The sequence below is a fragment of the Streptomyces sp. NPDC041122 genome, from assembly GCF_055592445.1.
Window position 1 is genome coordinate 1 of sequence record NZ_JBVIYQ010000012.1, and the last position, 54,460, is coordinate 54,460.

Sequence of the window (54,460 nt, forward strand, 5' to 3'; positions counted from 1 at the left end):
GATGCCGAGCAGCGGCACCTTGTTCTCGCGGGCGTACTGGATCGCGCCGACCTTGCCGTTGACACCGCGCTCGCCGAAGCCGCCGGGGATCAGGATGGCGTCGCAGTCACCGAGCTGCTTGTGGGCACCCGCCTGCGTCTTGCAGTCGTCGGAGGTGACCCACTTGACCTTGACGCGGGCCTTGTTGGCGAAGCCGCCGGCACGCATCGCCTCGGTGATCGAGAGGTAGGCGTCGGGCAGGTCGATGTACTTGCCGACCAGGGCGACGGTGACCTCGTGCTGCGGGTTGTGCACCCGGTCGAGCAGGTCGTCCCACTGCGTCCAGTCCACGTCGCGGAAGGGCAGGTCGAGCTTGCGGACCACGTAGGCGTCCAGGCCCTCGGTGTGCAGCACCTTGGGGATGTCGTAGATCGACTTGGCGTCGATGGCGGCGACCACGGCGGCCTCGTCGACGTCGCACATCAGCGAGATCTTGCGCTTGATGGCGGTCGGCACCTCACGGTCGGCGCGCAGCACGATGGCGTCCGGCTGGATGCCGATGTTGCGCAGCGCGGCGACGGAGTGCTGGGTCGGCTTGGTCTTCAGCTCGCCGGAGGGGCCGATGTAGGGCAGCAGCGAGATGTGCACGACGAAGACGTTGTCCCGGCCGACCTCGTGACGGACCTGACGGACGGTCTCCAGAAACGGCAGCGACTCGATGTCGCCGACGGTCCCGCCGACCTCCGTGATGACCACGTCGACATCGTCCGTCGCCATGCGGCGGATACGGTGCTTGATCTCGTTGGTGATGTGCGGAATGACCTGGACGGTGTCGCCCAGGTACTCGCCACGCCGCTCCTTGGCGATCACCTGCGAGTAGACCTGGCCGGTCGTCACGTTCGCCGAACCGTCCAGGTCGACGTCGAGGAAGCGCTCGTAGTGGCCGATGTCCAGGTCGGTCTCGGCGCCGTCGTTGGTGACGAACACCTCACCGTGCTGGAAGGGGTTCATCGTGCCCGGGTCGACGTTCAGGTACGGGTCGAGCTTCTGCATCGTGACGCGCAGGCCACGCGCCTTGAGGAGCGCACCCAGGCTGGAGGCAGTCAGACCCTTGCCGAGGGAAGAGGCGACACCCCCGGTGACGAAGATGTGCTTGATGATGGCGGGCTTCAGATGCACGACTGAGAGAGGCCTTCCGTAATTGCGGCATGGATGCGGAACGGGCCTACGGTGCTACCGGTTTCCGTAGCTGGCGACTGGTCCGCGTTTGTATCTTTGGGTCAAGATCTCTGTATCGATGCCGAGGATCTGGGGGAACGGCCCCAGCTCGCGGACGAGGAAGTCGTACAAGCCGACCTCGTGTTCGAGGGCCACATCTACCAGCAAGTTGTACTGTCCGGTCATGGCGGCACAGCGGCGCACGCGGGGGCAGGCCGCCATGGCTTCGCCTACCGTGCCAGTCTCTCCAGGGTGGGTCTTCAGCCAGATCCGGGCCTCGACCGGGTAGCCCACCAGAGCGGGATCCACGATCGTGTGCAGGCGAAGAACTCGGCGCTCCAGCAGCGCGGCCAGACGCCGTCCGGCCGTGGCAGTGGAGAAGTCCAGGTGCTTGGCAAGGTCGGTCAGGCTGATGCGGGCGTCGCTGACCAGAGATGCGGCCACGCGTTCGTCGGTAGGCGTTAGTTCGTACGTGCCTGCGGCCACGGCCAGGGGCCGGGCCATACTGGCCCGCAAGCGCGTTTGTTCTTCCTCGGTCAGGACGGGAGCGTGCCACTGCGCCTCGGTCTTGAAGGAGCGCAAAGTGATGTGATGGCCGAGTGTCTCCACGTCGTAGAGGCTCGAAATCCGCTCCGCTGTCAGGGAATGCAGAAGTGGCAGGGAAGGGATCAGGACCTCGCACCACAGATGGCCACCGCTCCCGCTGACGGCGGCGATGTTGAGCACGTCGCTGTGCTTTGCCAATCCGCCGGCGACCTCTTCCAGGCCGGCCCGGGGAGCCTTGAGGTAGACCTGCACGGTACGGCCAAGCCCGCACCGTGACAGGTCGTACTCCGCCGTGCAGTGAACGACACCCTCAGCGGTGAGCCGCTGTACCCGTCGCGCCACCGAACGTTCGTGTTCGCCCAAGATGCGCCCCATCTCCGCGACGCCTGCCCGCGGACTGATCTGGAGGGCAGCCACGATACGTTGATCAATCAGCTCAAGGCTGTCTGAATCCGTCTCCATGGAGGCATGATTGCAGGTTCTTTAACGAAAAAGATATGGGTGTTGTCTCCATCGATCACCTGGTGCAGACTGTTGCTCCGTCACAGTCGTGACGGACAGTGCATACGCCGTAACCATGTGGGCCGCCCAGGCCGAGAGGACCGACCTTGTTAAGCGAGAGCACCCCCACAGCAGTGCGCTCCCATGTCACCTCTAGTGCATACCGCTCGGTTATGGGGAACTTCTGTTCCGGCGTCACGGTGGTCACTGCCATGGGGCCGCAGGGGCCCGTGGGGTTCACCTGTCAGGCGTTCTCCTCCCTCTCCCTCGATCCACCGCGCATCGTGCTGTCGGTCGGCCGCACTTCGACGAGTTGGCCCACCATCAGGGAGCGCGCGCGCTTCTGCGTGAACGTGCTGGCGCACAGCCAGCGCCAGCTCAGCGAGCGGTTCGCTCGTTCCGGCGGTGACAAGTTCAGCGAGATCGATTGGGCCGCTTCACCAGACGGATCTCCTCATCTGGTCGGCGCTGCCGCCTGGATCGACTGCCGCCTGCACACCGAACACGACGGCGGCGACCACCTCCTAGTGGTCGGCGACGTGTGCCGACTCGGTGAGCCGAATGCCGCGCAAGAGCCCTTGCTGTACCACCGCAGCCGCTACGCGCGGATCGCCGCCTCCCGCTGACCCCCTTCTGCCTTCGTGCTGCTCTCGGCACCGCCGTCGAGGGCCGAGGCGCGCCACACACTCTGCCACCCGGATGACAGCAGCCCACACGCCTGCGTGCGCGTCGGCCCCTTGGCTGACGCCGGGAAACGCGGCTGCCACCTTGGCATCCCTCCTTGATCGGCCCATTGACAGTGGGCCTCCACCTTCGTTGAAAGGACCAGTACGCCATGACTGAGACCACCACCAGGGAAGCGACGCCTACGCAGAAGGCGGGCCTTCTCGCAGGCCTCGATGTCTTCGTCGGCGGGCCGATCCAGCACGCCATCCTGGAGAACGGTTTCGCCAACGACCTGGAGACCGCCATCACCACGGTGATCGGGACAGTCAAGGAGCACGGCGGCAACGTCTTCTCGGCGCACGTCGTCGAGAGGTTCGGCGCCGAGACCGCGGCCTTCACACCCGATCAGGTTTCCGTGCGTGACTTCCGGTGGATGAAGAAGTGCGACGTGTTCGTCCCCGTCTTGCCCGTTCTGGATGACGGCATACTGCGGCGTACGGACGGCACCCACGTCGAACTCGGCTGGGCCACGGCCATGGGTCGCCCCATCGTGCTGATCACCAAGCAGCCGTTCGCCGATTCCGCGAGCCACCTCCTCAAGGGTTTGCACCAGGTGGGCTTCGTCCAGGTCATCGACTTCGAGGAGTTCGCCGAGAAGCCGGGTCGTGTCATCGACGCCGTGCTCGCCGCGACCGAACAGCAGCGCGAGGCCGTCGGCGCGAGTCTGGTCGCCTAGGAAGCCCCCTCTTCCCATAACGCCCCCGGACGGAGTCACTCAGTGCCCGACACGACCATTCTGGACCTGCCGATCACTACGCCGGTGATCGTGGGATCCGGACTGCTGACGGACCAGGAACGCAACATCCGCAAACTCATAGAAAAAGGAGCCGGAGCCGTAGTCACCAAGACCATCCACCCCAACCCGCCCCAGGGGCTGGACGAGCGGATATTGCGATTACCCGTCGGCATGCTGAACAGCACCACCTACTCCAAGCGCCCGGTCAACCACTGGCTTCAGGTGCTGCGCTCGTTCGCCGGTGACCAACTCCCCGTCATCGCCTCCCTCCATGCCGACTCCCCGGCCGAACTGGCCGCACTGGCCAAAGACGTCGAGAGGGCCGGCTGCCGGGCACTGGAACTAGGCATCTCGTGCCTCAACGAAGAGGACGGCTTGGAGGATGACAACCCCGACCGGGTCTACGCCTACACCTCCGAAACCCGCAACAACACCAGCCTGCCGATGTCGGTCAAGCTGGCCATCGGTGAGGGCATGCAGGACCGGGTGCGCGCCGCCATCGCCGGCGGTGCCGACGCCGTCACGATCAGCGACACGATCTCGGGTGCTGCCATATCCCCTGCCACCGGGGACCTGGAACTGAACGGCGTCTTCGGCTACTCGGGCCCCGGCATCAAGCCTTTGGTACTGGCCGCCATCTGGCAACTGCGTCGGCGTGGCATCGACTTGCCCGTCCTAGGGTGCGGCGGCGTCACCAGCGGCCGCGACGTGGCCGACTACCTCAACGTCGGCGCCGACGCGGTCCAGGTCTACACGGCCCTGCACACCGACATGTATCAGACGTTGAACCGCATCCTGACGGAGAGCCGGGCACTGGCTGCCGCACAAAGTGAGCCTCCGGTGCCGACCGACCGTGAGTCCGAGGGCGCCGCCATATGAGCAGCGCACAGTCGGACGTTCTTCGGCTCACCGACCTGACCAGCAGCCAGGTCACCGACGCTGTACGCGGACGTACCGTCATCTGGCCCATTGGAGCCATCGAGCAGCACGGCCCGCACCTGCCGCTCTCCGTCGACCTGCTGCTCGCAGAGGCATTCGCCGACGAGATCGCGCGGGATCTGGGTGCCCTCACTCTCCCCGCGCAGGCCATCGGTGCACGGTCGCTGCCGCAGAGCGGCGGCGGCATGAACTTCCCCGGAACCGTGCACGTGACCGGAGAGACACTGATCCGCTTTCTGCGAGAAACCATCAGCTCCCTGGCTGCTCTCCCCATGACCCGGCTCATCGTGGTCAACGGCCATTACGAGAACGAGCCGTTCCTCTTCGAGGCGCTGGACCAGGTACGCGAGCAGGGCCTGCTGGACAGAACGGAGGTCTTCGCGTTCAGCTGGTGGAGCTTGGTGCGTGAAACCTTTACCGACGCAGAGATTCCCCGATTCCCCGGCTGGCACGCCGAGCACGCCGGGGTCACCGAGACCAGCCTGATGCTCCACCTGCGTCCGGACCTCGTCACCGAGCAGCGGCCGGATCACGATCAACCGCCCCGGGCGGGCATCTATCTCCACCCTGTCGACGTGGAGAAGACCACCACCCACGGCATTCTCTCAACAACGTCAGGTTCGAGTGCCGCGCTTGGCGAGAAGCTCTTGCGCCACGTCGTCGATGAGGCGACAACCCTGGTGCGGGCGGGTGAGGGGCTGTTGTTCGCATGGGTGCAGCCCGACCGCCGACGAACCGCACCGGAGCGCCAATCCACCGCACAGTCCGGAGGGAAAGACCAATGACGCGGCAGTTCCATCTCTCCTTCATCTTCAACTTCACCCCCGATGACTGGCAGGGCCCGTTCGGCACCGGCGGCTCCCCGTGGGACGGCAAGTTCTACACGGAGGTCGCCCAGGCCCTGGAACGCGCCTGCTTCGACTACGTGATCATCGAGGACAAGCTCATGGTCCCCGAGAGCTACGGTGGTTCCTCCGAGCGGGCCCTACGCCAGGGGATGGTCGCGCCCAAGCACGATCCGGTCCCGCTCGCCACCGCGATGGGGCTGGCCACCTCTCACCTGGGCATCGTCGCCACTCTGTCGACCATGGCGTACCCGCCATTCATCACGGCGCGGCTCTCCTCGACGTTGGACAGCATGCTCGGTGGCCGGTTCGGCTGGAACATCGTCACCAGCGCCGAGAATCTGGCCGCCCAGAATTTCGGCCTGAAGGAGCTGCCACCGCGCGACGTCCGTTACGCGGCGGCCGACGAGTACGTCGACGTGGTGCGGCAACTGTTCGCCTCCTGGGACGCAGATGCCGTCGTACTCGACCGGGAGAACGGGATCTACGCCGACCACACCAAGGTCCGGCCGATCCACTTCAAAGGTGAGCACTTCAGTGTGCGTGGCCCGCTGAACACCGTGCCCTCCCCGCAACACCGGCCCGCCTTCGTGCAGGCCGGCGCCTCCCCCCGGGGCAGAAGGTTCGCGGCCCGCAACGCGGACTCCGTCATTGCCATAGCCAATGGCGTGTCCGGCATGAAGCAGTTCCGCGACGACGTGCGCAAACACGCCGAAGCTGCAGGACGCGATCCCGATGAAGTCAAGGTGCTGTTCTGCGTGACGCCGACCGTCGGCGAAACCGAACAGGACGCCAGGGACAAGTACCAGCGGATGGTCTCCTCCCCTCAGTTCATCCACGACATCCTCGCCGAAACATCCGCGCTCACAGAGATCGACTTCGCCAAGTTCGACCTCGACAAGCCGCTGCCGTACCGCCTCGAGACCAACGGCGAACAAGGCTCCTTGGATCAACTGCAGCAATGGGGCAGCGGCAAGACCTTGCGGGAACTCGTCATCGACGGCGCCGGAGGACTCGTCTCCTCGCTGGAATTAATCGGTACGCCGGACCACGTAGCCGAGAAAATGGGCGAAGCGATGGAGGAAGTCGGTGGCGACGGCTTCATGCTGACGACTCCGGTGCTGCGGCTGAACCGGCGCTGGATCGCCGATATCACCGACGGCCTGGTACCCGCACTGCAGCGCCGCGGCCTGACCCGGTCGGCGTATACACCCGGCAACACTCTGCGGCAGAATCTCGCGGAATTCTGAGACCGGTACCAGATGAAGATCCCCACCGCACCTCGGCTGGTCTTGGACACTCGCGCTCAGGACCAGCTGTTCAGGCAGGCACACAGCGCGGACCGCTTCACGGGTGAACCAGTCGACGATGAAACGGTCCGCGCGGTGTACGACCTCATCCGCGACGGTCCGACCGCTTTCAATCAGCAACCCCTCAGACTTCTTCTGCTCCGCTCGTCGGACAGCCGAATGCGGCTGGCCCGTCATCTCTCACGAGGGAACCGGGAGAAAACTCTGCGCGCGCCCCTGACCGCACTGCTTGCGGTGGACACCGAATTCCATCGCAGGCTTCCTGAGCTGTTCCCAGCTTTCCCCGGGGCCGCGGATCTGTACGCCGGGGATCTGCCCTCCCGGGAGAGGTCCGCACGGTTCAACGGTGCTCTGCAGGCCGCCTACTTCATCATCGGGGTACGGGCGGCCGGTCTCGCCGCGGGGCCTATGAGCGGCTTCGACGAGGACGGCGTCAACCGGGAGTTCTTCCCGGCCGGTGGCCTTTCAGCACTGCTCGTGATCAACCTCGGACGGCCTGAGCCCGGGCACGAGGGGCCACGGGCACCCCGACTCGCCTACGACGAGGTTCGTACGACGCTGTGATGCCGGCCTGTCCGGCCTTCGCCCCTGGTCACGCCGGGGAGCGAAGGCCGGACGCCGCATCGCGGCGTACCGTCTCGCGGTACCAGCGGCCCCACTTGTCCAGCTCGTCGGTGATGGAGTCCAGACTGTGCCCGATTTCGGTGAGGGCGTACTCGACCCGCGGCGGCACCTCGGCATACACGGTCCGTATCACCAGGCCGTCGGTTTCCAGCTCCCGCAGCTGGCGGGTCAACATGCGCGGGGTGACGCCGGGCAGGGCGCGCCTCAGTTCCCCGAAGCGGTGGCTGCGCGCGACCAGCTGCTTGAGGATGGCCAGCTTCCAGCGGCCCCCGAGCAGTTCCATGGCGAACTCGACCGCGCACTGGTCCGGGACACCCTCGGTGCTGGAACGCATTGCTGACCTCTATCGGTATACGGAGTGTGCGTAGGGGACAACAAAGACCGTACTTGTGGCTCGTGTCAGTACTCCCCGAAAGTGAGCGTATGTCAAACAAGGAGGCACCTGCACCGGTGCAGACAACCGAGGCGACGGAACATGCGAGGCCTGCGGGCGCCTCCTCCGGGCGGCGGTGGCTGGTGCTGGCCGTGGTGTCGGGAAGCCTGCTGCTGTGTGGCATCGACCTCACCGTGCTGCACGTCGCCGTACCCAGCATGAGCCGGGAACTCGACCCCACTCCCGCGGGGCTGTTGTGGATCGTCGACGTCTACTCGCTCACGCTCGCGGCCATGCTCGTGACCTGCGGCACCCTCGGCGACCGCATCGGTCGGCGCCGCATGGTGCTCAGCGGATTCGCCGTTTTCGGCATGGCCTCGGCGGCGGCGGCCTTCTCCACCTCGACGGCACAACTCATCGCGGCGAGGTCTGCGCTCGGAATCGGCGCAGCCATGATCATGGCATCCACGGTCGCCATCATCAGAGTCGTTTTCACCGACGACCGTGAGCGCGCCCTCGCCATCGGGATCTGGACTTCCGCCCACAGCGTCGGTGCCACCGTCGGCCCGCTGGTAGGCGGTCTGGTCACCGCGCGGTGGGGCTGGGGCGCGGTGTTCCTGATCAACGTCCCCATTATCGTCGTTCTCCTGGCCGTCGGTGCTCGAGTCATCCCCGAGTCCAGGAATCCCGTTCCCCGCCGTTGGGATCTGGCCAGCGTGGCATTGTCCGTGACAGGCCTGGCCTGCCTAGTATATGCGCTCAAGCAGGCAGGCGAACACGCAGGGGTGAACTGGCTCATCGTCATCACGGCCATCATCGGCGGCATCCTGCTCCACCGCTTCGTACGCCGCCAGCGACGCATCGACGAGCCGCTCCTGGACTTCTCCCTCTTCCGCGAGCGACGCTTCACCACCGCCACCCTGTGCGTCATCGGCTGCTTCGGCTCATACGTCGCCCTGCTGTTCTTCCTCACCCAGTGGCTCCAGCAAGTAGGTCAGTACACACCCTTGCGCGCCGGACTCGCCCTGATGCCCCTGGCCGCCGCCAATGCCATCGGCGCCGTCACAGCGCCCTGGGTCTCCCATCGATGGGGCAACCGGTGGGCGCTCACCGCGGCACTCACCCTTTTCGCCACCGCTCTCGCCGTCATGGCCATCACCGGCGACACACACCACTACGGCGTGCTGCTCCCACCACTGCTCGGCGCGGGATACGGCGCCGGCATCGTGATGACGCTCGGCGCCGACTCCATCATGAGCGCCGCCCAGCCGGAGCGCTCCGGAGAGGCGGCCGCGATCCAGGAGACCTCCTTCGAACTGGGCGCCGGCCTCGGCGTCGCCGTCCTCGGCACCGTCCTTGCCGCCGTGTACCGGACCGGTCTGCCCCAGGTGCCAGGCCTCTCTCCCCATCAACGAGCAGAAGCCGGTCAATCGTTCTCAGGCGCCGAGAACGTTGCTCCCGGCCTCCCGCCCCACACCGCGGAGGCGCTGCTGCGTGCAGCACGACAGGTCTACGACCGGGGCTTCACCACCGTGCTGGCCCTCGCCTCCGTCGGTCTGGCCGCCACAGCCGCCATGGCAGCCGTCCTGCTGCGTCCCCCGAAGCGAAGCACCTCGAAAATCTAGGCCAGTGACGGGAAAGGGGTGGGCCCGCCTCGAACGGCGGGCCCACCCCTTTCATCAAAGTGTGCAGGGCCATCTACGTGTACAGCGCGCTCACATGGAGGCGGACGGCGGGTGCCTCTGGTCGGAGGCCGGTGCGGGGGCGTTGCCGGCCTCGAGGAGCTGACGGACGCGCCGGATGCCCTCGTCGCGGGTGTCGGCCAGGTTCAGGACGTCGGTGACACCGGTGACCTCGAAGAGCCGCGCGATACCGGGGTGGTAGGGGCCGGCGAGAACGAAGGGCCGTTGAGCGTTCAGGTGCTCCCCGTGGGCGCGCAGGATCACGTTGAGCTGGGTGCTGTCGGCGAAGGTGAGGCCGGACAGGTCGAGTAGCGTCCCGTCGGTAGGCCCATCGGCGAGGGCACGGGACAACGCGAGCGTCGCCTCGGTGGTGTCTTCGAGGTCCAGCTCGTTGCGGAAGCAGACGACGGTGACCCGGTCCTGTCGGGTGACGTCGATGCTCTGTCTGTCGAAAACCATGCCCAGACCCTCCCACACGTCTGGGAGCATGTGACCGGGGTATGTGCCAGAAATCGTAGGCCAAGGCCGCGGGCGGAGCGGGCCGTTCGGGACGTATCCCCGGGCGGGAAACCTCCCCGGGCAAGGCGGGCGGGGCCGAGAGGGGCGTGGAGCCCGCGCCGCCGGGCAGGCGGAGGAATACCGAAGAAACGAAAGCGGTGACCGAACATGAGCGGGGAAAGGGTCAATGCCGGGATGGGTGTAGCCGAGGCAGTGGAATCAGTGGCGACAGACGAGATCAGCTGTGCGGATGCCCGGTCCACGGTGCGCTCGGCGCTGGTGGAGGTGTGCCGCGGGCTGCCGCGGCCCGAGGCGCAACGCCTGCGTGACGACGCGCTGCTCGTGGCCAGTGAGCTGGCGGCCAACGCCCTCCTGCACGCCGGCGGCGTGACCCGCTTCGGCGTCTTCATAGAGGGTGCGGAGCTGCAGTTGCGGGTGGCGGACGCCAGCCGGGAGGTGCCGCGACGCCAGCAGGCCGAACGGGGCAGGCCGGGCGGGCACGGCTGGATGGTGATCCAGCGCCTGTGTTCGCGCCTGGACGTCGAGGTGGAGGCGGACGGCAAGACGATCACCGCCGTGCTGGCCCTGCCCGGGCCCCTGGCGTCGTCGCCCACTTCTACCGGACTGTGATCTGGGCAACTCACATAGGATGCATGGCTCCCCGAGCTTCGGGTAACCGCAAGCACGCGAGCAGAGCAAGCGCGGACAAAGCAGGACCGGCGCGAGCAGAGCGAGCGAGCAGAGCCAGCAGGAACAGCAGGTCTACGAAAGGGGCGGGACACCATGAGCAGCGTGGCAGTCGACGAGCAGAGGCGGACCACGACCGGGGCGGTCGAGGAGTCTCTGATCGAGCGCGCCTACGCCGACCCTTCCTCGGTCCGCCCCACGGATGCCCGTGAGATCGGTCGGCACTTCTTCGACCGCCTCACCCACCTCGAAGAGGGCACGCGCGAGTACAGCTACGTCCGCAACTGCCTGATCGAGATGAACCTCTCCCTCGTCCAGTACGCGGCCTCCCGCTTCAAGCACCGCGGACAGCAGGAGATGGAAGACATCGTCCAGGTCGGCACCATCGGCCTCATCAAGGCGATCGACCGGTTCGAACTCACCCGCGAAGTCGAGTTCACCTCCTTCGCGGTGCCCTACATCACCGGCGAGATCAAGCGCTTCTTCCGCGACACCTCCTGGGCCGTCCACGTACCCCGCCGGCTGCAGGAAGCCCGCATCGAACTGTCCAAGGCCACCGAGGAACTGCGCACCCGCCTGGGCCGCTCCCCCTCGACCGCCGAACTGGCCGAACTGATGCAACTCGACCCCTCCGAGGTCACCGAGGCACAGAAGGCCTCCAACGGCTACAGCAGCGTCTCCCTGGACGCCGCCGTCTCCGGCAAGGACGACGAGTCCGACACCATGCTCGCCGACTTCATCGGCATCGACGAAGACCGCTACGAACTCGTCGAGAACTTCCACTCCCTCGCCCCCCTCATCGCCGACCTCGACGAACGCGAGCGCCGCATCATCCACCTCCGCTTCGTCGAAGAGCACACCCAGAGCGACATCGCCACCGAACTCGGCTGCTCCCAGATGCACGTCTCCCGCCTCATCAGCAAGCTCATCGCCAAGCTCCGCACCGGCCTGACGGCAACCGAGTAACCCCTCTCGACCGGAGCTCCGTGCCGCCTACCGGCGACCACGGAGCTCCTTTCGGTGCGCCGCGAACACCGACTCCGGGTGGCCGAGAAGGTGGCGCACCGCCCCGCCGGGGAGATCGACGGTGGCGTGTCGACCGGCTCGCTGAACAGGTTGCCGCGCGGCGGTGCGGTCTGACACGTAACTCATGCGCGATTCCTCGGGTACTGGTGGGAATTCCGTCGGGAACCAGGCGTCGGGTGCCGCCGGGGCAGGGCCGAGCGGGCGAGGTCCATCCTCATGTAGTCCGCTGATCAGCGCGGGGCCGTCCGGCCCCAGTCGGCCCCCACTTGAACGCAGGCGCCTCTGCCTCTCGCAGCTCCAAGATCGTCACGGGCGAGCATGACGCCACGTGAGCGCCACCCTCATTCGACGGACACCGTTTTCTGCCACGCGCCCGGCCGCATGCCTGTCGCCTTTCGGAAGAACACCGAGAAGTTCGACGCGTCGGGGAAGCCGAGTGTCTTGGCGCAGCCGGCCGCAGTCAGGCGTTCGTGTGCGAGAAGCCGCTTGGCTTCCAGGACCACTCGATCGACGATGTACGCCTTCGCGGTGCGGCCGGTGACCTGTTGCACCGCTCTTGAGAGGGTGCGGGGCGCATATCCCAGAGTCCGGGCGTAGAAACCGGCGTCGTGGTGTTCCCGGAAGTGCGCTTCGACACTGGCCCTGAACAGTCGAAACACCGGATTGGCCGACCACGCTTCGCCGTGCGGCGGGCGGAGCCGGGCGACGAGGGCGGAGAGCAGGATCTGCGGCAGTTCCGTCGAGGCGTCCGTGGGTGGGACGGATGCTTCGAGCAGGAGATGGTTGCGCGCGGCGTCGACGAACGGCCAGTCGGCGGCAGGGATTTTCCACTGCGCGACCAGGTCCGGGCAGGCGACGAGAGCCCGGGTGACATGGGTGACCGGTGCGGTCGGGACAAACAGCACGACGTGGCCCTCCACGTCGGCGACGTCATCCCACCGGTGCACACGGCCAGGAGCGATCCACACCGCGGACCTCTCCCGAAGCGGGTGCGCGGAGAAGTCCACGACGACCGACCCGTGCCCGGCATCAACGACGGCGAGGACGTGGAAGTCAGCTCGCTGCGTGCCGCCGTCGTTCAGCTCGCGGAGGCGGCCGAACGTGATCGTCTCGACAGCGGCGGCACCGCTCCCGACGGGCTGGTAGGTCATCTGCCGGATCTTGCTCACGTGTCCAGTTTCCACCACCGGGCGACCAGTCGCGCCCATGCCACGGAGGGGGTCGGAGAGGTCCAATTAATGGGACGACACGGCGTCAGAACACCGATCGAGGAGTTTCGATGAGCACGACACAGCAGCCGCTTCTGCCCACTTACGACCACCTTCGTGGGGCGGCCCCGACCTTGGTGTTCCTGCACTACTGGGGCGGTTCCGCCCGCACTTGGGACCTCGTCGTCGACCGCCTTCCGGGGCGCGACATCGTCACGGTCGACTTCCGCGGGTGGAGCCGCTCGAGCAGCCTGCCCGGCCCCTACACGCTCCGTCGGTACGCGGACGACACGCTCGCCGTGATCGCCGACGCGGGCATCACCGACTACGTCCTCGTCGGTCATTCCATGGGTGGCAAGGTCGCACAGCTGATCGCAGCGACCCGGCCCGCCGGTCTTCGAGGGATCGCCCTCGTCGCTTCCGGCCCGGCGAAGCCCGCCGCGAACATCACACCCGAGTACCAGGCAGCCCTCTCCCACGCCTACGACTCCGATGAGTCCGCCGCCGCCGCGCGGGACAACGTCCTCACCGCGACCGAGCTCCCCGCCGCGGTCACGTCGCAGATCGCGACCGACTCGCGTTCCAGCGCCGACGCCGCCCGCACGGAGTGGCCGCTGCGGGGCATCGCGGAGGACATCACCGAGCACACCCGCATGATCAGCGTGCCCGCACTCGTCGTCGCCGGAGAGAACGACAACATCGAGCCCGTCGGCGTACTCCGCGACAACCTGGTTCCCTACCTCTCCGAAGCCGACTTCACGGTGATCGCGAGGACGGGTCACCTGATCCCGCTGGAAGCACCGGTCGACCTCGCCGACGCGATCACAGCCTTCTCGCCGGCCGGCTGACCAGGACGCCGACGCACGCCCACACGCCGACACACGCCCACACAGCGAGCTCAGCCTTCACCAAGGGGGGTACCTGTCCGCCGGCGTCCGCGGACCGACCGTTCGTCGGCGGGCCGCCCGGATCACGTCCCGGCTTGCAGGCGGAGGCCGGCCAGGGTCAGGTCCAGGGCGGCGAGGAACTGGTCGCGGTCGTCGTGCCCGGCGAACTCGTCGACGATCTGGTGCACGAACGGGAAGTCCGTCGCGTCCAGTGAGCGCCACTTCTCGGCGAAGCGGCCGAGGAACACGTCGCGGTCCACTTCGCCGTCGAGCAGTTCCTGGGGGATTTCCATGCCCAGGTCGGCGGCCGTGCCGACGACGACTCCCGTGATCGCCGAAACGGCGTGGAACCGCTGCCGGGGCGTGAGGTCCAGGCGGAGCGTCTGCTCACCGAGCTTCTCGTACAGCCGCAGCGAGTGCCCCTGCACGTCGGTGTTGCGCATGAAGTACGCGGACAGCCAGGGCCGGTCGATCATCGCGTCGAACAGCGTGACGGCCATCGCGCGGAGGTCGGCGATGGGGTCGTCGCTGAGGGGCTGGTCTTCCACGGCGGCCAGGATCTCCCCGATCGCGTGGTCGGTGGCGCGGTCGAGCAGTTCGTCCTTGTTCGAGACGTACCAGTAGATGGTGCCGACACCGGTGCCGAGCCGGGCGGCCAGCGCCCGGAAGGTCAGGGCCGATCCGCCGGCCTCGTCCAGGAGGGCGACGGCTGCGGTGAGGACGGCCTCCATGGAGTGCGAAGCGCGCCTGCGTCCGCGGGCGGGGGCTTCGGCGGGGCGGGTTCGCGAGGCGGTCATGCCCTCCATCCAATCACAATTTGCACGGCATCGAACCGCGTTCTATAGTCGAACGACGTTCCATCATCGAACGATGTTCGTTCATCGAATCGTGTTCCACATCGAGCGTCGTTCGGTGACCGACGCCGCTCGGAGAGGAGGCTGGCCATGACCACGACAACCGAGCCCGCCATAGCCCGCACCCGCACCTACCCGTCGCTGCGCGCGGCGTGGATCCCACTGGCCGCGCTCTGCCTGGCCTTCTTCGTGGAGATGGTCGACAACACCCTGCTGTCGATCGCGCTGCCCACGATCGGCCGTGACCTCGGCAGCGGCACGACTGCCCTGCAGTGGGTCACCGGCGCCTATTCGCTGACCTTCGGGGGTCTCCTGCTGACGGCGGGGTCCATGGCCGACCGCTTCGGACGCCGACGCGTGCTGCTGGTCGGCCTCGCCGCGTTCGGCCTGCTGAGCCTCTGCGTCATCGCCGTCGACTCCGGCGGGCAGCTCATCGCCCTGCGGGCCGGGCTCGGCGTCGCCGCCGCGGCCATGGCGCCCATCACCAACTCGCTCGTCTTCCGGCTCTTCGACGACCAGGCGCTGCGCATGCGCGCGATGACCCTGATGATCGTCGTCGGGATGTCCGGTTTCGTCCTCGGCCCGCTGCTGGGCGGTACCGCGCTCGCCCACGTGAGCTGGCAGTGGCTCCTGCTCATCAACGCGCCGATCGCGCTGATCGCCGCCATCGGCGTGCGGCTCGGCGTCGCCGCCGACCGGCCCGAGGATCTCACCGCGGACCGGCTCGACCTGCCGGGCGCCGCCTTGAGCGTCCTCACCATCGGTCTGGCCTGCTACGCGCTGACCAGCGGTGTCGAGCACGGCTGGCTCTCCGCCACCACGCTCGCGTCGGTCCTCGGCGCCGTGGCCGCGGGCTTCGCGTTCGTGTGGCACGAGCGCCGCAGCAAGGCCCCCATGCTGGACCTCAAGGTCTTCTCCGGCGGTACCGTCCGTGGCGCGGCCATCGCCCAGGTCGGTACGTCCATCGCGATGGCCGGCGTGATGTTCGGACTCATCCTCCACTTCCAGTACGCCTACGGGTGGAGTCCCGTGCGGGCCGGCCTGGCGAACCTGCCGATCATCGTGACCATGATCATCGCGACTCCCCTCTCGGAATGGCTCGCAAAGAGGTTCGGCCACCGCGTCGCCTGCCTGGTGGGCGCGGCCTGCCTGGCCGGCGCTCTGTCCGGCCTCGCCTGGGGTGTGGAGCACGGGTACGCCGCCATCGCGGTCTGCATGGTCGTGATGACCGTCGGGCTGCGCACCGTCATGACGATCTGCGCCATCGCCCTCGTCGAGGCGATGCCGGAGAACCGCACCTCGATCGGCACGGCGCTCAACGACACCGCCCAGGAGGTCGGAACCAGCGTCGGCACCGCGGTGGTCGGCACCCTGATCGCCGCCCTGGTCACCACTCAGCTGCCCGCGGGTTCCTGGAGCGGCGGCCTCGTGCAGTCGTTCTTCCACGGCGAGCGCATCACGTATGCCGCGCTGGCGGTGATCGTCGGCGTGATCGCGGCGGTCGGAGCCTGCACCCTGACCGACTCGCACTCCGTGGAGGAGGCTGCCTGAGCCGCCAGGACCCGTCCGGGCAAGGCGGCGTCGCGCGGACGTACAGGCGACTGCTCCGGCGGGTGTGTACCGAGAGGGCGGGCCGAGCAGCGACGCTCGGCCCGCCCTGACGGTGCGTGAACTCCTCAGTAAGAGGTGTTCTTCTTGCCTCGCGGGTGTGCGCTCCTGCGTCGCGCCGTGGCGACGACACAGGCGACGATCGTGCCTGTCAGTCCTCCGAAGAGCAGGCCGCCGACGGGGTCGTTGTCATCGGCCCACGAGGTGGCGACGGCGATGGCGCACCACACCACGCCGACGGCCAGGGCGACGCGGTCGCCGTTGAGCGTGCGCCAGGCGGACCGGCGATGGGAGCGCTTCGTCAGCCAGATCTCGACGAGGACGAAGACGACGATGAGTGCGAGCCAGAGGAACGTCATCGGGATGCACCTTTCTCCGCAAGAATGTCAGCGGCAGTAGCCGTCGCCCTGCTTGCCCGAGTACTCCCCGGGTTTCCCGTAGCTCTTGATCTTCAGGCACTTCTTGTGGGACTGAGCGATGTTGGCCATCGTGGTGATCGCGGCAACGGTGATGCCGGCGGCCGTGGTGAAGCCGGCGGGTATCGACGCGATGATGGTGGCGGCGAGCCCGCCGCCTAGAGCGATCTTCCGGGTTTCGCTCTTGTTGAAGTAGACCGTTCCGCTGACGATGCCCCAGGTGTAGTGAGGGTCGGCGACCACGGGGAACGCGGTGGTGCCGTTGGTGTCGATACTCTGCACCAACGTGTTGCCCTCCAGCTTGTAGCTGGTGGCGACGTCCTTGCCGTTGGCGTCCTTGGCCCACGGTGCCGAGATGGTTCCCTTGAGCGCGGTGAAGCCCTCTCCGCTGTCCTGGAAGATGTCGTAGCCACCGCTGTCGTTGGCGGCCAGGTGCGCCCCGCTCGGCATCTGGAGGTCGAAACGCTGCTCGGTGGGAGCGTTCTTGTCCTTGAGGGTGACGAGCGTACGGGCACCGCCCTCCGTGGTGGGCTGGACAGCGAGGTCGGTGGAGACGGCGGCGTCGGGATAGACGATGGTCCCGGAGCCGGCCTTCAGGCCCTCGACACCCCTCGTCCGAGACAGGCCGAGCCCGAAGGCCGTGCCGTCAGGAGCCGTGGTTCTGACGTTTCCGGTGGCGTCTTGGGGGGCCTGCACGGTCACCGTGCCGCCCTCGGTCTGCGTGACGCTCCGCGCGGCTACGCCCGGTGCGGCGGAGGAGTCGGCCAAGTCCTGCGTACCAGTGACCCGTTCGATGCCTGCGGCCGCTTTCTGGCCGCGCTGGTCCCGTGTGTCGGCAGCGGCCGTCGGAGCGACGGCGATGACGAGCGAGGTGGCGGTCACTGCGGCGACCAGGCCGGTCGCGGTGCGCTGACGGTGATGCATGAGGCCCTTCCGGTACGACGTTCACTATGCGTCGGCGCATGAACCCGGGGGGCTCCTGCACCAAGATGATCTTGAAGAACTGTGCCTCATGCCGCAGCCAACGTGAACCGGGTTTATCGGATCTAAATAATAAATGGGACCAAAGTCCTCTGCGGGGGACTTTGGTCCCGATGCCGACGAGACGCAGGCCCGGCACGACGCCATGTGAGCCGTCATCCCGACGGCGCTCCGCGGAGCGGACGACGGCTGACGGTGACTTCCGGCCATTCAGCCGACGGTTCGGCGCGGAATTCGCCTTTCCCTGAGCGATAGGCCCAGAAACCGAATTGGTGTGAACGACTGTTCATTTCGGGCCTGTTGAAACTCCTCAGTAGGCCGTGCGTCAGCGCTGTCATGGCCTTGAGCAACCCGGCGCCGTGCATGGCCGCACAGGCCTGTACCTGACCAGCGATGAAATGTGCGCGGAAGACGTCTCCCGACGTTCCGCGGTGCCTCGTCGCGTCCGCGCGCAGGGCCAGTTCCGCCGTCGCCGCGACCACCCCGTCACCCGAGGTCACCACCGGAAGCGGCTCCCCTACTCCCCCGCTGGCCGGAAACCCCTGTCGGGTTCGACCCCGCGGCCGCCACCCCCCGCACCCAACGGCCGAAATGCCTTGGCTCGATAGGGGCCTTGACCATGATGAAATGTGACAGAGAGCCTGTTCGGGGACGGAAGGCCCAGAAGCCTACTCCCGTTTCATCTTCCACTGACGCATGGAGGTTCCATGGACATCGAGATGAACACAGAGATCGAGAGCGACCTCGGTGAACTCGAGGTGCTCGAGATGGACGAGCTGCAAGTCAGCGGTTCGTCCACGGCCTACAACTACATCGCCAAGAACGCGGACCGTTCCTCGGACATACCGGCCGCCTGACCGGTCTGACTGAATCGCTCCGCGAGGGGCTCACAAGTCGAGGTCCGAGCTCCACCCGCTTGTGAGCTCCTTCGGTCCCCGTGGTTCTGGACCCCACAGTCGCGTTCCCGCACCTCGCGCACCCGGTCGGCTGCACCGTCCGGATCAGGACGGATGGCATGGATCTCTTGCTGCTCTTCCCGCCGTTGACGGAGGCGACCCTCTTCCCGTATCTGAGCCTGCCCTATCTCGCCGGCCACGTCCGCCGGGCCGGTTACAGCGCGCATCAGGCCGATCTGAGCATCGAACTCGTCCACCGGCTGCTCGACGGGCCGGCGCTGGAGCGGGAGGCCGCAGCCCTGGACGCGGCGCAGGAACTGCCCGCCTGGTACCGCGCGGCGGTGGCCGACGCCGCCCTGCAGCATCTCGGCGAGATGCGTGACTTCGTCCTGGCGAAGGACCCGGCGCCCCGCCTCGGCCCCGTGCGCGCGGTGCGGCTGGCGCGGCAGTCCGCCCAACTGATGCTGCGCGACTCGGCGTTGTCGCAGGTGTGGGACGACTTCGCCTCGCTCGACCAGGAGGTGCTCCGGCTGTCCGACGTACGGGTCGATTCCCTCGACTTCGCGAGCCGGACCTTGCACGCCCTGCTGACCGAAGCTCTCCACACATCCGCGCCTCGGGCAGTCGGCATATCGGTCGCCTTCTTCAGCCAGTTGGCGCCGGCACTGCTGATCGCCCGATGGATACGGCAGCTCCTCCCGGGCACGCCCATTTGCCTCGGCGGACAGCAAGTCATGCTGCGCCACGACGAATTGGCCGCGATGACCTCCGTACGTACCGCGGTCGACGTACTCTGCGTCACCGCGGGCGAAGAACCTCTGGAGCGTTGGCTGGCCCATCTCACCGGTAAGGCTCCTGGTTCGGACGTGCCGGGAATGAGATGGGTGAACCCCCATGGCGCGACACCCCCCGGCCGGCCGCCCACTCTCCGCTTCAAAGACATCGGCGCACCTGATTACGACGGGCTGAAGGTGCACTCCTATCTCAATGACACCGTCGTCCTCTCCATGGTGTCCTGTGTGGGCTGTTACTGGGGACGCTGCATCTTCTGTTCCTACGGCAACAGATCCCTCGAACGCGGGGCCTACCAGCAGGGTTCGCCGAGACAGCTCGCGGACGCGGTCCGCCGGATCGTGGAGAGCACCGGAATCGACTTCGTGACCGTCGTCGACGAGAACACCAATCTGCGTCTGCTCGCCCGCACCATGCGGCTGGTGCGCGAGAGCGGCCTCCGTGTCCGGTTCAACACCCGCAACCGCCTGGAGCCGATCCTGCTCGACCCGGCCTTCTGCGAGGAGCTGGCCGCACTCGGCTGCGAGGGAATGGCCGTCGGCTATGAGGGCGTCACACAGCGGCTGCTCGACCGACTGGACAAGGGTGTCCGTGCCGCGGACTTCCAGACCATCCTCGACAATCTCGCGGCGGCGGACATCCGGGTCAACTTCTCCGTCATGGGCGGCCTTCTGGACGAGACCGAGGAGGAGGCCGAGGAGTCGCTCCGCTTCCTCGAACGCAACCGCGAGAAGTTCGCCGTCGACGCGTTCGAACTCATGGTGGCCGAGCCGGGAACCCTTCTGGTCGCGGACCCGCAACGCCATGACGTGATCCTGGACGACTCCGACGCCTTCGCCGCCAACCGCGAACTCAACTACTTGGGCGGCAGGTTCGGCAGGCGGCACACCACCGTCGGCGGCCCCGCCCGCCCCGACATGCTGCGCCGGCTGAAGCACGGCATGCGCCGGATCTCCGCGACCGCGGCCGCTGCGGCGCCCACCACCGCGTCCGCCTCCGTCTCCGCATCCGCGTCCGCGTCCGCGGAGGGGCCAGTTGGAGCCGCCGATCAGCGCATGGCACGGCACGGTGCGCTGCGCCCGCACCCCTGGATCCGCTGTGCTCCGCCGAGGTTCGACACCCAAGGCCCGGGCGGTGGTGCGGCCTTGCTGGCCGATCCGGTGCGGGAGCAGGTGTACTCCCTGCCGAAGAGCCACGTGGCCCGCGGCACCGCGCCCGGCGAACCCCTGATCGCGACCAGTGCGCACGGCCGGACCCTGCTCGGCAAACTCGCCGCCGCGGACGTCGGAGTCATGTGCGACGCACCGCGGCCGGCCGCCACCCGCCCGTCACGCTGAAGGAGTCACACGGTGCACATCACCTTGGTCAACATGCCCTGGGCCTCCATCGACTTCCCTTCCCTGGCCCTGGGACTTCTCAAGCGTCGCGTCGCGGACGAGTTCCCGGACAGCCGCGTCGACGTCGTGAACGCCAATCTGGACTATCTCGACTGGATCACCGCACGCGCGGGTCTGACGCGCGAGGAGTACAACTTCTGCTGGGACTCCTATTTCACCGGCTACAGTGAGTGGATCTTCTCCTCGGCCCTGTACGACGACCCGCAGTGGCGCAATGCCGAATTCGCGGACCTCGTGGCGGGTTCGGTGCCGGGAGACATGCTCAACAAGGGGCGGCAACTGCACGCGCTCGCCCCCGAGTACATCGCGTCCCTGGTCGACCGCATTCTCGCCGAGCGGCCCGACGTCGTCGGCTTCTCGACGACCTTCGCGCAGAACAGCGCCGTCCTCGCCGCGGCGCGACTCATCAAGAAGACGGCGCCCGAGGTGTGCGTGGTGCTCGGCGGCGGCAATTGCGACGGCCCGCAGGGGGCGGCGCTCCACCGCGGCTTCCCTTTCGTGGACTACGTCAACCGCGGTGAGGGCGAGGTGTCGTTCACGCGCCTCCTGGCCTGTCTCCGCGACCGGTCGGACCCCGGGGACATTCCCGGGCTCTGCTGGCGCGACGCTGCGGGGGCCTCGCACGCCAACGCCATGAGCGCGGCCCCCCTGCCCGCGTCGGCGCTGGTCACGCCGGACTACACGGACTATTTCGAGCAGCACGCGGCCTCCCGCGCCAGGGCCATGGCCGAGCCGCATCTGGTGCTGGAGAGCTCGCGCGGCTGCTGGTGGGGCCAGAAACACCACTGCACCTTCTGCGGGCTCAACGGTTCGTTCATGGAGTTCCGCAGCAAGAGCCCGGATCATTTCGTCGACGAACTGCTGGCGATGACGGAACGTCACCAGGTGCTCAACGTCGCCGTGGCCGACAACATCCTCGACATGACCTATCTCCGGTCGGTGGTCCCGAGGCTCGCGGAGGCCGCATGCGACCTGCGCATCAGTTACGAGATCAAGTCCAACATGCGCCGCGAACAGCTCGGCTCCCTCGTCGCCGCCGGCATTCACTACGTACAGCCCGGCATCGAGAGTCTCAGCGGCCGCGTCCTGAAAATCATGGACAAGGGGGTGACCGGCTGCCAGAACGTGCGCATGCTGCGCGACGCGGAATCGGTGAGCCTCGGCGTCGTATGGAACTACCTCTTCGGCTTTCCCGCCGAGACCGAAGAGGACTACGACTCGGTCATCGACCAGTTCCCCGCCATCCATCACCTCGCTCCGCCCAACGGAGTCACCCGTATAGCCATCGAGCGCTTCAGCCCCTATTTCAACCGCCCGGAACTCGGCTTCGGCGACCTGCGGCCCGCCGCGCACTACGCGGTGATCTACGACCTCCCGGAGTCCGAACTCCGCGACATGGCCTATGTGTTCGACGCGGCGCACCAAGGCATCTCCACCACGCACGCGGAGCGGCTGGAGAAGGCCGTCGAGACCTGGCGCCACGAGTTCCCCCGCGGCCGGCTGACGCAGTGCGACCTGACGGACTCCATCGTCCTCACCAACACCCGTCCCGGTTTCGCCTGGCGGACGCTGAGCATCGAGGAACCCTGGGAGATGGCCGCCTTCCGGCTGCTGGAACAGCCGTGCACGGGCGATGTGTTGATGAAGAAACTCCGCGAAGGTGAGCACGACATCGCCGCGGAGCACGTGTTGGCCCTGCTGGCCCACTGGCGCACTCTGGGCCTGCTCTTCGACGACGGCGGCCAGACCGTGCACGTCGTTCCGTTCGCGGCCAATCAGGATCTGATGCGCTGGGTGACCCGTGAGGGCAGCCCGGCGCTGGTGCCCGCGCTGCTCGACGACGCGCACAGCCGGACACCGGAAGCGGGCGTGGCGACGGCGACAGGGCTTCGGTGCTGGCGGGAACGCGACGTGGTGACGCGCACCCGGGACGGCATGTTCCTGGGCGAGGTCCGGTACGAGGACACCGCGGTGCAGACCGTGTCGGACCTGGTCGCAGGGGGCACCCGGCACGTCGCGCTGCCCGAGCCCGTCGTCCTCGTCCCCGGAGATCCCGAGAGCGATCGGACGGCGGTCCGGGGGCTCACCCATGTACGGGAGTTGACCGGACACGGCGTCTCCGTCGACTGGGATCTGGACCTCGGCACCGACATCGGACAGTGGCGGCTCTTCAGCCACCTGTATCCGCCGCGTTCAGTGGCCGGAACCGACGGTGACGCCGTCCTCGACCAGTGGCGTGCCACGTTCCACATGAACAAGTGCGGCTACCGGCGCGGCGTGGGCTTCGTCGAGGTCACCGACTTGCGCCACGGGACGCAGCGGCGCGTCGTCATGCGCAAGGTGCACCAGGGCAAGCTGGCGTCGCTCCTGGACGGCGCCGCGGTCTCGGACTTCCGGCAGCGGGAGATCGAAGCGTTCGTGAAGGCCGGTCTCGTTCACCGGGTCGGCTCCGGTCTCTGGTGGCTGCCCTCCCGCATCTCCCGCTGGCCGGTCGTGCGCTGAAGAGGACAACCGCCGGCGGAGGACCGGCGCCGGCCACCGTCGTCAGCAGAGGGGAATCGACCACCATGCCTCAGGGCGAAGCCGCCGCGCCGCTGCGCGCCCTCAACGCGGCCGAATGGGACCGCACTTACGGCTCCGCCGTCGCCGGCTGGGACGAGGAGCCGCCGCCCGTGCTCGGCGAGATCCTCGCCGAGCACGCCCCGCCCCCGGCCCGCGTGCTGGACGTCGGCTGCGGGCTCGGCACCACGGCACGGTGGCTCGCCGACCGCTCCTACACCGTGACGGCCTGCGACTTCTCGGCCCGGGCGGTCGAGGCCGCCCGGCGTCGCACGCCGGCCGGTTCCGCGGTGCGCTACGAGGTCCTCGACGTCACCGACCACACTCCCCCGGACCCGTACCCGGTGGTCCTCGACCGCGGTGTGCTGCATACCCGTCCCACGCGCCACGAGCGTCGTACGTTCGCCGCGGCGATGGCCCGGATGTGCCGTCCCGGCGGGCTGTGGGTCCATGTCGGGGCCGCCGCCCTCAGCGAGGAGGACGCCCTGGACCAGTCCGCTGGGCCGTCCTGGACCACCGAGGAGACCTTCCGCGACACCGTGACGCCCTGGTTCACGGTGCTCGACCTCCGCGTCGCGGATTTCGGCCGCCGGAAGGGCATCACGGACTGGCCCGCCCGGTACGCCGTGCTCCGGCGGAAGGAGAACTGACACCGCCCGCACCGCACCGCCTGCTCGGTCCTCCCCGCGCGCCTACTTCCCGCGCAGCAGCGCGCACACGAAGTTCTCCTCCACGGTCCGCAGCCGCGCCAGCAGCTCCGGCTTGTTCGTCTTGTTGATCTGGGTGGTGAGGGAGACGGTCAGCGACCGCTTGCCGTCCGGGGTGGCGGCGATCAGCTGCGTGTAGCCGGGGAAGTTGCCCGTATGGCCGTACACGACGCCGCAGCGCGTGCTGTAGCGGAAGAGGGCGAGACCGGCCTTGTTCTGCCCGGGGCCCGCGGGCTCGGACGCGCCGTTCACCCAGTGCAGCTGCTGGTCCCGGGTCCGGTCGGAGATCAGCTTTCCGCCCGCGTAGCCCCGGATGAAGGCCGTCATGTCCTTCGGTGTCGAGATGATCCCGCCCGATGCCCACACGCCCGACGCGCTCAGCACCTCGCTGATGTCCTCGGGCGGGTTCGACGGGGTGACGTCGTACCCGTGCATGTACGGCTCGGGGATCCGGTAGCCCTGCGGCAGACTGGTGCCGCGCAGGTTCAGTGGGCGGTACACGAGCCGGTCGAGCAGCGCCTCGTAGCGCTGTCCCGTCGCCGCCTCGGCCATCAGGGCCACGGCGATGTTGTCGGAGTTGGAGTACGCGTACCGGGATCCCGGGCGGAATGCCGGCGGCTCGTCGGCGACGAAGTCCAACAGCCGTCGCGAGTCGAAGGGGCGGCGCGGATCCTCGGTCACCAGTTTCAGGAACTCCGGGTTCGTGCTGAAGTCCGGCAGGCCGCTGGTGTGGTTCAGGAGCTGGCGCAGCGTGATCCGGTGCCAGGCACGCGGCTGCCGGGGAAGCACCTTGCCGATGGTGTCGTCCAGGCGCAGCTCGCCGCGGTCCACGAGCCGCAGGGCGACGGCGCCGCTGTACGCCTTGGCCGTACTGGCGATGCGCATGTGGTCGGTGACCCGGATCGGGCGGCCGGAGCCGGTCTCGGCGACGCCGGCCCGGTACACCTCGGTGCGGGACCCGCGCTTGAGGACGGCGATCGCTCCGGGCGGGCCGTCGGGCGCGGTGGTCAGTTCCCGCAGCTGCCGGCGCAGTGCGCGGCTGTCGTCGGCGGGGTCGGGGGCCTGGCCGGCCCGGGCTGGGGCCTGCACGAGCCCGGTGACACAGGCGGCGGCCAGCAGGGCGACGAAGGGGAGGCGGACCTGCGGTGATCGGGGAAGCGGCACGGGATGGCTCCTGGAGCGGCGGCGCGGGAGGACGGGCGTCCAGCTTCACCCGGTGGTCGGGAATCCGCGCGCGGCTCTGCTCCATCCGGCCGTGAGCCCCGTCGTACGGGGGCGGTGCGCGGGCCCGCGCCGAGCCCGGCCCCGTCCCGCTCAGCCCACCACCGTGACCCGCACCCCCAGGTCGCCCAGGGCCGACAGCTCCCCCGTGGGTGCGTGGGAGTCGGTGATGAGGGTGTGCACGTCGGCTGCCGGGCAGATCTTGGCGAAGGTGGTCCTGCCGATCTTGGAGTGGTCGGCGACCACGACGGTGCGGCTGCCGTGGGCGGCGAAGGCGCGGTCGGTCGCGGCCTCCAACTGGTCGTACGTGGTGCAGCCATGGGCCGCGCCGATGCCGTCCACGCCGAGGAAGGCGATGTCCGTGTGGTGATCGGCGAGGGTCTTCTCGGCGATGGGGCCGACGAGCTCGTAGCTCTGGCTGCGGGCGGTCCCGCCGATCACGATCAGCGTGACGTGCGGGCGGAGCACCAGGTTGGCCGCGATGTTGACGGCGTTGGTGACGATGGTGACCGGGCCCCGGTCGGCGAGGATGCGGGCCACTTCGGTGGTGGTGGTGCCGCCGGTGAGGCCGACGACCGCGCCGTCGGGCACGAGGGCGGCGGCGGCCCGCGCGATGGCCTGTTTCTGCGGGGAGCGCTGGTCGGCGCGGTGCTGGAGGGGGAGCTCGATGCTCGATCCGCTGGGGAGCGCGCCCCCGTGCGTACGGTCGAGCAGCCGCTGCTCGCTCAGGTGCCGCAGATCGCGGCGGACCGTGGCCTGCGAGACGCCGAGCAACCGCGCGAGCTGTGTCACGTCGGCGCTGCCCTGCGCGGCGACGTGGTCGAGTATCCGCGCGTGGCGGTCGCTTCTGAGCACGCGGTGAGCATAGCCCTGACGAGCACGTTCGCTCATGGATCGCACACAATTCACGCGTGACCATGCACGGTTGGGCGGTGATTCGAGCAAAACCGATCCCTTGACATGGCTGAAGGGGATCGATTTACTCCCTGGCAACGCCGGTGTCGAGCACGCGGCGCAGAGGTACGCCCAGCCGGTAGTTGGCCTTCGCCATGAGCCCGGACTGAGTCGCCAGGGCCCCTTCGCGGGTTCCGAGGCGGGGCCGTGCCCCCCACAGCTGGAGCTCACCGATGAGCCTCAATCATGTTGTGCGCAGGTGTATGACGGCGGCCGCGGCCCTTACGGCCACCGCGGCGGCCTGCCTGCTCGCCCCCTCCTCCGCGGCGGCCGGTCCGTCGGCCGTCGAACTGCCCTCCCCGCGGGCCGGTTTCGACTACCAGATCGGCGGCGCCTACACCCCGCCCGCCGGCGTGCGGACCGTCAGCCGCGACCGCGGCGCCTCCCCCGTCGACGGCCTGTACAACCTCTGTTACGTCAACGCGTTCCAGGCCCAGCCGGGCGCCGAGCGGGAGTGGGACCCCGACCTGCTGCTGCGGGACGCGAACGGTGACGTCGTCTACGACGGCGACTGGGGCGAGGCCGTCCTCGACATCCGTACCGCCGACAAGCGCGAGCGCATCGCCGCCAAGGTCAACGGGTGGATCGACTCCTGCGCCGACAAGGGCTTCCAGGCCGTCGAGCCCGACAACTACGACACGTACACCCGCTTCCCCCACCAGCTGAAGGCGGGCCAGGCCAAGGCCTTCATCGCGCTGCTGTCCGCGCACGCCCACGCCGAGGGGCTGGCCATGGCGCAGAAGAACACGCCGGACCTGGCCGCCGACCGCGAGGAGACCGGCCTCGACTTCGCCGTCGCCGAGGAGTGCGGGGAGTGGGACGAGTGCGGGAAGTACACGGACGCGTTCGGTGATCACGTCCTCGTCGTCGAGTACTCGGCCGACGGTCTGCGCAAGGCCTGCGCGGGCTGGGGCGACCGGCTGAGCATCGTCCGCCGTGACGTCGGCGTCTCGCCCGCGGGCGGCAGCGGGTACCTCCGGCAGACCTGCTGAGCTCGACCGCCGGGGTGCCGGCCGCCGGGGTTCCGGACGTCCCGGAACCCGGCGTACCCGCCACTCGCCCCTCTCCGCCTCGCGCCCGACCCTCTGGAGGTAGTGATGTCAGCAGTCCCCCGCGCGCCCGGCGCCCTGACCCGGCGCGGTGTGCTGCGCGTCGGCGGTGCCGGTGCGCTCGCGGCGGCCGGCGGCGGCCTGGCCGGCTGCGCGGCGGGCGCCGCCGACGGAGCGGGTGACGACGGCCGCGTCACGATCCAGATGTGGCACGGCCAGAACGACACCGCGGCGAAGGTCATCAAGAGTCTGGCCGCGGAGTTCGAACGCCTCCACCCCGACATCCGCGTGGACATGGGCGGCGGAGTGCTGGCCGACGCCATGCTGCAGAAGGTGACGGCCGCGCTCGCCTCCGGCGCCTACCCCGACATCGCCTACGTCTTCGGCTCCGACCTCGCCAGCGTGGCCCGGAGCCCGCAGGTGGTCGACCTGACCGAACAGGTGCGGCGGGGACCGACGCCGTGGCGCAACTACCACGCGCCGGCCCGCGAGGCCGTCACCGTCAACGGCCGGGTCCGCGCGGTGCCCGCCCTCCTCGACGCCCTGGCCGTCGTCTGCAACAAGAAGGTGTTCGCCGAGGCCGGGGTCGAACTGCCCGAGGCGGGCTGGACCTGGCGGGAGTTCACCGACACCGCGCGCCGCCTCACCGACGCCGCCAAGGGGCGGTTCGGCACCGGCTGGCCCGGCACCGGCGACGAGGACACCGTGTGGCGGCTGTGGCCGCTGGTGTGGGACCTCGGCGGGGAGGTGATCGCGGAGGACGGGCGGAGCATCGGCTTCGAGAAGGAAGGCGTCCGCGCCCTGGAGGTCGTCAAGGAGCTGGCGGACGACAGAAGCGTCTACATCGACCCCAAGCCCGGCAGCGAGCAGATGTACCAGGTCTTCCTCTCCGGCCGGATGGGCATGGTGCCGACCGCCCCGTGGCAGCTGCCGGACATCGAGCAGGCCGAGGTCGACTACCACGTCGTCCCGCTGCCGACCTTCAGCCGCCGCCCCATGACCATCTCCGGGCCCGACACCTGGACGCTGTTCGACAACGGCGCCGCCCGGGTGAGGGCCGCCCGCACCTTCGTCACCTGGCTGACCCAGCCCGCCCAGGACAGCCGCTGGGACGTGGAGGCGGGGAGCCTGCCGCTGAGCCGTCGCAGCGAGGACCGCCCGGCCTGGCGCGCGCACGCCGCCCGTACCCCCGGCCTTTCCGTGTTCACCGAGGCGGTCGCCTCGGCCCGCGTACGCCCCGTGCACCCGGCCTACCCCCGCGTCTCGCGCGCCCTGGGGCAGGCCGTCGTCGCCGTGCTGCTCGGCCGCAAGAGCCCCGCCGACGCGGTGCGTTCCTGCGCCGAGGAGTCCAACGCCGCTCTGCTGATACCGCGTTGAGGACCTGACATGCCCCGACTTCCCGCACCACTGACCCTACCGCAGCAGTCGAGTGAACCCCAGCGTTCCGAAGAGCCTCAGGACTCCCGGCGTCGGAAGGAGCCGCACCATCGGCCGGAGCCGCGCGCCCTGCGCCGGCGACGCCGCGGGGAGGCGGCCACGGCCTGGGCGTTCGTCTCGCCCGGCGTGCTCGTCATCCTCGGCCTGAGCGTGCTGCCGGTCATCTGGTCGCTGCTGCTGTCCTTCCAGGCCAACGACCTTGTCACGCCCAGCCGTTGGGTGGGCCTCGACAACTACCACGCCCTGCGCCAGGACCCGAACTTCCACCAGGCCGTGCGGAACACCGTCCTCTACACGGTGCTGTACGTGCCCCTCAGCATCGCCATCGGGCTCGGCCTGGCCCTCGCGCTCAATCGGCGCATCCGCTTCGTCGGGCTCTACCGGACGCTGTTCTTCGTCCCCTTCGTCGTCTCCGCCACCGCACAGGGCGTGCTCTTCTCCTTCATCCTCGACCCGGAGTTCGGCGCGGCCAACTCGCTCCTGCACCACCTGGGCATCTCCCCGCAGGGCTTCCTCAGCGACCCCTCGCAGGCGCTGCCTCTCCTGGTCGTCATCACCCTGTGGAGCGGTACGGGCCTGTGCACGGTCATCTATCTGGCGGCGCTCCAGGACGTCCAGCAGTCCCTGGTCGAGGCCGCCCGGCTGGACGGTGCCGGGCGGGCGCAGATCCTGCGGCACGTGACGCTGCCGGCGCTCACCCCGGTGAGCGTGTTTTTGCTGCTGTGGCAGACCATCCAGTCGCTCCAGGTCTTCGACCTCGTCTACGTGACCACCAAGGGCGGGCCCCTGGGCTCGACCACCGTGATCGTCTACTTCATCTGGGAGCAGGCCTTCAAGGAGTTCACCGCCGGGTACGGAGCGGCCGCCGCCTACGTGCTCGCCCTGGCGCTGCTGCTCGCGGCCCTCGTGGTGCGCGTGGTCCGCCGCGAGCGCACCCCTCGTACGAAAGCAGCCACCTCATGACCGCGACCACCACCGAGCCGTCACCGCTCAGCTCCCGTCCGACGGCCCTCCCCACCGCGCGGCGCCGGCCCCGGCTTCCGTTCAGCGGCCGGCATCTGCTGCTCGCGCCCCTGGCCGCGCTGTTCGCCCTGCCCCTGGTGTGGCTCGTGCTCAGCTCGCTGATGAGCAACGCCGAGATCAACCGCTTCCCGCCGGCGCTCTGGCCCTCCAAGATCGACCTGGGCGGGTACACCTACGTCCTCGGCAACGCCATGTTCCCGCGCTGGCTGCTGAACTCGGTGATCGTCTCCGCGGTCGCCGTCACCTCCAACCTGGTGTTCGGGGTGCTCGGCGGCTACGCGTTCGCCCGGATGCGGTTCGCCGGTTCGCGGGTGCTGCTCGTCCTGATGATGGCGACCATGGCGATCCCGTTCCAGCTGACGATGATCCCCACCTTCCTGGTGATGAAGAAGCTCGGGCTCATCGACACGCTCGGGGCGCTGATCGTGCCCGCGCTCGTCACGCCGTTCGCGGTGTTCCTGCTGCGGCAGTTCTTCCTCTCGCTCCCCCGCGAGCTGGAGGAGGCCGCGTGGATCGACGGCTGCTCCCGGCTGCGGGTCATCCGGTCGATCGTCCTGCCGCTGGCGAGGCCGGCGCTCTCCACCGTCGCCGTACTGACGTTCCTCACCACATGGAACGACCTGACCTGGCCGCTGATCGCCATCAACCACGACACGCAGTACACGCTGCAACTGGGTCTGACCACCTTCCAGGGGCAGCACCACACCCGGTGGTCGGCGGTGATGGCGGGCAACGTCCTGACGGTCCTTCCGGTCCTCGTCGCGTTCCTCCTCGCGCAGAAGGCCTTCATCCGCTCGGTGACCTCCAGCGGCCTGAAGGGGTGATGGCGCCTCTTGCGATTCGGGGCTGACCGTCGACTCGGGTACGTCTGTGCGCCCGCCCTCCGCCCTCCGCCCTCCGTCACCTTCCGCCCGTCCGCCCGTCCGAAGGACAGCGATGCCCACCCCGTACGACCTGCTCGTCATCGGAGACGCCAACCCCGATGTCATCCTCGGCCCGCTCACCGAACCGCTCGCCTTCGGCCAGCGCGAACAGCTCACCGACTCCGGATCGCTCGTCGTCGGCGGCTCCGCCGCGATCATGGCCTGCGGGGCCGCCCGCCTCGGTCTGCGCGTGGCCTTCGCGGGCCGTGTCGGGGACGACGACGCGGGCCGTTACATGCGCGACGCCCTCACCGCGCACGGCGTCGACACCCGGGCCCTGACCCTGGACCCCGACCGGCCCACGCCCCTGACCGTCGTCCTCACCCGCGGTGACGACCGCGCCATCCTCACGGCGCCCGGCACCCTCACCACCACCAGCGGCCGGGACGTCCCCCGCGAGCTGCTGTCCGGCACCCGGCACGTCCACGCGGCCTCGTACTTCCTCCAGCCGAGGCTCGCCGACGACCTGCCGGAGCTGCTGCGCGCCGCCCGCGGCCACGGTGCCACGACGTCCCTTGACACTCAGGACGACCCGTCCGGACGCTGGGACGGGGCCGCCCTCGACGCGGCCCTGGAGCAGACCGACATCCTGCTGCCCAACGCCCGGGAGGCCATGCACCTCGCGGGCCCCGCCGCCGACACCCCGCAGCGGGCCGCCGCGCTCCTCGCCGATCGGGTCCCGCTCGTCGCCGTCAAGAACGGCGCGGACGGCGCCCTGTGCCACGACGGACGCTCGCTGATGAGCGCACCGGGCATCGCCGTGACGCCGACGGACACGGTCGGCGCCGGTGACAGCTTCGACGCCGGGTTCGTCGCCGCCACGCTCCGCCGTCAACCTCCGCACCGGGCACTGCAGTTCGCGGCCGCGTGCGGAGCCCTGTCCACGAGGGCCCTGGGCGGCACGGCCGCCCAGCCCACCTGGGACGAAACCCTCGCCCATCTCTCTGCCACCGGAGCACACGCGTCATGACCCGACCCAAGATCGCCTTCATCGGCGCCGGAAGCGTCGTCTTCACCCAGGGACTGCTCGCCGACCTCTTCGCCTTCCCGGAGCTGAAGAACGCGCACATCGCCCTGCACGACATCGACGCCGAGCGGCTGGCCACCGCCGAGGGCGCGGCCCGCCACATCGCGCGCGAGCTGCGCGCCGGTCCCCGCATCAGCGCCCACGCCGACCGCAGGGAAGCCCTGGACGGCGCCGACTTCGTCATCAACATCGTGCAGATCGGGATGGGCGAGTCCACGCGTACGGACTTCGACGTGCCGGCCCGGTACGGGGTGCGGCAGACCATCGGCGACACCCTCGGCGTCGGCGGCATCTTCCGCGCGCTGCGCACCTTCCCGTTCCTGAAGCGGCTCGGCGCGGACATCGCCGAACTCTGCCCCGACGCCTGGCTGCTCAACTACACCAACCCCATGGCCATGAACGTCCAGTACCTCACCGAGGCCACCGGCCTGACCAAGGTGGTCGGCCTGTGCCACTCGGTGTACTGGACCATGCAGGACCTGGCCAAGCTCGTGGGCGTCCCGTACGAGGAGATCACCTACCGGGCCGCCGGCGTCAACCACCAGGCGTGGGTGCTGCGTTTCGAGCACGAGGGCGCCGACCTCTACCCCCGTCTCGACGAACTCATCGCGCAGGACGGGCAGTTGCGGCGCCGGGTGCGGGTCGACATGTACCGGCGGCTCGGCTACTACCCGACCGAGACCAGCGAGCACTCCTCGGAGTACGTGCCCTGGTATCTGCACCACGACAGCGAGATCGAACGGCTGCGGCTGCCGGTCGGCGCCTACCTCGGCATCGTCGACGAGAACGTCGCCGAGTACCGGCACACCCGCGACGCGCTCGCCGACGGCGCACCGCTCGCCGTCGAGGGCACCATGGAGTACGCCCCGCAGATCATCCACAGCATGGTCACCGGTACGCCGCACACCGTCTACGGCAACGTCCCCAACCACGGCCTGATCGACAACCTGCCGGCCCACGGCGTCGTCGAGGTGCCCTGCCTGGTCGACGCGGCGGGCATCCAGCCGACCCGCGCCGGCGCCCTGCCGCCGCAGCTGGCGGCGCTCAACCGTACGTATCTGAGCATGAACGACCTCGTCGTCCGTGCGGCCGTCGACGACGAGCCGCGCCACATCCGCCACGCGGCCATGACGGACCCGGCCACGGCGGCGGCCTTGACGGTAAATCAGATCTGGCGGCTGTGCGACGACATGGTGCGGGCGCACTCGGATCTGCTGCAGCCGGCGCTGCGGGTGACGCTGATGGACGACTGAGTCCGGGGGACGACCGGGCAGCGCGGGTCGCCGCGGCGCCGGCTGCCCCGTCCCCACCCCTGACCGTCGCACCGCCCTCCCCTCCCACCCCCGTGCCTGCCCCCTCTCACTCCGTACAGGAAGCGACTTTCATGCCCCGCACGCCCGCCGCATCCCCGGCCTCCTCATCCCCCGCATCCCTCACGAGCCAGGAGATCGCCACTCAGCCGCAGTGCTGGAAGAACGCGCTCGGGCTCCTGCCCGACGTCGCCCCCGCGCTGCCGACGAGGGGTGAGCACGTCGCCGTGATCGGCTGCGGGACCTCGCTCTTCATGGCCCAGGCCTACGCCCACCTGCGCGAGGACGCCGGGCACGGGCCCACCGACGCCTTCCCCGCGTCGGCCGCCCGGCTGAGCCGGCGCTACGACCGGATCATCGCCCTGACCCGCTCGGGCACCACCACCGAGATCCTCACCGCGCTCGCCGGCGCCGACCCGGCCGCCCGCGTCACCACGATCACGGCGGTGCCCGACTCACCGGCCGCGCGCGTGGCCCACGACGTCATCGCGCTGGAGGAGGCCGACGAACGCTCCGTCGTCCAGACCCGCTACCCCACGACCCAACTGATCCTTCTCATGGCCCACTTGGGCCACCCGGTCGAGCGGGCACAGGCCGACGTCGAATCCGCGCTCGGTGCCCCGCTCGACCCGGAACTGCTGAGGGCCGAGCAGATCACGTTCCTCGGCGAGGGCTGGCAGGCGGGGCTCGCCCACGAGGCCGCCCTCAAGGTGCGCGAGGCCGCGGCCCACTGGACGGAGTCCTACCCGGTCCCGGAGTACCGGCACGGTCCCATCGCCGTCGCGGGCCCCGGCCGGGCCGTGTGGAGCCTCTCCCCGCTGCCCGCGGAACTCGCGCAGCGCATCGAGGGCACCGGTGCCCATCTGCGGCGACCGGAGATGGACCCGCTCGCGGAACTCGTCCTCGCACAGCGCCTGGCCGTACGGCTCGCCGAGGACGCCGGGCGCGATCCCGACCGCCCGGCCCATCTGACGCGGTCCGTGGTCCTGGCCTGACCGGGGCCCGCCCCGCGCCCGGCGTCCTCCGCGTCCGTGTCCCCTCCTGCTCTCCTGCTCTCCTGCCCCCGATCCCCCGTCCGCCCGAACCCGGAGCTCACACCATGCCTCTGGTCAGCCCGTACGACATGCTCCACAGCACCTTCGCCGCGGTGGGCGCCTTCAACGTGGCCCTCATCGAGCAGTTGGAGGCCATCCTCATCGGTGCCGAGCGGGAACGGCTGCCGGTGATCGTGCAGATCAGCGAGAACGCCGTCGCCCACCACGGCTCCCTGGGCCCGCTCGCGGCGGCGGCCCGCACCGCTCTCGGCGACGCGTGCGTGCCCGCGGCCCTGCACCTGGACCACGCCACCCGCCCCGACCTGATCGAGGAGGCGGTCTCCCTGGGCTTCACGTCCGTGATGTACGACGGCGCCGCGCTCTCCTGGCAGGAGAACGTCGCCCACACCCGCCGCATCGCACGCCACTGCCGGGAGCACGGCGTGTTCCTGGAGGCGGAGCTCGGTGAGATCGGCGGCAAGGACGGCGCGCACGCGCCCGGGGTGCGCACCGATCCCGGCGAGGCGGCGCGGTTCGTGGCGGACACCGGCGTGGACGCCCTCGCGGTGGCGGTCGGCACGTCGCACCACATGACGGAACGCACCGCCCGACTCGACCTGGAGCTCGTACGGGAGTTGCGGGCGGCGGTGCCGGTGCCGCTCGTCCTGCACGGTTCGTCGGGCGCCGACGACGCGACACTGGCCGCGGCGGCGACGGCGGGGATCCGCAAGATCAATATTTCGACGCACCTCAACACGGTCTTCACCGCGGCGGTGCGCGATGTGCTGATGTCCGGGCCCGAGGTCGTCGATCCGCGGCGCTATGTGGGCCGGGGACGTGCGGCGATGGCGACGGAGGTGGCCAGGCTGCTGCGGCTCTTCGCCTCTTAGGTGCCTGCCGTAGATTGACGCCATGTCTTCTGCACTTGTGGTGGGTTACGACCCAGAGGCGATTCCCGGAGCCGACGCGGAGGGCCTTCGTCAGGCCCTGGACCAGGAACTGGCCCGGTTCGGGGAGCACGGCATCGACGCGGCCATGGCGCTGGTCGTGTACGGCGAGACGGCCGAGCCCACACTCGTCGCGTCGCTCACCGAGCGGGCGTGGGACGTGGTGGTCGTCGGCGCGGGGATACGCAGGACGGAACAGTTGCTGCCGCTCTTCGAGCAGACGGTGAACCTGATACGGCGTCATGCGCCGCAGGCGGCGGTCGCGTTCAACACGAGTGGCGGGGACAGCGTGGAGGCGGCTCAGCGCTGGCTCTGAGAGTGCCGTGTGTCAGAGGGGGCGTGCTGGGGGGCGGGCCGGGCGGGCTGTCATTGCGGTGAGTGCCCCGCGCACCCGATGCGCTCCAGGGCCTTGCGGGCGGCGAGGTAGCCGGCGACCTTGAACGCCAGCTCGTGGGAGCCGAACGCGTCGGCGCGGGCACGCCGCAGCACCACCCGCGTGGCGGTCACGATTCCGTGTTCGGGCAGGCTCAGTTGTTCCTGGATGCCGGCGGCCGCGGCAGCGAAGAAGCGGGGCAGGTCATCGGCAGGTTCGTACTCCACCGTCAGCCCGCTGGCCGTCTGAAAGACGAAGCCCTCGGCCGCGGGCTCGAAATCGACATCGATCTCCGCGAATTGCGGCGCGCAGTTCTGCCGTCGATGCAGCACGCGCACGCCGCGGATCGGATACGGCGGAAACCGGGGCGACTCTGACGTCATACCGGAACGCTACCCAAAGAGGCCGCGGGCGATGGCACCTTGCAGGAGGACTTGTCCGTTCGAGAGACGACCGCGTCAGGACAGCTCCTCCGCGAGGAGGTCCATCAGCAATCCGTCCTGCCAGGCGCTGGTCCGGTGATCGCGCCAGTACGCTCGCATGATTCCCACGGGCTTGAAGCCGACCTTGGTGTAACAGCGGATCGCCGCGGTGTTGGCCGCGGCGGGATCGATGGTCAGCCGGTGATGGCCGCGTTCTCCCACCAGCCACCGGGCCAGTGTGCGCACCGTATCGGCACCGAGTCCCTTCCCGTGGTGCGTGGCCGTCAAGAAGACGTCGATGCCTGCGCGACGGAACTCGGGATCGGTCTCTTCGTCGTACTGGACGGCGCCGATGACCTCACCCTCGAAGACGACGGCCAGCATGTCCTCGTAGTCGTCCGGGGGCGACCACCACGCCGCGACCTCCGGTTCGCGTACGACCCTTGCGAGGATCTCGGTATCACCCTCGGTCACGGTCCGCAGTACGACCTTGTCCCCGTAGAGCTCCATGCCTTGATTCTTCCTTCCCGCACTGGGTCCTCGATGCATTGCTGAAGGGGGCCGGCGTCGCCGGGTGCCTCAACTCGGCTTGACCGCCAGCGTCGCGAAGTAGTGCGACATGTAGGGGGCGGACGCGTTGGACTGGTGCGGCGCCTCGGTGAAGCCGGTGAGGACGAACCCCGCGGCGAGTTGGCCGGCGATCTGGTCGGTGAGGGTGTGGCTGTATTCGAGTGGGGCCTCCGCGCCGAACTTCTCGGCGCGTTCCTCGGCGGAGTAGTGCGTGACGTCGCTGTAGGGCAGCTTGTGCACGACGTTCAGCTCGCCGCGTTGGTCGAGCGCCTCGTGGTCGAACAGATACACATCAGGGTTGAGGAAGCCCGCGAGCAGAGTTCCGCCCGGCCGCAGGACGCGGAAGCACTCACGCCACACCGACGCGATGTCCGGTACGAACACGTTGGAGACCGGATGGAAGACCACGTCGAATGTGGCGTCGCCGAAGGCGCTGAGGTCGCGCATGTCGCCCAGGACGGTGCGCAGTTCGAGTCCGTCGCGCGCCGCCACCAGCTGGTCCTGGCCGAGCTGGCGGGGTGAGTTGTCGAATACGGTGACGCGTGCCCCTGCGGCGGCGAGGACCGGCCCCTGCTGACCGCCACCGGAGGCCAGGCACAGCACGTCCTTGCCGGTCAGGTCCGTCGGCAGCCAGGAGCGGTCGACCGGCTGATGCCCGATGAGCACCATCGACCAGTCGCCCCGCCGGGCGCGCTCGACATCCTCGGCGCTCACCGGCCTCGACCACTCGTTGCCCTCCTGGACACACTTGTCCCAGGCCGCCCGATTATGGGCAATCGGTGCGGGGTGGGGGCTCAACGAAATTAGCGGTCGCCGAGGTGTTCAGGGACTGGACGGGTGGCTCGATGGGTGGTCGTGCGGCAAGTGGTCGCAGGGCGTACGAGCCGGTTGTGCGGTTCCTGGGCCGCCCCCTCAACCCACCACGCCGGGCGCGGTGGCGGCCGTGGACGCATCCCCGGCTGACCTCAAAGTGCAGTACCCGCACGGGCCGGCCTGGCGCTGCGCTTCGGCCGGAACGTTCGCGTCGATCTCGGCCAACGCCCTGGCCCCGTCACCCATCACGTATTCGGCGGTGTCGTAGGCATCGTGGAGCACGGCGCTCAAGCCGGCCTCGCGGACAACGGCCTTACGCCGAGCCACTGTTCCGCGCCGTAGGCCTCGTACCGCTCCTCCTCATGGAAGCCCAGTCTCGACGCCAGGCGCATCGAGCGTGTGTTGGCGGCCTGCGTGGCGAGCACCACCGGTTCACCCGGAAGCGCGGCGCCGAGCCAGTCGAGTGCCGCCGTGCATGCCTCGGTCGCGTACCCGTGGCCCCACGCCTCCGGCAGGAACAAGTAGCCGAGTTCGACCCTCCCGGCGGCCTGACGAAGATGGCCCGTGTCCCTGTAGAGGGTGACCTGGCCGATGATCGCTCCGTCGAGATCGATTATGAATCTCCCGGGACGTCGGCCGGGTGGTCCCGGCATCTCACGTTCCAACTGGTCACGCGATTGCGGTCCGCCGAGGTAGTGGCCCACCTCGGGCGATGCCAGCAGGTCTATGAGCGCGGCACGGTCCCCGGGCTCCGGCTCACGGAGCACGAGCCTCTCGGTCCTGATCGGAGCAGGGGGCCAGGCGACGGGGCCGAGCTCAGTCATGCCGAGCAGCCAATCACCTGGCCTCGTGGCGATCAAGGCTTTCGGAGCACCGGTCACGTCGTACCGCTGAACACGACTCGCGCCCCATCCGTATCCAGAAGCCGTACACGGCTCCGGGAGCCATTCGTTCCAGGAGGCATACGCGGCTCCAGGCGCCGCGTACGGCCCGGCACCCGTCGGTGATCGCACCACCCGGTACCCGCACAGGAGGCGACGAGTTGAGGCACAAGCGAATATCCAGGCGCAAGGCCGTCCTGACAGGAGCTGCCGCGATGAGCGTCCTGACGGCAGGCCTCCTGTTGCAGCACGCCGACGCCTCCCCAACCAGGAAGCCCGGGGCCGCCCCCGCCGAAAGGATGAGCGGCGCCTCGGCGGCAAAGCTGCTCGGGCCGCTGGCCGCCCAGCTCGGCGACGCCTACGGCGGTGCGTTCTACGACACGGACAAGCGGCGACTCGTCGTCAACGTCGTCGGTGGCGGCGCCGACACCCGCGTCACCGAAGTCGGCGCCGTGGCGCGGAACGTGCGGAACAGTGCCGGTGAACTCAAAGCCGCCGCACACACGTTGGCCGGACGGGCCACCATGTCCGGCACCTCGTGGGCCGTTGACCCTCGGACCAATCAAGTCCTGGTCACAGCCGACCGCACGGTCGTCGGCAAGCGATGGGACCGGCTCGAGGCGGCCGTCGAGTCCCTCGGCGCCGGGATGGCCCGCATCCAGAAGTCCGCAGGGGAGTTCAAGACGTTCGCCGCAGGCGGTGACGCCATCTTCGGGGGTGGCGCGCGCTGCTCGCTCGGTTTCAACGTGACGACGGAGGACGGCAGCCCCGGCTTCCTCACCGCCGGTCACTGTGCCGTCGCCGCCCAGGCGTGGTCGGAGGAAGCGGAAGGCGCGCCCATCGGGACCGTCCGGACCGCGACGTTCCCGGGCGACGGCGACTTCGGTCTCGTCACCTACGACGGCGCGGCCACGGACGCCCCGAGCGTCGTCGATACGGGGGATGGCGGGACCACCCAGATCGTGCGGGCCGCCGACGCGACGGTGGGCCTTGAGGTCTCCCGCATGGGCAGCACGACCGGCCTCCAGGACGGCGTGGTCACCGGGCTCGACGCCACGGTGAACTACCCGGAGGGAACTGTCACCGGGCTCATCCAGACCGACGTCTGTGCGGAACCGGGGGACAGCGGCGGCCCGTTGTTCACCGTTGACGGAGGTGGCGCCGGGAGCGGCGACGGCTCCGGCGCCGGTACCGGAAGCGCCGTCGGCCTCACCTCGGGCGGCAGCGGCGACTGCACCGCGGGTGGCGAGACCTTCTTCCAGCCCGTGCCCGCCGCGCTGAGCGCCGTCGGCGCGGAGATCGGCGACAGCGGCAACGGCAACGACTGACCGTCGAGCAGGGGCCGGCGGGGCACCGAAGTGACCTCGCCGGCAACCGGCCTGACGGCACCCCGGCCGTTACGGTCGCCCCGGACTCGCCATTGCCCACCTCAACCGCTCAGGCCTCGTCCACGTCCCCGCCCCGCTCAACCGCTCCGGCCGCTGCCTCCACCTTCGCGTACTGGGCCCGCCGGTGCTCCTCGCCGGGCTCCGCCGTCGCGCGTTCGGCGGTGGTGCCCGTGGCGCCGTCGAGTTGCTCACGCAGGATGTCGGCGTGGCCGGCGTGGCGGCTGGTCTCGGCCAGGACGTGCACCAGGACGGCGGTCAACGTCACTTCCGACCCCGGCCACCAGGGCACACGCCCCGGCGCGTCGCCGGCGAGGGTCGTGATGGTGGTGTCCGAGTGTTCCGCGACGCGGCGGTACCGGCCGACGATCTCCTCGCGCGTCTCCCGCTCGGTGGCCCACAGGTCGGTGCCGCTCGCCTCGGGGTCGTCCCAGCGGGGCAGGGGCTCCGGGAACGGGCGGTCGAAGACCTCACCGAAGTACCTGGCCTCCCAGGTCGACAGATGCTTGACCAGGCCGAGAAGGTTGGTGCCGCTCGCGGTCAACGGGCGCCGGACGTCGTACTCACTGAGCCCGTCGAGCTTCCAGACCACCGCCTCGCGAAGGGTTCGCAGGTAGCGGTGCAGGGCCTCTTTTGCGAGTTCATCGTTCACAGCGGAGGAGCCTGTCACCCGCCTTCGATGACGGGCAAGGGAATGAGGCGTGCCAAGAACATGCCCGTCACGTCACCGCCTCTTGCCCCGTGGTCAGTTGCTGCTGGGCCGCCGCTCGGTCGCCACCGGGTCGCCCACCTTCCGCGTGGCGCGCACCGCACGTCCGATCTCCAACAGCAACAACTCCCCCGCTCCCTCGATCCGCTCTCGTCGGCCCTGCGCGCCGACGTGGTCGGCCAACCGCGCCATGGGACCCGGCAGTTCGCCGGCTTCCCGCCGATGGCGGTCGCAGCGGGTCGCCATGGACGCGCGGAGGGCCGCCCGGGTCTGCTCCAGCAGCCGTTCGTGCGCGCCCCCGCGCAACAGATGCTGTACGGCCAGCAGTGCCGTCTCCGCATGCGCGACGACACCCTCGGCGGCCATCGGAGCCCTGGTCGTGGAACTGACCATGTGAGTCCGCCAGTTGACGGTGACCGTGGCCGTGGCCGTACCCGTGACCGTGGCCAAGGGCGCCATGACCGCCCTTACGGCAGCGGTGAGTTCGGCGCGTTCTCGCGCCTTGAAGTCGTCGGTGGCCCGGCTCAGGCAGGTCACCAGACGCACCAGCCGTGCGCGGGCCTGCGCCGTGGCGGGCGGGTGGGTGGGCGTACCGCACCAGCGGGCCGAGCGCGACGTCGCGGGTGACCTCCTGGCTGCGACGGCCGCGGCCCAGCCAGGTCAGCAGGGCCTTGTGGGCCTGCCGCGTGGGGACGGAATCGTCGCCGTACAGCCAGAGCCGCAGCGGGAGTTGGGCCAGGGTGGGGGGGCAGCTGCTCACGGCGGTGTTCTAGCAGGAACAGTCGCCGCTGGCCCGCGCCGTACTCGGCCTTGCCCGAACCGCGGTGTGCGGGGCGCGGGCCCGGATGGTCGAGGAGACCCGCGGAGACCCAGCCGCGGATCAGGCGTTCGTTGACGCCGGGGTGACCCGCGGCGTGCGCGTCGACGACGAGAGTGTCGATCGTGCCCGGCCCCTCGATGTGTTGCCAGTGCTGCACAGCCGGAAAGCTACAGCTGCTACATGTCTCAACAATGCCGGAGGGCCCGGCCGGACTGCCTCGGTTCCATGACGCGATGCGGAGCATCATCGAGCGGACGCGGCCCGCGACGCAGCTGGTCCTGCACACGCCGATGCGGGTCAGCGTCTCCGGCTCGGACCGGCGCGCGGCGCTTCCCGCGTACTGCCGGGCGGTGCGGGAGATCCCCGCGGACACCGGCGCGCTGCTCGTCGACCACGAGGCGTACCGGCGGGAGCATTACGACTCGGACGACCCGACCGCCTGGCTCGACGATCCGGCCCATCCCAACGCGGCCGGCCACCGCCACATGGCCGACCACACCCTGCGCGTCATGGGGCTCGGCGAGCCGGACCCTCTCCAGAGGCTGAGCGCACTCGCTACGAAGCCCGCGACGGCTCGCTGGGCCGCGGGGAGTCGGGGCGGCGCGGCGACTCCGCTCGTGTGGCGTCCAGACGGGCACGCTGCTCCTCGGTCAGCTCCAGGTCGAGTGCCTCGATTGCCTCGTCGAGCTGGTCGAGGCGGCTGACGCCGACGAGCGGGATGACGGCGGGCGAGCTCTGCAGCATCCAGGCGTAGACGACCTGGCCCGGCGTGGCTCCGGTCTCCGCCGCGATCTTCGCTAGCACCCGCAGGGCCGGCTCGGTGCCGTCGTGCCGGTACTCGGCCGGGACGGGCTTGCTGCCCGCGTAGGCGCCGTTCAGCAGCGCGCTGTAGGCGAGCACGGTGAGATCGGGCTGCGTGGCGGCGTACGCGAGCGTCGGTTCGTCCAGAGCCACTTGGTAGTCGAAGTCCGCGTCGGGCGCCGGAGTCAGATAGGTGTGCCGCTGCTGGAGCGCGGTGAACGCGGGCAGGGTCTGCCCCTTCGCGAGGTCCCGGGCGCGGGCGAGCCGCGTACCGTTCTGGTTGCTCATGCCGACCTGGCCCACCAGGCCTTCGGCGACCAGCTCGGCGTACGCGCCGACGGTCTCCTCCAAAGGGGTCGACGGGTCGTCGATGTGCCCGTACAGGAGATCGATCCGGTCGGTTCCGAGCCGCCGCAGGCTGCCGTGGACGGCGTTCCGCAGGGCCTGTGCGGACAGGCCTTCTCGGTTGGCGGGCCAGGTCCCCTCGCCGGCGGGCAGTGCGCCGGTCTTGGTGGCGACGGTGACCTCGTCCCTGATGCCGCGGGTGGCCAGCCAGCGGCCGAGGAGCCGCTCGCTGTCGCCGCCGTCGCTTCCCTCGCGCCAGAAGCAGTAACAGTTCGCGGTGTCGATGAACGTGCCGCCCTTCTCGACGAACCGGTCGAGCAGCGCGAAGGACATGTCCTCGTCGACCACCGTGCCGAACGGCAGCGTGCCCAGGCACAGCGCGGAAATCCGTTGAGAACCCATGGTGTGATGACGCACAGGATGCCCCCTTCTCAAGCCCACGAGCAGCCGCCGTCGATCGGCGGTGATCGGGATCCTGGCACCTGGAGTGCGCTCCAGCGCAAGGCCAGGACCAAGGGCAAGAGCCAAAAGCCAAGCGCAGGAACAGGCCTGCCGGATGTGGCGCGCGGGACGCCCCGCACAATGGCCGGACCGGCCCGGCGCACCCGGGTCGTCGCGCGGTATGGCGCGGATCACAGGAACTCCGCCGACGCGGCGGAGAGGAATCACCGTGAGGGACTCAGAGAACGATTTGCGCAGACGTGTGAGAGCCGGGGAACGCGACGCGTTCGCCGAGTTGTACGACCAGTACGCGGCGGCCGTCTACCAGCACGCCCTGTGGCTCTCCGGCGACTGGTCGACGGCGGAGGACGTCATGTCGGAGACGTTCCTCGCGGCTTGGCGGGCCCGCGAGCGGCTCCATCCGGACGAGGGTTCGCTGCGTCCCTGGCTACTGGGCATCGCCACCCACAAGGTGGAGAACACGCGGCGCGGGCTGCGTCGCCGCCTGGCCTTTCTGGCCCGCCAACGGCGCCGGCCCGAGGTCGCCGACTTCGCTCCCGAGATCGCCGGGCGCATCGACGACGCACGTCGGCTGCGCGCCGTACAGGCCGCCCTGAACCGGCTGCAGCGTCACGAGCGGGAAGTACTGACGCTCTGCGTGTGGTCCGGCCTCGACTACCGGCAGGCGGCGGAGGCGCTCGGCGTGCCCGTCGGCACCGTGCGCTCGCGTCTGTCGCGGGCCCGCGCGAAGCTCGCCCGGTTCGCCGACGAGGTCGCGGCCGAGGAGCGGACGGACAACGGGGGCCACGGCGGCAACCGGGCGACCGCCGCGAAGGCGTCGAACGCGGCGCACACGAAGAACTCGGCGAAGGCAAAGAACAGGGAACCGCGCGGCGCCCGCGGAGAGATGACTGGTGAAGCCGCACTCGCGGCCCTGCCCGTGCGGGAGGAAACGGCATGAACGACAGGGACACCGCCTCGACCGAGGCCCGGCGCGCCGATGCGGACATCGCCGCCGACGCCGACATCCAGGAGATCGCCCGGCTTCTGCCGCCCCCTCCCCCTCAGGGTCTCCCGCACGGGCAGCACCTCCAGCACAAGGAACGACTGATGCGACGCATCGACAGCGACCAGGCCGAGCAGACCGGCCGGGCCACCACGTCCCGGCACACCGGCGCCGACCCGGCCCGCCCCGGCACCCGCCCCTCCCGACGCCTGCTGCGCCCCGCGCTCCTGGTGCCGGTCTCCGCCCTCGCCCTCGGCGGCATCCTCGCCGCGGGCCTCACCCTCACCTCGGACGACGACGGCCCGGCCGCGACGGCGACCCGGCAGCACGACGCACGGGACATGCGACCCGCGGCGGCGCTCCTCGCGCAGATCTCCGACGCCGCGGGCAAGGGTGACGCCCTGCGGGTCGAGGACGATCAGTTCCTCTACACCCGGGAGAAGCTGCGCGAGGCGGATCTGAGCAGCGGCAAGGCGGTGGTCGGCCCGCTCCGGGACTCCGAGTCGTGGGTCTCCCAGGAGCCGGGCCCGCTGCGCAAGCTCGGCCTCACCCGCAGCGACGGGGAGACCCTCCCCATCAACGCCGAACTGGGCGACACCCACGGCACACCCGCGGGCCTGAACCGGCCCACGTACCACTGGCTCTCCTCGCTGCCCACCGACCCCGAGAAGCTGCTGACGTATCTGTACGCGAAGACGCCCGAGTCCGAGCGTGCGGAGCGGGACCAGGCGGTCTTCGACCGCATCGGAGGCCTCCTCGGCGGCGTGATGCCCCCGAGGACGGGCGCCGCCCTCTACCAGGCGGCGGCCAGGATTCCCGGCGTCACCAAGGTGTCGAAGGCCCATGACGTCACCGGCCGCTCCGGCGTAGCGATCGTCCGCGACGACTCGAAGTTCGGCACCCGCACCGAATGGGTCTTCGACCCGCAGGACTTCACCTTCCTCGGCTCGCGCAGCTACCTCGTCAAGGACACCCGGTACGGCAAGGCCGGCACCCTCATGTCCGCCACGGCGATCATCGACCACGCCGTGGTCGACAAGGCGGGCCAGGCACCCGCCTCCACGCGGGACAGCTGACGCGTACCCGCTCCGGTCTCCTCGGCCGCCGCGACTCTCCCGGTCGCGGCGGCCGATACGTGTCGGCCACCGATGCGGTCGCGACGGCCCGACGCGGTCGCTTCGGTCACCTCCGCGGACTCCGCGGAGTCACCTCATGGGGCGAAGTCGGGCAGGGTGAGGCACGCGTGGGCGGGCCGGCCCTTCGCGGGCGGCAGGGTGCTCAGAGCGCGCAGCATGTCGTTCCGCCTCTTCAGCGCCGGGGCCGTGGTCGGGAAGAGCGTCGCGTCGCCCTCGCCGATCAGGTCCTGGTTCCTCCGCACGAACTCACGGGTGCCGTGCTCGTAGGCGGCGAGCCCCGCCACCGCGTCCGGGGCAGCCAGGGAAGCCGCGAGCATGTAGGCGCCGACGAGCGCCAGGCTGGAGCCCTGTCCGGTGAGGAACGAGGGCGCGTACGCCGCATCACCCACCAGCGCCACCCTGCCGCTGGACCAACGGTCCATGCGGATCTGGCTGACGACGTCGACGAACAGGTCGTCCGCCTCGTCCATCGCGGCCACCATGCCCGGGACCTCCCAGCCCGCGTCGGCGTATGTCGCGACGATCAGGTCCCGTCGGGCCTCGGGGTCGCGGAGCACGTCGAACGGCGGTTTGACGTGGGCGAAGTTCAGGAAGGCGTGCACCTCGTCGCCGTTCCCCACGGCGTAGAGCGCCGCGGCCCGGCCAGGAACGTTCCACATCACGGTCTCGTGGGAGAGGCCGAGGGTGTTGCGCATGGTGAAGACGGCGAAGCAGTATCCGAGGTAGCGGTGGAACTGCTCTTCGGGGCCGAACAGGGAGGCCCGGGTCCGCGAGTGCAGCCCGTCCGCGCCCACCACGATGTCGAACGTACGACTGCCGCCCCCGCGAAAGGTGACGTCGACGTGGCGGTCGGACTGGTCGAGGGTGTCGACGGAGGTGTCGAACAGGAACTCCACGTCGTCCCGGACCGCCCCGTAGAGGGCGTCGGTCAGATCGCCGCGCCGCACCTCGATGTCCCGTCCCGCGAGACTGCCGACGACGGCATGCGGATCGACCGAGGCGACCGTGGCGCCGTCCTCTTCGAGGAAGGTGATCCGTCGCACGTCGACCTGTACGTCCAGCAGTTGCCGCAGGATCCCCATCCTGCGCACCACATCCAGCGCGGTGCCGCGCACATCGACGGGGTAGCCCCCGGCCCTCGGTGCGCTCGCCTTCTCCGCCACCGTGACCGCGTATCCGCAGCGGTTCAGCCAGTACGCGGCCGCCAGGCCCGCGATGCTCGCACCCGCTACCAGGGCCGTGCGGCGGTGCGGGACGCGGGCCCGCGACAACAGGTCGGTGCGGCTCATCGCTCGGCTCCCTTGTTCATGGTGCGGACGACGAGCAGGGACAGTGCCGTCAGGGCGCCGGCCACGATGAAGCCGGTGACGAACGCCGGCTCGGTCGGGTCCTTCGCCCCGGGGTGGGTTCCCGCGGCGAGGATGCCGCCGCTGACCTGGACGCCCGAGGCAAAACCGATCACGCGAGTCACCAGGACCAGGCTGGTGGCGATGCCGGTGCTGCCGTGGTCGACCGAGGTGGCGGTCCTGACCACCATGGCCGTGATGCAGACTCCACTGGCCAGGGCGATCAACGCCTTGCCGGCCATCAGGTGCCAGACCTCGGAGTGCAGGAACGCCAGGGTGAGCAAGGTGCTCGTCATGAGGCCGATTCCGGCGGTGACCACGGCCGTCGAGCCGTACCGCCGCGCCGCGAGACCGCCGAGGGGGCCGCTGATCGCCGCCGTGACGGCGCTGGGCAGCAGGTACCTCCCGATGTCGGTCGAACCGGCCCCGAAGCCGAACCCGTCCGCGGACACCGCGAACAGTTGCGGGACGAGGTAGGTCGCCGCCGAGGTCCCGACGCAGACGGCGAGCGTGACCACGTAGGAGCTCCAGATCGCCGGCTTGGCCAGCAGGTCCAGGTCGACCATCGGCGCGGCCGACCGGCGTTCCACGACGACCCAACGCGAGACGAGGACGACGAGGAGCACGACGAGCGCGCCGAACACGAGCGGCTGGTCGGCGGCGTCGGCCGCCGTCGCGAGTCCGGCCATGAGCGTCAGCAGAATCCCGCTCAGCAGAGCGAGGCCGGGCCAGTCGATCCGGGCGCTCGAGCGGACGGGCGCGTCGTCCGGCATCACCCTGTGGACCCATACGGTCGCCACGACGATCACGGCCGTCGGTATCGCGAACATCCAGTGCCGGGACAGCCCTTCGGCGATCGGCCCGGCCATCAGCGTGCCCAGCATGCCCCCGCCCACGAACATTCCGCTGACCACCCCGATGGCCACCTGGGACTGTCCGGCCGGGAGGTGCCGCCGCACCAGGATGAACGACAGGGGCATCGCGCCCACCATCGCGCCCTCCAGCATCTGGCCGAGCAGCAGCACCGGAAGGTTCGGCGCGAGCGCGGAGATCAGACCGCCGGCCGAGACCACCGCCATCAGCCGGAGCATGACCCATTTGCCGCCGAAGCGGTCGCCGAGGTTGCCCGCTATGGGGGTGACGAGCGCGCCGGTGATGAGCATGGTGATGCTGAGGAGCGCCCCTTGGGCGGTGCTCATCGACAGTTCGCGCTGCAGCAGCGGGAGCGTCGGTGTCACCACGGATTCGAGCGATCCGGTGGCGGCCGCCAGCATGCCGAGAGCGGCGACGGCGGGTTTTCCGACCCGTACGGGGTGAGCCGGAGGGGCGGGCGCAGCCAGGGCTGTCGTCACGGATGTGCCGCTGGGCTCGGGTGCGTACTCGTGGTTGTGCTCGTGGTTGTGCTCGGGATTTTGATCGCGCTGGTGCTTCGTCACATGGGCTCCCTTGTCGTGAGAGCCGGCATGTTAGGAATCGGGCCGTTCCCCCCACATCACCCCACGGAGCCACTGTTCACGTCATACCGAGGGGTGAGCTGGTGCCCCTTACGGACCGGAGCGAACCCGAGCGCGGCCTCAGGAGCCACCCGGCAGCAGCACCGCCGAGTCCGGCTCCGGCCGGGTGTCGAAGCCGTCGGTGACGGCGAAGCGTTCCAGGTCGACGACCGCGATCCGGTTGGGCCCGAGCAGGGACACGTACGCCACGGGCCGATGGGGGTGGAAGGCCACCGCGGCCGGTGTGCCGTCGAGGGTGAGGGAGCGGATCGGGCGCAGGTCGCTGCCCCGGAGGGTGAGCGTGCCGGCGACGATGTCGGTGACCAGGAGCCGCTCGTCGTCGACGGTGTAGACCCGCAACGGGTCCCCGCTCACCTTCCGGCTCCGCCGCACCTCGAGGGTGTGGGCGTCCAGGGCGACCAGCGTCGAGCTCTTGCGGGCCCCGACGAACAGCGTCTTCTCGTCCCGGCTCAGACAGCTGCTCTCGGGCAGCCGTCCGGGGGTGGCCAGGAGCGGCGGCGCGGAGGCGTCGTGCGGGCGCACCAGGCTCACGGTGTGGGACAACAGGCCGGTGACGTAGGCCCGTTCGCCGTCACGACTGAGGGAGAACAGGTGCGTTTTCACTCCGTGGGTGGGTACGGCGTCGGTCGGCGCCGCGTCCGTCGCCGGGGTGTCGAAGCCGAGCAGGACGGCCTTCTCCTCGCTCAGCGCGTACAGCCGGTCCTGGCCGTCGATCCCCATGCCGTGGATGCGGTTGAACGGCCGCGTGTCGATGGTGCGCGCCAAGGAGCGGGTGGCCAGGTCGATGACGAAGACCGCGGCGCCGCCCTCACCGGGGGTGGAGGACATGCGTACGCCGTAGTGCCCGACGTAGGCGAACCGCCGGCGCGAGTCGACGACCAGCTCGTGCGGGTAGTCGGGCAGCGGGACCGTCCCCCGCTGCCGCCCCGACGCCACGTCGTAGAAGCTGACCGAGTGTCCGCTCTTCTCGACGACCATCAGCTCGTCCGCACGCGCCGCCCGGGAACCGGGCAAGGGCAGATCGGTCGCCCATGTCCCGGCGCCCGCCCCCGCCGCCGCCTTGATGACCGTTCGACGTGTCGCCACGCTGCCCACCCCGATCTGATCTCTCGTCGCTCTCTCACCGGTCCGCCGCGCCGGGGCCCGTGCCCCTGACAGCCAGATCCTCCATCAGGTCGCCGCTCACGCGCGGGGGTTCGCCCGGGTCAGCGGGCTCACCCGCGTCCGCCGCGTCGGCCGAGTCAGCCACGAAGGCTGGGTCGGCTGGACCCGGACGGGCTCGGCGGGTGAGGGTGGGGTCGTGACTCATACGCCGCAATCAGGTCTTTTCACCCGCAGGTACGGGGCGCCGCCGCGCCAGGGCGGGCCTGTCGTCGTGCTCGTGCACGGCCTCGGCCTCTCGGGGCGGTACTTCATCCCGCTCGCGCGACGGCTGGCCGGGGGCGGGGCGACCGTACTGGTACCCGATCTGCCGGGCAACGCGCGCTCGCGCCGCGCCGTCCGCCGCGCGCCCCCGGTGGGCGAGGCCGCGGACGCCCTGGCCCACTGGTGCGAGCAGTCGGCGCGGGGGCCGAACCTGTTCGTGGCCAACTCGGTCGGCTGCCAGGTGGTCGCTTCCCTGGCGGCCCGCCACCCGCACCTGGTGGACCGGTTGGTGCTGATCGGCCCGGCCCTCGAACCCGGGACGTCCGGCCTGCGTCAGTTCGGCCGGCTCCTCGCCGACGTTCCCCGCGAGCCGCTCGGCCTGCTCCCGCTGGCCGCGTTCGACTATCTGGCGACCGGCCTGCCGCGCTGCGCCGCCTCGTTCCGGCACGCCCTGCGGGATGCCGCCGAGGCATTCGAGGTGAACCTCTCCCGGGTGCGTGTGCCGACGCTCGTCGTACGGGGAGCGGGTGACACGATCGCCTCCGACGCCTGGATCCGGCGCATGGCACACCTGATCGGCCCCGAGGTGGGCGCCACCACGGACGTCCTTCCGGGCGCCGCCCACGCGGCCCACTTCAGCGCGCCGGACGCCATGGCGGCACTGATCGAGAAGTTCACCGCGGGAGGAGAACCCGGATGAAGCCGTCGAAGACGTCCGACCCCGCCCCGGCCCGGCAACGGGAGCGCCCGTCGCCCTGGCTGCGGCTGTTGCCCGGCATCTCCCCCAAACGCCGGGGGTTCATCCTGGCCTGGTGGGGGTTCGCCCTCACCTTCGGCGGGATGCGCCTGCTCACCTGGCTCATCCACATCGACGTGGCCGGGGTGGGCGACATGCAGGCGGGCGGGGTGCACATCCACCATTACGTGTGGGGCATCCTGCTGCTCGCGGCGGTGGGCGCCGCCGGTCTGGCCGACCGTACGGCGCGGGCCCGCGCGTGGCTGGGCCTGGCGTACGGGGTCGGGCTGGCCCTCGTGGTCGACGAGGCAGCGCTCCTGATCAGTCTGGAAGACGTGTACTGGGACACGGAGGGCGGGTTCAGCATCGCCCTCGCCATCGCCGTGATCGCCGTCGCCGGCAGCGTGCTGGCGGTCACACGGGGGCGGCGCGCCTCCAAAGCCGACCACGACCGAGAGCGCTGAGGGGGCGTGGCGCCGGGGACGCCAAGGGACACTGAGCGCGCGTCACGACGAGCCTCGGCCCGCCGGCCGCAACAGCACCGGCAGCGTCCGCACACTGTTGCTGACGAACGAGGGCAGCGGCGTCAAGTCGGCCACAGGGCAGGCGAGTTGCATGTGCGGGAAGCGCTCGAACAGGGCCGGCAGCGCGATCTGCGCTTCGAGACGGGCCAGGGCGGCGCCGATGCAGTAATGCGGTCCGTGCCCGAAGGAGAGGTGCCTGCTCGGGGGCCGGGTGATGTCGAACTCGTCCGCTCCGGGGCCGTGTCGGCGGGGGTCGCGGCCCGCGGCGGCGTACGAGGCGAGTATCGCCTCCCCCTTCGGGATCACGGTGTCGCCGACGGGGATGTCGTCGAGTGTGTACCGCAGCGGGAAGTGGGCGACGGGCGAGTCCCAGCGCAGGGTCTCCTCGACCACCGCGGCCCAGCCAGCCCGTCCCGCGTCCAACGCCTGCCGCTGCCCGGGGTGGGTGAGGAGCGCCTTGGTCGCGTTGGTGAGCAGGTTGAGCGTGGTGCCGTGACCGGCGACGATGACCAGGACGAGGGTGCCGATCAGCTCCCGGGGCGAGAGCCGGTCGCCGCCGTCGTGGGCGGCCGTCAGGTGGCTGGTGAGATCGTCGCCGGGCCGGTCGCGCCGCAGCGTGACCAGGTCGGTCAGCAGCGCGTGCAGGGACTTCCGGGTCGCCGCCGTCTCGTGCGGGGTGGTCGTGCTGCTGACCAGGCTGGCGGACAGATCGCGGAACGCGTCGAACCGCTCCGCGGGCACGCCCATCAGCCTGCCGATGGTGTTCATGGGCAGCGGGTAGGCGAACTGGCGACGCAAGTCCACTGATCCGCCCGGCTGTTCGGCGAGTGCGTCCAGCAGACGGTGGGTCTCGGTCTCGATGCCGTGCCGCATCGCCTCGACCCGTCGGGCCGTGAAGGCCTGGGAGATCAGGCCGCGCAGCCTACGGTGGTCGTCGCCGTCGGCCGTGGTCATGCCCGGGTTGGTGACGAAGTCGATCAGCGGCCAGCCATCGGGGACGCTCCCCTCGCACAGCGCCCGCCAGTGCGCCGGATCCTTGACGACACGAGGGTCGGCGAGCACGTTCTGCAGCGCGTCGTGCCGGGTGATCACCCAGGCGGGAACGTTCCCGGGGAGCTCCACGCGTACGGCGGGCCCGAGTTCGCGCAGACCGGCACTCTCGCCGTGCACGTCGGCCGCGGTCACGTCGAGGCGTATGAGCGGGGGGTCGGTGGTCACTGGGCACCTTCCTCGTCACTACAACGGGTCTGCTGTACGCCGACTGTCCACCATGGCACGCCAACCCGGCGTACAGTCGCGGAAGTTGACGGGAAGGGAGCGGCGAATGCTTCATGACCTGGGCGAGCTCGGCCGTGTCGGCCGTGTGCTGAACGAGGTGATGGGCCTGCTCGAGGACGAGCGGGAGCGCCTCGAGGAGCTGTACGGGCAGACGGCGGCCGACGAGTGCACCGCGGGCAGCCCCCGGCAGACGCTGCACGGGATCGGCGACCTCACCCGCGGCGTGAGCGACGCACTGCGGTACGTCGCCCTGGCTCTCGGCTACGTGGCGCTCGGCCTGGACGCGCGAGCCGACCACGCCGTGAAGATGGCGCGCATGAAGCCGGTCGGTGTGCCCTCCGGGGTGGACCGCATGGCACGGCCGCTCGGCGCCTCCACCGTGCGGGCGCTGGAGCTGATCGGGCAGCTCGACAGCTTCTTCGCCGACGGCATCGGGATGGCCGTCGAGGTGACGCTGGCCGCGCCCCAGGCGACGTACCCGCCGGACGACTGGGAGGCGTACCAGCGCCAGCAGATGAACCGGCCGGACTGAGGGCGACGCCCCCTCGTACAGGGACGACGCCCTTTCGCACAGGAGCGGGCGCCCTCTCACCCGGCACGCGGGGAGGGAGCGGCCCCCTCAGGCCTCTTCCGGAGTCACCGAGCCCGACCCCACCCCGGCGCCCGTCCGGTACACGTGACGTGTGGTCGCCGGCCGCTCCCACACCGGTGGACGCAGCGTCATCAGGAGGTCGGCGAGGCCGCCGGGCGCCCGTCCGCGCAGCCGGGCCGCCGTGCGGACGGGGTGCTGGTCGGTGCGGGCGACGCGGTGGCCGCTCGCGACGAGCCGGCCCACGAGGTCGCGGTCCTCGCCGGTGGGCAGTGCGGCGAACCCGCCCACCCGCCGGTACGCCGCGGCGCTCAGGCCCATGTTCGCGCCGTGGACGTGCGGATGCTCCCACGCCGTGGCCCTGCCGGTGAGCGGCCGGGTGCGGAAGTAGTCGGCGTCGTGCCGGGCGACGACCAGGGAGCCGGTCCGGGCGGGGGCGAGCCGGATGGTGCCGAGGACGGCGTCGTACCCGCGCCGGGCCCAGGCGATCTGATGGGTGAGCCAGTCCTCGGGCACGGTCGTGTCGGCATCCGTCATCGCCAGCCACACGTCCTGGCCCGTCGCCGGCCGCTCCCCCGCCTCCGCGAGCCGCTCCATCGCGTGCTGGGCGCCTGCCGCGCGGGCGGCCCCGACGTTCCGCGCGGCGGTCTCGACGACCTCCGCGCCCGCGGCGGCTGCCACGGCCGCGGTCGCGTCCGTGCACGCGTCCGCCGTCACCACGATCACCACGGGAACCGGCGCAGCCCGCGCCGCGGCCCGGCGCAGGCTGCGCAGACAGGCGCCGATGCGGTGTTGCTCGTTGTGGGCGGGGACGACGACGGCCAGCGCCGCGGGGGCCGGGCCGGAGGCGGGGACGGGCGTCACGCGAGTCCCTCCGCGCGAGCGGGCGAGAGCGCCGGGCCCCCGTCCGGGGCGTGTGCGTGGACGGTGAGGGTGAAGTCGGGGTCGTCGTAGCGGGCCAGCCGGCTGAGGCGCAGGCCCGCACGCCGCTCCGGACCCGGCAACGCATCGAGGTGGTCGGCGATCTCCCGCCCCGTACAGGCGTGTTCGGCCACGGGGTGGTTCCAGTGCACCGTGACCAGGTGGCCTCCCGCGACGAGGCTCTCCACACTCCGCCGCAGCAGCCGGTCCCGGGTCGCCTCGTCGAAGTAGTAGAGGAGTTCCGAGAGCACCACGAGGTCGAAGGTCTGCTCGGGCCACTCCTCGGGGACGGTCATCCGTTGTACGTCGACGTGGTCGAGGCCGGCCGTACGCCGGGCGGTGGTCTCGACGGCCGACGGCGCGCGGTCGGTGGACAGCAGGTGGTCGCACCGGCCGGCCAGGAGCTCGGTCAACACCCCGACCGAGCAGCCCGGTTCGAAGGCGCGCTCGTAGCGGGCACGGGGCAGCGCCGCGACGGTGAGCTGGTACTTGCGCCGGTCGTACCACCGCTCGTCGAGGTGCCAGGGGTCGGCGGCCCGGGCGTACTGCTCGTCGAAGTAGGCGGCCGGGGTACTCATCGCATCACCGTCTCGAAGGCGCGGATGTGGTGGGCGATCTCCTCCGCGGGAAGTACCGGCGCGATGCCCGGTCCGCGGGGCTCCAGCTGGCTCGCGAAGCGGGCGAGAGCCGCCTTCTTCCGGTCGAGTGCCGCCTCGGAGAGCGGCAGGACGCCGCAACGGTGCCACGGCACGCGCGCGTCGTCGGGCCGGGCCCAGTGCCACATCCACACCGGGTACGACCACACGGGGAGCGAGGTGCGACGGCAGGCGCGCAGGGCGGCCCTGCCCGCGGCCTCGTGGTCGCTGTGCAGGTCAGCCGCCCACGGCGCGACGCACACGGCGGCCCCGACCCCGTCCAGGATTCCGCCGATCACGGTGGCCGCCTCGTGCTCGTAGGCGTCGAGTCCCGTGTCGGGCAGCGCGGCGAACACCGGCTCGGGTACGGGGCCGAGTTCGGCCAGCGCCGCCCTCAGCTCGTCCCGCCGCCGGGCGGCCAGTCCGGCCCGGGCGGAGGCGGTCGCGGCGCCGTGGGACGCCTCCCCGTCGGTGAGACACACGGTGTGCACCTCGACGCCGGCGGCGAGCAGCGTGGCGATGGTGCCGCCGAAGCCCAGGACCTCGTCGTCGGGGTGGGCGGCCACGACCACGACGGGTCCGGCCGGGAGGTCCAGCTCCGGCAGCCGTGCGAGCAGTCCCGCGTCCCGCCACTCCGCCTCGGCGGTGCCCCGCGCGTCGATGGCCGCGGCGGCAGCCGACCTCGCATCCGTACTCGTGCTCGCGTGCGTGCTGTGGGGGCGAGTGGTCTGCGGCAGGCTCATCGCGCGGCCCCACCGGTCTCGGCCGTGGCCAGCCGCCCGAGTTCCGCGAGGTTCCCCTCGGCGTGGTGCTGGCGTACGTACACCGTCAGATCCGCCACCGCGCGCGCGTGCGCCTCGTCGTGGCACAGCGGCCCGGCGCCGGTGGCACGGCCGACGCGGTCGAGCACCTCCGTGCACACCTTCTCCA

At 70.1% G+C, this 54,460-nt stretch carries 58 protein-coding genes (1 of these 58 cut by a window edge); 30 read left to right on the forward strand and 28 right to left on the reverse strand.

Annotation, left to right across the window (positions count from 1 at the left end):
- On the reverse strand, positions 1 to 1,158 hold a 1,158-nt coding region (locus ACZ6B8_RS34540), incomplete at its 3' end, for a CTP synthase (RefSeq protein WP_471609723.1).
- A gap of 54 nt (positions 1,159 to 1,212) precedes the next feature.
- Positions 1,213 to 2,205 (reverse strand): Lrp/AsnC family transcriptional regulator, encoded by a 993-nt coding sequence (locus ACZ6B8_RS34545; protein ID WP_471609724.1) that lies wholly within the window; start codon positions 2,203 to 2,205, stop codon positions 1,213 to 1,215.
- Between the two features lie 212 nt (positions 2,206 to 2,417).
- Between ACZ6B8_RS34545 and ACZ6B8_RS34550 the strand changes: the two genes are divergently transcribed.
- The 6 genes from ACZ6B8_RS34550 to ACZ6B8_RS34575 all read left to right on the forward strand — a co-directional run bounded on the left by ACZ6B8_RS34550 (position 2,418) and on the right by ACZ6B8_RS34575 (position 7,364).
- Entirely contained in the window at positions 2,418 to 2,870 is a 453-nt protein-coding gene (locus ACZ6B8_RS34550; protein WP_471609725.1) for a flavin reductase family protein, read from the forward strand.
- Between the two features lie 209 nt (positions 2,871 to 3,079).
- A complete protein-coding gene (locus ACZ6B8_RS34555) occupies positions 3,080 to 3,646 on the forward strand; it encodes a hypothetical protein (protein ID WP_471609726.1) in 567 nt (188 codons plus the stop codon).
- A 42-nt stretch (positions 3,647 to 3,688) separates the two neighbouring features.
- Positions 3,689 to 4,585 (forward strand): beta/alpha barrel domain-containing protein, encoded by an 897-nt coding sequence (locus tag ACZ6B8_RS34560; RefSeq protein ID WP_471609727.1) that lies wholly within the window; start codon positions 3,689 to 3,691, stop codon positions 4,583 to 4,585.
- Positions 4,582 to 5,430 (forward strand): creatininase family protein, encoded by an 849-nt coding sequence (locus ACZ6B8_RS34565; RefSeq protein ID WP_471609728.1) that lies wholly within the window; start codon positions 4,582 to 4,584, stop codon positions 5,428 to 5,430. The genes ACZ6B8_RS34560 and ACZ6B8_RS34565 overlap by 4 nt, the downstream gene beginning before the upstream one ends.
- Positions 5,427 to 6,740: an NtaA/DmoA family FMN-dependent monooxygenase gene (locus tag ACZ6B8_RS34570; RefSeq protein WP_471609729.1), complete on the forward strand. Its 1,314-nt coding sequence runs from the start codon at positions 5,427 to 5,429 to the stop codon at positions 6,738 to 6,740. Before ACZ6B8_RS34565 ends, ACZ6B8_RS34570 begins: the two co-directional genes overlap by 4 nt.
- A gap of 12 nt (positions 6,741 to 6,752) precedes the next feature.
- Entirely contained in the window at positions 6,753 to 7,364 is a 612-nt protein-coding gene (locus tag ACZ6B8_RS34575) for a malonic semialdehyde reductase (RefSeq protein ID WP_471609730.1), read from the forward strand.
- A 28-nt stretch (positions 7,365 to 7,392) separates the two neighbouring features.
- Here the strand turns inward: ACZ6B8_RS34575 and ACZ6B8_RS34580 are convergent, their stop codons facing one another.
- The gene (locus ACZ6B8_RS34580; protein ID WP_471609731.1) at positions 7,393 to 7,758 is read right to left on the reverse strand and encodes a winged helix-turn-helix transcriptional regulator; all 366 of its coding nucleotides are present in this window, start codon (positions 7,756 to 7,758) and stop codon (positions 7,393 to 7,395) included.
- A gap of 89 nt (positions 7,759 to 7,847) precedes the next feature.
- On the opposite strand from ACZ6B8_RS34580, the gene ACZ6B8_RS34585 reads away from it, so the two are divergent.
- A complete protein-coding gene (locus tag ACZ6B8_RS34585; RefSeq protein WP_471609732.1) occupies positions 7,848 to 9,422 on the forward strand; it encodes an MFS transporter in 1,575 nt (524 codons plus the stop codon).
- Positions 9,423 to 9,512: 90 nt separating this feature from the next.
- Here ACZ6B8_RS34585 and ACZ6B8_RS34590 read toward each other — a convergent pair whose 3' ends face one another.
- Positions 9,513 to 9,938 (reverse strand): STAS domain-containing protein, encoded by a 426-nt coding sequence (locus ACZ6B8_RS34590; protein ID WP_471071968.1) that lies wholly within the window; start codon positions 9,936 to 9,938, stop codon positions 9,513 to 9,515.
- A gap of 261 nt (positions 9,939 to 10,199) precedes the next feature.
- On the opposite strand from ACZ6B8_RS34590, the gene ACZ6B8_RS34595 reads away from it, so the two are divergent.
- Both ACZ6B8_RS34595 and ACZ6B8_RS34600 read left to right on the forward strand, forming a co-directional pair.
- Positions 10,200 to 10,607 carry an ATP-binding protein gene (locus ACZ6B8_RS34595; RefSeq protein ID WP_471071971.1) on the forward strand — a complete coding sequence of 136 codons (408 nt, stop codon included), beginning with the start codon at positions 10,200 to 10,202 and terminating at the stop codon, positions 10,605 to 10,607.
- A gap of 153 nt (positions 10,608 to 10,760) precedes the next feature.
- Complete coding sequence (locus ACZ6B8_RS34600; RefSeq protein WP_471609733.1) at positions 10,761 to 11,630, forward strand: SigB/SigF/SigG family RNA polymerase sigma factor; 870 nt, start codon at positions 10,761 to 10,763, stop codon at positions 11,628 to 11,630.
- 401 nt (positions 11,631 to 12,031) lie between these two features.
- On the opposite strand, the gene ACZ6B8_RS34605 is transcribed toward ACZ6B8_RS34600, so the two are convergent.
- Positions 12,032 to 12,859: a helix-turn-helix domain-containing protein gene (locus ACZ6B8_RS34605; RefSeq protein ID WP_471071977.1), complete on the reverse strand. Its 828-nt coding sequence runs from the start codon at positions 12,857 to 12,859 to the stop codon at positions 12,032 to 12,034.
- A gap of 110 nt (positions 12,860 to 12,969) precedes the next feature.
- On the opposite strand from ACZ6B8_RS34605, the gene ACZ6B8_RS34610 reads away from it, so the two are divergent.
- Entirely contained in the window at positions 12,970 to 13,746 is a 777-nt protein-coding gene (locus ACZ6B8_RS34610; RefSeq protein ID WP_471609734.1) for an alpha/beta fold hydrolase, read from the forward strand.
- Positions 13,747 to 13,868: 122 nt separating this feature from the next.
- On the opposite strand, the gene ACZ6B8_RS34615 is transcribed toward ACZ6B8_RS34610, so the two are convergent.
- Entirely contained in the window at positions 13,869 to 14,516 is a 648-nt protein-coding gene (locus ACZ6B8_RS34615; protein ID WP_471609963.1) for a TetR/AcrR family transcriptional regulator, read from the reverse strand.
- 213 nt (positions 14,517 to 14,729) lie between these two features.
- On the opposite strand from ACZ6B8_RS34615, the gene ACZ6B8_RS34620 reads away from it, so the two are divergent.
- Complete coding sequence (locus ACZ6B8_RS34620) at positions 14,730 to 16,190, forward strand: MFS transporter (protein WP_471609735.1); 1,461 nt, start codon at positions 14,730 to 14,732, stop codon at positions 16,188 to 16,190.
- A 125-nt stretch (positions 16,191 to 16,315) separates the two neighbouring features.
- On the opposite strand, the gene ACZ6B8_RS34625 is transcribed toward ACZ6B8_RS34620, so the two are convergent.
- The 3 genes from ACZ6B8_RS34625 to ACZ6B8_RS34635 all read right to left on the reverse strand — a co-directional run bounded on the left by ACZ6B8_RS34625 (position 16,316) and on the right by ACZ6B8_RS34635 (position 18,144).
- Positions 16,316 to 16,606, reverse strand: coding sequence for a hypothetical protein (locus tag ACZ6B8_RS34625; RefSeq protein ID WP_471071988.1), 291 nt, complete (start codon positions 16,604 to 16,606; stop codon positions 16,316 to 16,318).
- 27 nt (positions 16,607 to 16,633) lie between these two features.
- Entirely contained in the window at positions 16,634 to 17,587 is a 954-nt protein-coding gene (locus ACZ6B8_RS34630; RefSeq protein ID WP_471071991.1) for a hypothetical protein, read from the reverse strand.
- Positions 17,588 to 17,799: 212 nt separating this feature from the next.
- Positions 17,800 to 18,144 (reverse strand): hypothetical protein, encoded by a 345-nt coding sequence (locus ACZ6B8_RS34635; RefSeq protein ID WP_471609736.1) that lies wholly within the window; start codon positions 18,142 to 18,144, stop codon positions 17,800 to 17,802.
- Between the two features lie 207 nt (positions 18,145 to 18,351).
- Here ACZ6B8_RS34635 and ACZ6B8_RS34640 point away from each other — a divergent pair, with 207 nt between their 5' ends.
- The 4 genes from ACZ6B8_RS34640 to ACZ6B8_RS34655 all read left to right on the forward strand — a co-directional run bounded on the left by ACZ6B8_RS34640 (position 18,352) and on the right by ACZ6B8_RS34655 (position 23,938).
- Positions 18,352 to 18,501 carry a hypothetical protein gene (locus ACZ6B8_RS34640; RefSeq protein WP_362361536.1) on the forward strand — a complete coding sequence of 50 codons (150 nt, stop codon included), beginning with the start codon at positions 18,352 to 18,354 and terminating at the stop codon, positions 18,499 to 18,501.
- A 158-nt stretch (positions 18,502 to 18,659) separates the two neighbouring features.
- A complete protein-coding gene (locus ACZ6B8_RS34645) occupies positions 18,660 to 20,669 on the forward strand; it encodes a B12-binding domain-containing radical SAM protein (RefSeq protein WP_471609737.1) in 2,010 nt (669 codons plus the stop codon).
- Between the two features lie 12 nt (positions 20,670 to 20,681).
- Positions 20,682 to 23,231, forward strand: coding sequence for a RiPP maturation radical SAM C-methyltransferase (locus tag ACZ6B8_RS34650; protein ID WP_471609738.1), 2,550 nt, complete (start codon positions 20,682 to 20,684; stop codon positions 23,229 to 23,231).
- A 65-nt stretch (positions 23,232 to 23,296) separates the two neighbouring features.
- Positions 23,297 to 23,938 (forward strand): class I SAM-dependent methyltransferase, encoded by a 642-nt coding sequence (locus ACZ6B8_RS34655; RefSeq protein ID WP_471609739.1) that lies wholly within the window; start codon positions 23,297 to 23,299, stop codon positions 23,936 to 23,938.
- A 42-nt stretch (positions 23,939 to 23,980) separates the two neighbouring features.
- Here the strand turns inward: ACZ6B8_RS34655 and ACZ6B8_RS34660 are convergent, their stop codons facing one another.
- Entirely contained in the window at positions 23,981 to 25,159 is a 1,179-nt protein-coding gene (locus tag ACZ6B8_RS34660) for a serine hydrolase domain-containing protein (protein ID WP_471072003.1), read from the reverse strand.
- Positions 25,160 to 25,309: 150 nt separating this feature from the next.
- On the reverse strand, positions 25,310 to 26,071 hold the full coding sequence (locus ACZ6B8_RS34665; protein ID WP_471072006.1) for a DeoR/GlpR family DNA-binding transcription regulator: 762 nt from the start codon (positions 26,069 to 26,071) through the stop codon (positions 25,310 to 25,312).
- Between the two features lie 302 nt (positions 26,072 to 26,373).
- On the opposite strand from ACZ6B8_RS34665, the gene ACZ6B8_RS34670 reads away from it, so the two are divergent.
- The 9 genes from ACZ6B8_RS34670 (at position 26,374) to ACZ6B8_RS34710 (ending at position 35,236) form a co-directional block, all read left to right on the forward strand.
- A complete protein-coding gene (locus ACZ6B8_RS34670) occupies positions 26,374 to 27,162 on the forward strand; it encodes an endo alpha-1,4 polygalactosaminidase (RefSeq protein ID WP_471609740.1) in 789 nt (262 codons plus the stop codon).
- 105 nt (positions 27,163 to 27,267) lie between these two features.
- Entirely contained in the window at positions 27,268 to 28,596 is a 1,329-nt protein-coding gene (locus tag ACZ6B8_RS34675) for an ABC transporter substrate-binding protein (protein WP_471609741.1), read from the forward strand.
- Positions 28,597 to 28,605: 9 nt separating this feature from the next.
- A complete protein-coding gene (locus tag ACZ6B8_RS34680) occupies positions 28,606 to 29,619 on the forward strand; it encodes a carbohydrate ABC transporter permease (RefSeq protein WP_471609742.1) in 1,014 nt (337 codons plus the stop codon).
- The gene (locus tag ACZ6B8_RS34685; RefSeq protein WP_471072017.1) at positions 29,616 to 30,503 is read left to right on the forward strand and encodes a carbohydrate ABC transporter permease; all 888 of its coding nucleotides are present in this window, start codon (positions 29,616 to 29,618) and stop codon (positions 30,501 to 30,503) included. Before ACZ6B8_RS34680 ends, ACZ6B8_RS34685 begins: the two co-directional genes overlap by 4 nt.
- A 112-nt stretch (positions 30,504 to 30,615) precedes the next feature.
- On the forward strand, positions 30,616 to 31,572 hold the full coding sequence (locus ACZ6B8_RS34690) for a carbohydrate kinase family protein (RefSeq protein ID WP_471609743.1): 957 nt from the start codon (positions 30,616 to 30,618) through the stop codon (positions 31,570 to 31,572).
- Entirely contained in the window at positions 31,569 to 32,882 is a 1,314-nt protein-coding gene (melA, locus tag ACZ6B8_RS34695; protein ID WP_471609744.1) for an alpha-galactosidase, read from the forward strand. The genes ACZ6B8_RS34690 and melA overlap by 4 nt, the downstream gene beginning before the upstream one ends.
- Positions 32,883 to 33,013: 131 nt before the next feature.
- Positions 33,014 to 33,934 (forward strand): SIS domain-containing protein, encoded by a 921-nt coding sequence (locus ACZ6B8_RS34700; protein ID WP_471609745.1) that lies wholly within the window; start codon positions 33,014 to 33,016, stop codon positions 33,932 to 33,934.
- Positions 33,935 to 34,038: 104 nt separating this feature from the next.
- A complete protein-coding gene (locus ACZ6B8_RS34705) occupies positions 34,039 to 34,863 on the forward strand; it encodes a class II fructose-bisphosphate aldolase (protein ID WP_471609746.1) in 825 nt (274 codons plus the stop codon).
- A 22-nt stretch (positions 34,864 to 34,885) separates the two neighbouring features.
- A complete protein-coding gene (locus ACZ6B8_RS34710) occupies positions 34,886 to 35,236 on the forward strand; it encodes a hypothetical protein (RefSeq protein ID WP_471609747.1) in 351 nt (116 codons plus the stop codon).
- A gap of 50 nt (positions 35,237 to 35,286) precedes the next feature.
- Here ACZ6B8_RS34710 and ACZ6B8_RS34715 read toward each other — a convergent pair whose 3' ends face one another.
- From ACZ6B8_RS34715 to ACZ6B8_RS34735, 5 genes are all read right to left on the reverse strand, one after another.
- Complete coding sequence (locus tag ACZ6B8_RS34715) at positions 35,287 to 35,676, reverse strand: hypothetical protein (RefSeq protein WP_471609748.1); 390 nt, start codon at positions 35,674 to 35,676, stop codon at positions 35,287 to 35,289.
- A 75-nt stretch (positions 35,677 to 35,751) separates the two neighbouring features.
- Positions 35,752 to 36,225 carry an aminoglycoside 6'-N-acetyltransferase gene (gene aac(6'), locus ACZ6B8_RS34720; protein WP_471609749.1) on the reverse strand — a complete coding sequence of 158 codons (474 nt, stop codon included), beginning with the start codon at positions 36,223 to 36,225 and terminating at the stop codon, positions 35,752 to 35,754.
- Between the two features lie 69 nt (positions 36,226 to 36,294).
- On the reverse strand, positions 36,295 to 36,999 hold the full coding sequence (locus ACZ6B8_RS34725; RefSeq protein WP_471609750.1) for a class I SAM-dependent methyltransferase: 705 nt from the start codon (positions 36,997 to 36,999) through the stop codon (positions 36,295 to 36,297).
- Positions 37,000 to 37,197: 198 nt separating this feature from the next.
- Positions 37,198 to 37,389, reverse strand: coding sequence for a hypothetical protein (locus ACZ6B8_RS34730; protein WP_471072045.1), 192 nt, complete (start codon positions 37,387 to 37,389; stop codon positions 37,198 to 37,200).
- Positions 37,386 to 37,922, reverse strand: a complete 537-nt coding sequence (locus ACZ6B8_RS34735) for a GNAT family N-acetyltransferase (RefSeq protein WP_471609751.1) — start codon at positions 37,920 to 37,922, stop codon at positions 37,386 to 37,388. The genes ACZ6B8_RS34730 and ACZ6B8_RS34735 overlap by 4 nt, the downstream gene beginning before the upstream one ends.
- 272 nt (positions 37,923 to 38,194) lie before the next feature.
- On the opposite strand from ACZ6B8_RS34735, the gene ACZ6B8_RS34740 reads away from it, so the two are divergent.
- Positions 38,195 to 39,307, forward strand: coding sequence for a S1 family peptidase (locus tag ACZ6B8_RS34740; RefSeq protein WP_471609752.1), 1,113 nt, complete (start codon positions 38,195 to 38,197; stop codon positions 39,305 to 39,307).
- Positions 39,308 to 39,416: 109 nt separating this feature from the next.
- On the opposite strand, the gene ACZ6B8_RS34745 is transcribed toward ACZ6B8_RS34740, so the two are convergent.
- From ACZ6B8_RS34745 to ACZ6B8_RS34755, 3 genes are all read right to left on the reverse strand, one after another.
- The gene (locus ACZ6B8_RS34745) at positions 39,417 to 40,016 is read right to left on the reverse strand and encodes a DinB family protein (RefSeq protein WP_471072051.1); all 600 of its coding nucleotides are present in this window, start codon (positions 40,014 to 40,016) and stop codon (positions 39,417 to 39,419) included.
- Between the two features lie 93 nt (positions 40,017 to 40,109).
- Positions 40,110 to 40,610, reverse strand: a complete 501-nt coding sequence (locus ACZ6B8_RS34750) for a hypothetical protein (RefSeq protein WP_471609753.1) — start codon at positions 40,608 to 40,610, stop codon at positions 40,110 to 40,112.
- A gap of 838 nt (positions 40,611 to 41,448) precedes the next feature.
- Complete coding sequence (locus ACZ6B8_RS34755; protein ID WP_471609754.1) at positions 41,449 to 42,441, reverse strand: aldo/keto reductase; 993 nt, start codon at positions 42,439 to 42,441, stop codon at positions 41,449 to 41,451.
- 289 nt (positions 42,442 to 42,730) lie between these two features.
- Here ACZ6B8_RS34755 and ACZ6B8_RS34760 point away from each other — a divergent pair, with 289 nt between their 5' ends.
- Together ACZ6B8_RS34760 and ACZ6B8_RS34765 are read left to right on the forward strand one after the other, a co-directional pair.
- Entirely contained in the window at positions 42,731 to 43,441 is a 711-nt protein-coding gene (locus tag ACZ6B8_RS34760; RefSeq protein WP_471609964.1) for an RNA polymerase sigma factor, read from the forward strand.
- The gene (locus tag ACZ6B8_RS34765; protein ID WP_471609755.1) at positions 43,438 to 44,562 is read left to right on the forward strand and encodes a CU044_5270 family protein; all 1,125 of its coding nucleotides are present in this window, start codon (positions 43,438 to 43,440) and stop codon (positions 44,560 to 44,562) included. Before ACZ6B8_RS34760 ends, ACZ6B8_RS34765 begins: the two co-directional genes overlap by 4 nt.
- Before the next feature lie 134 nt (positions 44,563 to 44,696).
- On the opposite strand, the gene ACZ6B8_RS34770 is transcribed toward ACZ6B8_RS34765, so the two are convergent.
- The 4 genes from ACZ6B8_RS34770 to ACZ6B8_RS34785 all read right to left on the reverse strand — a co-directional run bounded on the left by ACZ6B8_RS34770 (position 44,697) and on the right by ACZ6B8_RS34785 (position 48,731).
- Complete coding sequence (locus ACZ6B8_RS34770) at positions 44,697 to 45,911, reverse strand: FAD-dependent monooxygenase (RefSeq protein WP_471609756.1); 1,215 nt, start codon at positions 45,909 to 45,911, stop codon at positions 44,697 to 44,699.
- On the reverse strand, positions 45,908 to 47,242 hold the full coding sequence (locus ACZ6B8_RS34775; RefSeq protein ID WP_471609965.1) for an MFS transporter: 1,335 nt from the start codon (positions 47,240 to 47,242) through the stop codon (positions 45,908 to 45,910). The genes ACZ6B8_RS34770 and ACZ6B8_RS34775 overlap by 4 nt, the downstream gene beginning before the upstream one ends.
- Before the next feature lie 300 nt (positions 47,243 to 47,542).
- Positions 47,543 to 48,568: a YncE family protein gene (locus ACZ6B8_RS34780; RefSeq protein WP_471609757.1), complete on the reverse strand. Its 1,026-nt coding sequence runs from the start codon at positions 48,566 to 48,568 to the stop codon at positions 47,543 to 47,545.
- Positions 48,569 to 48,602: 34 nt separating this feature from the next.
- Positions 48,603 to 48,731 (reverse strand): hypothetical protein, encoded by a 129-nt coding sequence (locus tag ACZ6B8_RS34785; RefSeq protein WP_471072069.1) that lies wholly within the window; start codon positions 48,729 to 48,731, stop codon positions 48,603 to 48,605.
- Between the two features lie 51 nt (positions 48,732 to 48,782).
- Between ACZ6B8_RS34785 and ACZ6B8_RS34790 the strand changes: the two genes are divergently transcribed.
- Positions 48,783 to 49,547: an alpha/beta fold hydrolase gene (locus ACZ6B8_RS34790; protein WP_471609758.1), complete on the forward strand. Its 765-nt coding sequence runs from the start codon at positions 48,783 to 48,785 to the stop codon at positions 49,545 to 49,547.
- Positions 49,544 to 50,047, forward strand: coding sequence for a hypothetical protein (locus tag ACZ6B8_RS34795; RefSeq protein WP_471072075.1), 504 nt, complete (start codon positions 49,544 to 49,546; stop codon positions 50,045 to 50,047). The genes ACZ6B8_RS34790 and ACZ6B8_RS34795 overlap by 4 nt, the downstream gene beginning before the upstream one ends.
- A gap of 42 nt (positions 50,048 to 50,089) precedes the next feature.
- Here ACZ6B8_RS34795 and ACZ6B8_RS34800 read toward each other — a convergent pair whose 3' ends face one another.
- The gene (locus tag ACZ6B8_RS34800) at positions 50,090 to 51,325 is read right to left on the reverse strand and encodes a cytochrome P450 family protein (protein ID WP_471609759.1); all 1,236 of its coding nucleotides are present in this window, start codon (positions 51,323 to 51,325) and stop codon (positions 50,090 to 50,092) included.
- 106 nt (positions 51,326 to 51,431) lie between these two features.
- Between ACZ6B8_RS34800 and ACZ6B8_RS34805 the strand changes: the two genes are divergently transcribed.
- Positions 51,432 to 51,917, forward strand: coding sequence for a hypothetical protein (locus tag ACZ6B8_RS34805; RefSeq protein WP_471072081.1), 486 nt, complete (start codon positions 51,432 to 51,434; stop codon positions 51,915 to 51,917).
- An 87-nt stretch (positions 51,918 to 52,004) separates the two neighbouring features.
- On the opposite strand, the gene ACZ6B8_RS34810 is transcribed toward ACZ6B8_RS34805, so the two are convergent.
- The 4 genes in view from ACZ6B8_RS34810 to ACZ6B8_RS34825 are tightly spaced (each overlapping or abutting the next) and all read right to left on the reverse strand, a layout consistent with a single transcriptional unit that may run on beyond the window.
- Positions 52,005 to 52,838, reverse strand: coding sequence for a glycosyltransferase family 2 protein (locus tag ACZ6B8_RS34810; protein WP_471609760.1), 834 nt, complete (start codon positions 52,836 to 52,838; stop codon positions 52,005 to 52,007).
- The gene (locus tag ACZ6B8_RS34815; protein ID WP_471072087.1) at positions 52,835 to 53,473 is read right to left on the reverse strand and encodes an SAM-dependent methyltransferase; all 639 of its coding nucleotides are present in this window, start codon (positions 53,471 to 53,473) and stop codon (positions 52,835 to 52,837) included. Before ACZ6B8_RS34815 ends, ACZ6B8_RS34810 begins: the two co-directional genes overlap by 4 nt.
- Positions 53,470 to 54,273, reverse strand: a complete 804-nt coding sequence (locus ACZ6B8_RS34820) for a PIG-L deacetylase family protein (RefSeq protein ID WP_471072090.1) — start codon at positions 54,271 to 54,273, stop codon at positions 53,470 to 53,472. Before ACZ6B8_RS34820 ends, ACZ6B8_RS34815 begins: the two co-directional genes overlap by 4 nt.
- Positions 54,270 to 54,460 carry the end of an acyl-CoA dehydrogenase family protein gene (locus ACZ6B8_RS34825; protein ID WP_471609966.1) on the reverse strand. Its footprint extends 817 nt past the window's final position, so only the last 191 of its 1,008 coding nucleotides appear in the window; its start codon lies beyond the right edge, outside the window; the stop codon is at positions 54,270 to 54,272. Before ACZ6B8_RS34825 ends, ACZ6B8_RS34820 begins: the two co-directional genes overlap by 4 nt.

What these genes read in the sequence shown, in the direction of transcription:
- ACZ6B8_RS34690 (WP_471609743.1), top strand. Translation starts at nt 30,616, where the DNA reads ATGCCCACCCCGTACGACCTGCTCGTCATCGGAGACGCCAACCCCGAT.
- ACZ6B8_RS34630 (WP_471071991.1), bottom strand. Translation starts at nt 17,587, where the DNA reads ATGCATCACCGTCAGCGCACCGCGACCGGCCTGGTCGCCGCAGTGACC.
- ACZ6B8_RS34670 (WP_471609740.1), top strand. Translation starts at nt 26,374, where the DNA reads ATGACGGCGGCCGCGGCCCTTACGGCCACCGCGGCGGCCTGCCTGCTC.
- ACZ6B8_RS34590 (WP_471071968.1), bottom strand. Translation starts at nt 9,938, where the DNA reads ATGGTTTTCGACAGACAGAGCATCGACGTCACCCGACAGGACCGGGTC.
- ACZ6B8_RS34585 (WP_471609732.1), top strand. Translation starts at nt 7,848, where the DNA reads ATGTCAAACAAGGAGGCACCTGCACCGGTGCAGACAACCGAGGCGACG.
- ACZ6B8_RS34795 (WP_471072075.1), top strand. Translation starts at nt 49,544, where the DNA reads ATGAAGCCGTCGAAGACGTCCGACCCCGCCCCGGCCCGGCAACGGGAG.
- ACZ6B8_RS34565 (WP_471609728.1), top strand. Translation starts at nt 4,582, where the DNA reads ATGAGCAGCGCACAGTCGGACGTTCTTCGGCTCACCGACCTGACCAGC.
- ACZ6B8_RS34735 (WP_471609751.1), bottom strand. Translation starts at nt 37,922, where the DNA reads ATGACTGAGCTCGGCCCCGTCGCCTGGCCCCCTGCTCCGATCAGGACC.
- ACZ6B8_RS34685 (WP_471072017.1), top strand. Translation starts at nt 29,616, where the DNA reads ATGACCGCGACCACCACCGAGCCGTCACCGCTCAGCTCCCGTCCGACG.
- ACZ6B8_RS34820 (WP_471072090.1), bottom strand. Translation starts at nt 54,273, where the DNA reads ATGAGCCTGCCGCAGACCACTCGCCCCCACAGCACGCACGCGAGCACG.
- ACZ6B8_RS34775 (WP_471609965.1), bottom strand. Translation starts at nt 47,242, where the DNA reads ATGCTGGCGGCCGCCACCGGATCGCTCGAATCCGTGGTGACACCGACG.
- ACZ6B8_RS34550 (WP_471609725.1), top strand. Translation starts at nt 2,418, where the DNA reads ATGGGGAACTTCTGTTCCGGCGTCACGGTGGTCACTGCCATGGGGCCG.
- ACZ6B8_RS34580 (WP_471609731.1), bottom strand. Translation starts at nt 7,758, where the DNA reads ATGCGTTCCAGCACCGAGGGTGTCCCGGACCAGTGCGCGGTCGAGTTC.
- melA (WP_471609744.1), top strand. Translation starts at nt 31,569, where the DNA reads ATGACCCGACCCAAGATCGCCTTCATCGGCGCCGGAAGCGTCGTCTTC.
- ACZ6B8_RS34640 (WP_362361536.1), top strand. Translation starts at nt 18,352, where the DNA reads ATGGACATCGAGATGAACACAGAGATCGAGAGCGACCTCGGTGAACTC.
- ACZ6B8_RS34705 (WP_471609746.1), top strand. Translation starts at nt 34,039, where the DNA reads ATGCCTCTGGTCAGCCCGTACGACATGCTCCACAGCACCTTCGCCGCG.
- ACZ6B8_RS34675 (WP_471609741.1), top strand. Translation starts at nt 27,268, where the DNA reads ATGTCAGCAGTCCCCCGCGCGCCCGGCGCCCTGACCCGGCGCGGTGTG.
- ACZ6B8_RS34710 (WP_471609747.1), top strand. Translation starts at nt 34,886, where the DNA reads ATGTCTTCTGCACTTGTGGTGGGTTACGACCCAGAGGCGATTCCCGGA.
- ACZ6B8_RS34610 (WP_471609734.1), top strand. Translation starts at nt 12,970, where the DNA reads ATGAGCACGACACAGCAGCCGCTTCTGCCCACTTACGACCACCTTCGT.
- ACZ6B8_RS34755 (WP_471609754.1), bottom strand. Translation starts at nt 42,441, where the DNA reads ATGGGTTCTCAACGGATTTCCGCGCTGTGCCTGGGCACGCTGCCGTTC.
- ACZ6B8_RS34770 (WP_471609756.1), bottom strand. Translation starts at nt 45,911, where the DNA reads ATGAGCCGCACCGACCTGTTGTCGCGGGCCCGCGTCCCGCACCGCCGC.
- ACZ6B8_RS34615 (WP_471609963.1), bottom strand. Translation starts at nt 14,516, where the DNA reads ATGGAGGCCGTCCTCACCGCAGCCGTCGCCCTCCTGGACGAGGCCGGC.
- ACZ6B8_RS34805 (WP_471072081.1), top strand. Translation starts at nt 51,432, where the DNA reads ATGCTTCATGACCTGGGCGAGCTCGGCCGTGTCGGCCGTGTGCTGAAC.
- ACZ6B8_RS34600 (WP_471609733.1), top strand. Translation starts at nt 10,761, where the DNA reads ATGAGCAGCGTGGCAGTCGACGAGCAGAGGCGGACCACGACCGGGGCG.
- ACZ6B8_RS34575 (WP_471609730.1), top strand. Translation starts at nt 6,753, where the DNA reads ATGAAGATCCCCACCGCACCTCGGCTGGTCTTGGACACTCGCGCTCAG.
- ACZ6B8_RS34765 (WP_471609755.1), top strand. Translation starts at nt 43,438, where the DNA reads ATGAACGACAGGGACACCGCCTCGACCGAGGCCCGGCGCGCCGATGCG.
- ACZ6B8_RS34715 (WP_471609748.1), bottom strand. Translation starts at nt 35,676, where the DNA reads ATGACGTCAGAGTCGCCCCGGTTTCCGCCGTATCCGATCCGCGGCGTG.
- ACZ6B8_RS34555 (WP_471609726.1), top strand. Translation starts at nt 3,080, where the DNA reads ATGACTGAGACCACCACCAGGGAAGCGACGCCTACGCAGAAGGCGGGC.
- ACZ6B8_RS34620 (WP_471609735.1), top strand. Translation starts at nt 14,730, where the DNA reads ATGACCACGACAACCGAGCCCGCCATAGCCCGCACCCGCACCTACCCG.
- ACZ6B8_RS34570 (WP_471609729.1), top strand. Translation starts at nt 5,427, where the DNA reads ATGACGCGGCAGTTCCATCTCTCCTTCATCTTCAACTTCACCCCCGAT.
- ACZ6B8_RS34740 (WP_471609752.1), top strand. Translation starts at nt 38,195, where the DNA reads ATGAGCGTCCTGACGGCAGGCCTCCTGTTGCAGCACGCCGACGCCTCC.
- ACZ6B8_RS34700 (WP_471609745.1), top strand. Translation starts at nt 33,014, where the DNA reads ATGCCCCGCACGCCCGCCGCATCCCCGGCCTCCTCATCCCCCGCATCC.
- ACZ6B8_RS34680 (WP_471609742.1), top strand. Translation starts at nt 28,606, where the DNA reads ATGCCCCGACTTCCCGCACCACTGACCCTACCGCAGCAGTCGAGTGAA.
- ACZ6B8_RS34625 (WP_471071988.1), bottom strand. Translation starts at nt 16,606, where the DNA reads ATGACGTTCCTCTGGCTCGCACTCATCGTCGTCTTCGTCCTCGTCGAG.
- ACZ6B8_RS34655 (WP_471609739.1), top strand. Translation starts at nt 23,297, where the DNA reads ATGCCTCAGGGCGAAGCCGCCGCGCCGCTGCGCGCCCTCAACGCGGCC.
- ACZ6B8_RS34545 (WP_471609724.1), bottom strand. Translation starts at nt 2,205, where the DNA reads ATGGAGACGGATTCAGACAGCCTTGAGCTGATTGATCAACGTATCGTG.
- ACZ6B8_RS34815 (WP_471072087.1), bottom strand. Translation starts at nt 53,473, where the DNA reads ATGAGTACCCCGGCCGCCTACTTCGACGAGCAGTACGCCCGGGCCGCC.
- ACZ6B8_RS34645 (WP_471609737.1), top strand. Translation starts at nt 18,660, where the DNA reads ATGGATCTCTTGCTGCTCTTCCCGCCGTTGACGGAGGCGACCCTCTTC.